General features: G+C 43.2%; 61 protein-coding genes and 1 pseudogene (2 of these 62 only partly in view). 34 read left to right on the top strand and 28 right to left on the bottom strand.

Translation table 11 applies throughout. The annotated features are described in order from the left end of the window. Together IQ31_RS02095 and IQ31_RS02090 are read right to left on the bottom strand one after the other, a co-directional pair. Positions 1-174 carry the beginning of a helix-turn-helix domain-containing protein gene (locus IQ31_RS02095; protein ID WP_145326967.1) on the bottom strand. 834 nt of this gene lie to the left of the window's left edge, so 174 of the gene's 1,008 nt are visible here — the first part of the coding sequence; the start codon lies at positions 172-174; its stop codon lies beyond the left edge, outside the window. An 85-nt stretch (positions 175-259) separates the two neighbouring features. Beyond that, positions 260-646, bottom strand: a complete 387-nt coding sequence (locus IQ31_RS02090) for a hypothetical protein (protein WP_145326966.1) — start codon at positions 644-646, stop codon at positions 260-262. 190 nt (positions 647-836) lie between these two features. On the opposite strand from IQ31_RS02090, the gene IQ31_RS02085 reads away from it, so the two are divergent. Continuing rightward, on the top strand, positions 837-1,859 hold the full coding sequence (locus IQ31_RS02085) for a hypothetical protein (RefSeq protein WP_145326965.1): 1,023 nt from the start codon (positions 837-839) through the stop codon (positions 1,857-1,859). A 100-nt stretch (positions 1,860-1,959) separates the two neighbouring features. Further along, entirely contained in the window at positions 1,960-2,343 is a 384-nt protein-coding gene (locus IQ31_RS02080; protein ID WP_145326964.1) for a helix-turn-helix domain-containing protein, read from the top strand. On the opposite strand, the gene IQ31_RS02075 is transcribed toward IQ31_RS02080, so the two are convergent. Further along, positions 2,340-2,645 (bottom strand): hypothetical protein, encoded by a 306-nt coding sequence (locus IQ31_RS02075; RefSeq protein ID WP_145326963.1) that lies wholly within the window; start codon positions 2,643-2,645, stop codon positions 2,340-2,342. The two genes, IQ31_RS02080 and IQ31_RS02075, sit on opposite strands and share 4 nt — an antisense overlap. Positions 2,646-2,763: 118 nt before the next feature. Between IQ31_RS02075 and IQ31_RS02070 the strand changes: the two genes are divergently transcribed. The 5 genes from IQ31_RS02070 to IQ31_RS27255 all read left to right on the top strand — a co-directional run bounded on the left by IQ31_RS02070 (position 2,764) and on the right by IQ31_RS27255 (position 5,051). Continuing rightward, positions 2,764-3,408 carry a DUF6266 family protein gene (locus tag IQ31_RS02070; RefSeq protein WP_070561184.1) on the top strand — a complete coding sequence of 215 codons (645 nt, stop codon included), beginning with the start codon at positions 2,764-2,766 and terminating at the stop codon, positions 3,406-3,408. A 70-nt stretch (positions 3,409-3,478) separates the two neighbouring features. After that, positions 3,479-4,033, top strand: a complete 555-nt coding sequence (locus tag IQ31_RS02065) for a DUF6266 family protein (RefSeq protein WP_070561183.1) — start codon at positions 3,479-3,481, stop codon at positions 4,031-4,033. Between the two features lie 14 nt (positions 4,034-4,047). Next, positions 4,048-4,491 (top strand): DUF5675 family protein, encoded by a 444-nt coding sequence (locus IQ31_RS02060; RefSeq protein ID WP_145326962.1) that lies wholly within the window; start codon positions 4,048-4,050, stop codon positions 4,489-4,491. 46 nt (positions 4,492-4,537) lie between these two features. Further along, a complete protein-coding gene (locus IQ31_RS02055; RefSeq protein ID WP_145326961.1) occupies positions 4,538-4,894 on the top strand; it encodes a hypothetical protein in 357 nt (118 codons plus the stop codon). 1 nt (position 4,895) lies between these two features. Next, the gene (locus IQ31_RS27255; protein ID WP_158638774.1) at positions 4,896-5,051 is read left to right on the top strand and encodes a hypothetical protein; all 156 of its coding nucleotides are present in this window, start codon (positions 4,896-4,898) and stop codon (positions 5,049-5,051) included. Between the two features lie 79 nt (positions 5,052-5,130). On the opposite strand, the gene IQ31_RS02050 is transcribed toward IQ31_RS27255, so the two are convergent. Both IQ31_RS02050 and IQ31_RS02045 read right to left on the bottom strand, forming a co-directional pair. Beyond that, positions 5,131-6,066, bottom strand: coding sequence for a 1-phosphofructokinase family hexose kinase (locus tag IQ31_RS02050; RefSeq protein ID WP_145326960.1), 936 nt, complete (start codon positions 6,064-6,066; stop codon positions 5,131-5,133). Between the two features lie 59 nt (positions 6,067-6,125). After that, positions 6,126-6,692: a hypothetical protein gene (locus IQ31_RS02045; RefSeq protein ID WP_145326959.1), complete on the bottom strand. Its 567-nt coding sequence runs from the start codon at positions 6,690-6,692 to the stop codon at positions 6,126-6,128. A 419-nt stretch (positions 6,693-7,111) separates the two neighbouring features. Between IQ31_RS02045 and IQ31_RS02040 the strand changes: the two genes are divergently transcribed. Then, entirely contained in the window at positions 7,112-7,951 is an 840-nt protein-coding gene (locus tag IQ31_RS02040) for an SDR family oxidoreductase (protein ID WP_145326958.1), read from the top strand. Between the two features lie 78 nt (positions 7,952-8,029). Then, the gene (locus IQ31_RS02035) at positions 8,030-8,932 is read left to right on the top strand and encodes a helix-turn-helix domain-containing protein (protein WP_145326957.1); all 903 of its coding nucleotides are present in this window, start codon (positions 8,030-8,032) and stop codon (positions 8,930-8,932) included. Here the strand turns inward: IQ31_RS02035 and IQ31_RS02030 are convergent. Beyond that, a complete protein-coding gene (locus IQ31_RS02030) occupies positions 8,925-9,323 on the bottom strand; it encodes a DUF1398 domain-containing protein (RefSeq protein WP_145326956.1) in 399 nt (132 codons plus the stop codon). The genes IQ31_RS02035 and IQ31_RS02030 overlap by 8 nt on opposite strands. A gap of 211 nt (positions 9,324-9,534) precedes the next feature. Here IQ31_RS02030 and IQ31_RS02025 point away from each other — a divergent pair, with 211 nt between their 5' ends. Next, positions 9,535-10,113 (top strand): Crp/Fnr family transcriptional regulator, encoded by a 579-nt coding sequence (locus IQ31_RS02025; RefSeq protein ID WP_317041791.1) that lies wholly within the window; start codon positions 9,535-9,537, stop codon positions 10,111-10,113. 189 nt (positions 10,114-10,302) lie between these two features. On the opposite strand, the gene IQ31_RS02020 is transcribed toward IQ31_RS02025, so the two are convergent. Then, positions 10,303-11,208, bottom strand: a complete 906-nt coding sequence (locus tag IQ31_RS02020) for a helix-turn-helix domain-containing protein (protein WP_145326955.1) — start codon at positions 11,206-11,208, stop codon at positions 10,303-10,305. A gap of 157 nt (positions 11,209-11,365) precedes the next feature. Here IQ31_RS02020 and IQ31_RS02015 point away from each other — a divergent pair. The 7 genes and pseudogenes from IQ31_RS02015 to IQ31_RS01985 all read left to right on the top strand — a co-directional run bounded on the left by IQ31_RS02015 (position 11,366) and on the right by IQ31_RS01985 (position 17,538). Further along, positions 11,366-12,187, top strand: a pseudogene (locus IQ31_RS02015) (SDR family NAD(P)-dependent oxidoreductase). Positions 12,188-12,221: 34 nt separating this feature from the next. Further along, positions 12,222-13,415 carry an MFS transporter gene (locus IQ31_RS02010; RefSeq protein WP_145326954.1) on the top strand — a complete coding sequence of 398 codons (1,194 nt, stop codon included), beginning with the start codon at positions 12,222-12,224 and terminating at the stop codon, positions 13,413-13,415. Between the two features lie 40 nt (positions 13,416-13,455). Continuing rightward, a complete protein-coding gene (locus IQ31_RS02005; RefSeq protein ID WP_145326953.1) occupies positions 13,456-13,998 on the top strand; it encodes a carboxymuconolactone decarboxylase family protein in 543 nt (180 codons plus the stop codon). Positions 13,999-14,172: 174 nt separating this feature from the next. Continuing rightward, positions 14,173-14,997 (top strand): SDR family NAD(P)-dependent oxidoreductase, encoded by an 825-nt coding sequence (locus IQ31_RS02000; RefSeq protein WP_145326952.1) that lies wholly within the window; start codon positions 14,173-14,175, stop codon positions 14,995-14,997. A 125-nt stretch (positions 14,998-15,122) separates the two neighbouring features. After that, positions 15,123-16,013 (top strand): helix-turn-helix domain-containing protein, encoded by an 891-nt coding sequence (locus tag IQ31_RS01995; protein ID WP_145326951.1) that lies wholly within the window; start codon positions 15,123-15,125, stop codon positions 16,011-16,013. A gap of 278 nt (positions 16,014-16,291) precedes the next feature. Further along, positions 16,292-16,540 carry a hypothetical protein gene (locus tag IQ31_RS01990; RefSeq protein ID WP_145326950.1) on the top strand — a complete coding sequence of 83 codons (249 nt, stop codon included), beginning with the start codon at positions 16,292-16,294 and terminating at the stop codon, positions 16,538-16,540. 62 nt (positions 16,541-16,602) lie between these two features. After that, entirely contained in the window at positions 16,603-17,538 is a 936-nt protein-coding gene (locus IQ31_RS01985) for an NADP-dependent oxidoreductase (protein WP_120334008.1), read from the top strand. Between the two features lie 31 nt (positions 17,539-17,569). Here the strand turns inward: IQ31_RS01985 and IQ31_RS01980 are convergent, their stop codons facing one another. Then, positions 17,570-18,016: an AraC family ligand binding domain-containing protein gene (locus tag IQ31_RS01980; protein WP_158638772.1), complete on the bottom strand. Its 447-nt coding sequence runs from the start codon at positions 18,014-18,016 to the stop codon at positions 17,570-17,572. Positions 18,017-18,184: 168 nt separating this feature from the next. Then, positions 18,185-18,925: an SDR family NAD(P)-dependent oxidoreductase gene (locus IQ31_RS01975; protein ID WP_121123310.1), complete on the bottom strand. Its 741-nt coding sequence runs from the start codon at positions 18,923-18,925 to the stop codon at positions 18,185-18,187. A gap of 340 nt (positions 18,926-19,265) precedes the next feature. Between IQ31_RS01975 and IQ31_RS01970 the strand changes: the two genes are divergently transcribed. Further along, on the top strand, positions 19,266-20,279 hold the full coding sequence (locus tag IQ31_RS01970) for a sensor histidine kinase (protein WP_145326948.1): 1,014 nt from the start codon (positions 19,266-19,268) through the stop codon (positions 20,277-20,279). Beyond that, a complete protein-coding gene (locus IQ31_RS01965) occupies positions 20,276-21,052 on the top strand; it encodes a LytR/AlgR family response regulator transcription factor (protein ID WP_145326947.1) in 777 nt (258 codons plus the stop codon). Before IQ31_RS01970 ends, IQ31_RS01965 begins: the two co-directional genes overlap by 4 nt. Before the next feature lie 50 nt (positions 21,053-21,102). Here IQ31_RS01965 and IQ31_RS01960 read toward each other — a convergent pair whose 3' ends face one another. From IQ31_RS01960 to IQ31_RS01950, 3 genes are all read right to left on the bottom strand, one after another. Then, a complete protein-coding gene (locus IQ31_RS01960; RefSeq protein WP_208734083.1) occupies positions 21,103-22,146 on the bottom strand; it encodes an alpha/beta hydrolase in 1,044 nt (347 codons plus the stop codon). A gap of 5 nt (positions 22,147-22,151) precedes the next feature. Beyond that, entirely contained in the window at positions 22,152-22,565 is a 414-nt protein-coding gene (locus tag IQ31_RS01955) for an OsmC family protein (RefSeq protein ID WP_145326946.1), read from the bottom strand. Positions 22,566-22,674: 109 nt separating this feature from the next. Further along, positions 22,675-23,532, bottom strand: a complete 858-nt coding sequence (locus IQ31_RS01950) for a helix-turn-helix domain-containing protein (RefSeq protein WP_075992952.1) — start codon at positions 23,530-23,532, stop codon at positions 22,675-22,677. 302 nt (positions 23,533-23,834) lie between these two features. Between IQ31_RS01950 and IQ31_RS01945 the strand changes: the two genes are divergently transcribed. The 5 genes from IQ31_RS01945 to IQ31_RS01925 all read left to right on the top strand — a co-directional run bounded on the left by IQ31_RS01945 (position 23,835) and on the right by IQ31_RS01925 (position 31,415). Continuing rightward, entirely contained in the window at positions 23,835-24,914 is a 1,080-nt protein-coding gene (locus IQ31_RS01945) for a PAS domain-containing sensor histidine kinase (RefSeq protein WP_075992951.1), read from the top strand. 230 nt (positions 24,915-25,144) lie between these two features. Next, complete coding sequence (locus tag IQ31_RS01940) at positions 25,145-25,513, top strand: hypothetical protein (protein ID WP_145326945.1); 369 nt, start codon at positions 25,145-25,147, stop codon at positions 25,511-25,513. Positions 25,514-25,592: 79 nt separating this feature from the next. Then, a complete protein-coding gene (locus tag IQ31_RS01935; RefSeq protein WP_145326944.1) occupies positions 25,593-26,981 on the top strand; it encodes a TolC family protein in 1,389 nt (462 codons plus the stop codon). 6 nt (positions 26,982-26,987) lie between these two features. Next, positions 26,988-30,161 (top strand): efflux RND transporter permease subunit, encoded by a 3,174-nt coding sequence (locus IQ31_RS01930; protein ID WP_145326943.1) that lies wholly within the window; start codon positions 26,988-26,990, stop codon positions 30,159-30,161. Between the two features lie 165 nt (positions 30,162-30,326). Next, a complete protein-coding gene (locus tag IQ31_RS01925; protein WP_075994845.1) occupies positions 30,327-31,415 on the top strand; it encodes an efflux RND transporter periplasmic adaptor subunit in 1,089 nt (362 codons plus the stop codon). A gap of 174 nt (positions 31,416-31,589) precedes the next feature. On the opposite strand, the gene IQ31_RS01920 is transcribed toward IQ31_RS01925, so the two are convergent. Further along, complete coding sequence (locus IQ31_RS01920) at positions 31,590-31,967, bottom strand: hypothetical protein (protein WP_075992947.1); 378 nt, start codon at positions 31,965-31,967, stop codon at positions 31,590-31,592. 195 nt (positions 31,968-32,162) lie between these two features. Here IQ31_RS01920 and IQ31_RS01915 point away from each other — a divergent pair, with 195 nt between their 5' ends. From IQ31_RS01915 to IQ31_RS01905, 3 genes are all read left to right on the top strand, one after another. Next, complete coding sequence (locus tag IQ31_RS01915) at positions 32,163-33,179, top strand: hypothetical protein (RefSeq protein WP_145326942.1); 1,017 nt, start codon at positions 32,163-32,165, stop codon at positions 33,177-33,179. Positions 33,180-33,444: 265 nt separating this feature from the next. Next, positions 33,445-34,860, top strand: a complete 1,416-nt coding sequence (locus IQ31_RS01910) for an aldehyde dehydrogenase family protein (protein WP_145326941.1) — start codon at positions 33,445-33,447, stop codon at positions 34,858-34,860. A gap of 62 nt (positions 34,861-34,922) precedes the next feature. Next, positions 34,923-35,729, top strand: coding sequence for a helix-turn-helix domain-containing protein (locus IQ31_RS01905; protein ID WP_145326940.1), 807 nt, complete (start codon positions 34,923-34,925; stop codon positions 35,727-35,729). A 12-nt stretch (positions 35,730-35,741) separates the two neighbouring features. Here IQ31_RS01905 and IQ31_RS01900 read toward each other — a convergent pair whose 3' ends face one another. The 12 genes from IQ31_RS01900 to IQ31_RS01845 form a co-directional block, all read right to left on the bottom strand. Further along, positions 35,742-37,226, bottom strand: coding sequence for a DHA2 family efflux MFS transporter permease subunit (locus tag IQ31_RS01900; protein ID WP_208734079.1), 1,485 nt, complete (start codon positions 37,224-37,226; stop codon positions 35,742-35,744). Positions 37,227-37,304: 78 nt separating this feature from the next. Further along, a complete protein-coding gene (locus IQ31_RS01895) occupies positions 37,305-39,281 on the bottom strand; it encodes a PAS domain-containing sensor histidine kinase (RefSeq protein WP_145326939.1) in 1,977 nt (658 codons plus the stop codon). A 120-nt stretch (positions 39,282-39,401) separates the two neighbouring features. Continuing rightward, complete coding sequence (locus tag IQ31_RS01890; protein WP_145326938.1) at positions 39,402-40,010, bottom strand: flavin reductase family protein; 609 nt, start codon at positions 40,008-40,010, stop codon at positions 39,402-39,404. 19 nt (positions 40,011-40,029) lie between these two features. Next, a complete protein-coding gene (locus IQ31_RS01885; protein WP_145326937.1) occupies positions 40,030-41,448 on the bottom strand; it encodes an SDR family oxidoreductase in 1,419 nt (472 codons plus the stop codon). Between the two features lie 378 nt (positions 41,449-41,826). After that, complete coding sequence (locus IQ31_RS01880) at positions 41,827-42,819, bottom strand: ABC transporter permease (RefSeq protein WP_075992940.1); 993 nt, start codon at positions 42,817-42,819, stop codon at positions 41,827-41,829. Beyond that, complete coding sequence (locus IQ31_RS01875) at positions 42,782-43,783, bottom strand: ABC transporter ATP-binding protein (protein WP_237241699.1); 1,002 nt, start codon at positions 43,781-43,783, stop codon at positions 42,782-42,784. Before IQ31_RS01875 ends, IQ31_RS01880 begins: the two co-directional genes overlap by 38 nt. 21 nt (positions 43,784-43,804) lie before the next feature. Further along, on the bottom strand, positions 43,805-44,467 hold the full coding sequence (locus IQ31_RS01870; protein ID WP_244294296.1) for a COG1470 family protein: 663 nt from the start codon (positions 44,465-44,467) through the stop codon (positions 43,805-43,807). A 400-nt stretch (positions 44,468-44,867) separates the two neighbouring features. Then, positions 44,868-45,158: a hypothetical protein gene (locus IQ31_RS01865; RefSeq protein ID WP_120334036.1), complete on the bottom strand. Its 291-nt coding sequence runs from the start codon at positions 45,156-45,158 to the stop codon at positions 44,868-44,870. Between the two features lie 77 nt (positions 45,159-45,235). Next, positions 45,236-45,682, bottom strand: coding sequence for an Hsp20/alpha crystallin family protein (locus IQ31_RS01860; protein WP_075992936.1), 447 nt, complete (start codon positions 45,680-45,682; stop codon positions 45,236-45,238). 373 nt (positions 45,683-46,055) lie between these two features. Further along, positions 46,056-47,117 carry a fatty acid desaturase family protein gene (locus IQ31_RS01855; RefSeq protein ID WP_075992935.1) on the bottom strand — a complete coding sequence of 354 codons (1,062 nt, stop codon included), beginning with the start codon at positions 47,115-47,117 and terminating at the stop codon, positions 46,056-46,058. Positions 47,118-47,427: 310 nt separating this feature from the next. Beyond that, positions 47,428-48,339, bottom strand: coding sequence for a helix-turn-helix domain-containing protein (locus IQ31_RS01850; protein ID WP_075992934.1), 912 nt, complete (start codon positions 48,337-48,339; stop codon positions 47,428-47,430). Between the two features lie 64 nt (positions 48,340-48,403). Continuing rightward, entirely contained in the window at positions 48,404-49,228 is an 825-nt protein-coding gene (locus tag IQ31_RS01845; protein WP_244294295.1) for an SDR family oxidoreductase, read from the bottom strand. 258 nt (positions 49,229-49,486) lie between these two features. Here IQ31_RS01845 and IQ31_RS01840 point away from each other — a divergent pair, with 258 nt between their 5' ends. After that, complete coding sequence (locus tag IQ31_RS01840; protein WP_112376336.1) at positions 49,487-49,747, top strand: hypothetical protein; 261 nt, start codon at positions 49,487-49,489, stop codon at positions 49,745-49,747. Between the two features lie 63 nt (positions 49,748-49,810). Here IQ31_RS01840 and IQ31_RS01835 read toward each other — a convergent pair whose 3' ends face one another. The 3 genes from IQ31_RS01835 to IQ31_RS01825 all read right to left on the bottom strand — a co-directional run bounded on the left by IQ31_RS01835 (position 49,811) and on the right by IQ31_RS01825 (position 53,150). Beyond that, the gene (locus IQ31_RS01835; RefSeq protein WP_145326934.1) at positions 49,811-50,734 is read right to left on the bottom strand and encodes a helix-turn-helix domain-containing protein; all 924 of its coding nucleotides are present in this window, start codon (positions 50,732-50,734) and stop codon (positions 49,811-49,813) included. A 78-nt stretch (positions 50,735-50,812) separates the two neighbouring features. Then, positions 50,813-51,808 (bottom strand): aldo/keto reductase, encoded by a 996-nt coding sequence (locus IQ31_RS01830; RefSeq protein WP_145326933.1) that lies wholly within the window; start codon positions 51,806-51,808, stop codon positions 50,813-50,815. Positions 51,809-51,908: 100 nt separating this feature from the next. After that, the gene (locus tag IQ31_RS01825; RefSeq protein WP_145326932.1) at positions 51,909-53,150 is read right to left on the bottom strand and encodes a site-specific integrase; all 1,242 of its coding nucleotides are present in this window, start codon (positions 53,148-53,150) and stop codon (positions 51,909-51,911) included. Positions 53,151-53,445: 295 nt separating this feature from the next. Between IQ31_RS01825 and IQ31_RS27250 the strand changes: the two genes are divergently transcribed. The 6 genes from IQ31_RS27250 to IQ31_RS01800 all read left to right on the top strand — a co-directional run. Further along, positions 53,446-53,613 (top strand): hypothetical protein, encoded by a 168-nt coding sequence (locus IQ31_RS27250; protein ID WP_158638771.1) that lies wholly within the window; start codon positions 53,446-53,448, stop codon positions 53,611-53,613. Further along, positions 53,603-54,019 (top strand): response regulator transcription factor, encoded by a 417-nt coding sequence (locus tag IQ31_RS01820; RefSeq protein ID WP_145326931.1) that lies wholly within the window; start codon positions 53,603-53,605, stop codon positions 54,017-54,019. Before IQ31_RS27250 ends, IQ31_RS01820 begins: the two co-directional genes overlap by 11 nt. A 20-nt stretch (positions 54,020-54,039) precedes the next feature. Beyond that, a complete protein-coding gene (locus IQ31_RS01815) occupies positions 54,040-54,894 on the top strand; it encodes a helix-turn-helix domain-containing protein (protein WP_145326930.1) in 855 nt (284 codons plus the stop codon). Positions 54,895-55,178: 284 nt separating this feature from the next. Then, the gene (locus IQ31_RS01810; protein WP_145326929.1) at positions 55,179-55,448 is read left to right on the top strand and encodes a hypothetical protein; all 270 of its coding nucleotides are present in this window, start codon (positions 55,179-55,181) and stop codon (positions 55,446-55,448) included. 187 nt (positions 55,449-55,635) lie between these two features. Continuing rightward, positions 55,636-56,079, top strand: coding sequence for a hypothetical protein (locus tag IQ31_RS01805; RefSeq protein WP_145326928.1), 444 nt, complete (start codon positions 55,636-55,638; stop codon positions 56,077-56,079). Between the two features lie 352 nt (positions 56,080-56,431). Further along, positions 56,432-57,051, top strand: partial view of a transcriptional regulator gene (locus IQ31_RS01800; RefSeq protein WP_145326927.1) — the 5' portion only. 31 nt of this gene lie beyond the right edge of the window; only the first 620 of its 651 coding nucleotides appear in the window; it begins with the start codon at positions 56,432-56,434; its stop codon lies off the right edge, out of view.

Here is a 57,051-nt window from a genome sequence, read left to right as displayed (position 1 = left end):
ATTGATGTAGCCGAGCATGCCATCAAACAGCTGCAGGCAGGCTTGCCCATGTTGGTTTTCGTAATGTTGATAGTCCGCATTGGACATGCTTATGCTTGGCTTGAGCGTATCAGTTCTCGGACTGATCGGCTGGTCAAATACTTGTGCGATATCGATCTGTAGTGCTGTTTTCATAATGGTGTATAAGTCAATAAAAATCCCCCCGGTCAGGATTTCGGTATGATCGGGGGAAATGGATTTTGGATAACGTAGGGTTGGATTACTGCTGCGGACCGGTGTAGGAAATCCGGATAAACAGCGGAGTGAACATCATCGTCGCCACACCATCCTGCCATTCATCGAGGCCGTGAACCATAAGCTCCTTAAAATCTGGATCATCATCATCTCCCTTGTCTTCTTTTTGAAATTGAAGTACGTTGCCCTGCATGAGATAATTGCTTATCGCTGTGCCAAGTTGTTTCCGAAATCCAGGTGAAAAATCATAGAGCTGCTCCACCTGATGGGGCTTCAAGTCAAAATTGTGTTCCATCCAGACTGCAAAATCGTCTTTAAGAAGTTGCATCTCGAGCGCGCGCTCCGCTAAGGGTAGCGCAAGAAGGGTGGCTACTTTTTGCGCCACACCTGGATTGTCAAAGTTCTCTTTCATACAAATTGTGTTTTTGCAAATATTTATTTAAATAGATCAAATTAGCAACCGCCCTGTCCTAACCTCCGGGGTTTTGGAGGATAATCTTCTTTTGGATGATTGAATTTTGCTTAATATTTGATTTTATTTAGTAAATTGGATCTGTAAACCAGTAGAAACCTAAGCCATTTAAGAGAGCTTGACATAGCATATGAAAGTATTAAAACTAACGGTGGAGAGTTTACTCATCTCCATGCTTTTTAATTTAATCGGAAATCACGGTATTTATCTGAATCGATTTTGGACACAGACCTATTGGATGTGGACGGTGGCATTTGCAATTGCGATTGGTGTTGCGGTCGTGTTCACGCAGATGTTTCTTGAAGCCTTTGGGACTTATTGGCAGAAGCGGTACCCTGATTTGATACTCATGAGCAAGGGGAGGGTCATGACCAAGAGTATACCCAAAGGTCAGCTCTGCTGTGCAATTCTTGCTACAACTATATCGATTCTATCGATTTATCTCTTCATTATCTATTGTTTCGCTTCTGTGCGCAGCGAAGATACGTACAGCTTGTTAAGAAGCTATCTGCTGCATTATATGCCTTTTATTGGTCTAGGCTTTATAGCCTACGTGATCTATGTTTTTCGTAACGGCGAATTATGGTGGCTAACAACTGAAAATGTGATGGCTTTGTTAGGGAAAGAGGTCATGTCGCAGGAAAACACAACAGATAGAGCGGGAACTATAGCACCTCCAAGTGCATTGGATAGGACTATCGTAATCGGATCACTCTATGATGTGCTGCATAAAGATTCGCCATTCAATTTAAATACCTTGCAGATGAATGATGTACGTATGTTTGATGTGCCCTTTTATTTTTCCCAAAAAAGAAAAAAAGAAGTCGTCCTGATCAATGGTATCCGTTTGGAAGCCCATCATTTCATGCAGGAGCTAGAAAGGTTGGGGCTTGATAAATGGTATTTCCGCATCAATAAAACCTGTAGGGTAAATATGATGCTCGTCCGTCAACCGATATTGCCAAATGCCACTTACCTGGAGTTTCGTAAGGAAGTGTTTGACAGCCTCAAGTTGAATATGACGGAATTGGAAATCAGCAACCTGCTGCAGATAACTGAATGGATGCGCAAAGAAAAAAAACTAAAGGATTTTTTGGATAACGTCAATAACCTGGAGCATGAGGGATGGGATAACCTTATTCGGCTCAATTGAATCATCCCACTTTATAAACTTAGATAGACCGAGCGCAGTAGACAACAGGTCTGCTGCTGCGCTGGATTTCGGCGGTTAGTCGAGCTAACCTTACCCGTTTATGTTTTTTGTAAAAGGATCTCCTGATCAACAGGAGATCACCCCCCGTTTTGTGTCCAATGCGACAGCTATTCACCTTAAAATCCACTATTCTTTTCAATTAAAATCAGGCATCGGATATACGCCCTTAGCGGCCAAGCTGGACCGTATCCTCGACCTGCTGCAAGAACAGCAGTATACGGAGCTCCACAAGCTGACCGGTACAATGACCATCCACGAAGTCGCCTATTTTTTGAGCAAAAGTGTGCGCACCATCGAGCGCCGTATCGCCAAAGGCCTGCTCAAAGCCACCTATAAAGAGGGTAATGCGGATCTCTTTCTCAAAAAAGATGTGGTGCAGCTGTATGTGGCCGAATATAAAAAATGGCCGCGGCAAATGCCTTAAATCCCTACACTATTCGTACCTGCTTCGTATTGTCTTCGGGGCTGCATGTAAAAGCAGCCACTGTTAATCCGTTGCTGAACAGTATTTCCCTGTTCGGAGACTGGTGAAGGTCTGGTCAGTATCTGTACAAGATCTATTGCTGATCCGAAGCAGGTACGAATCAGGTGCGAAGCAAAGGCCCGAGACTGCTGCTCAAACCCGTAGTTTTTGAAGTGCCAGACGGCGGTGTACCTGGAATATGCCCGATTGCCTCCGACAACACGCCGACAAAAGACGGGCTGCCGCCGACGAGTCTCCGCCAACCTGTTTTATGCTATTGACAAGGGGCTATGTGATGTGGTATGTTTGTCGAAGTAAAGCAATACATACCGGTATAAATGAAAGCTTTATGGGGTTTAACTTTTTAAAAAAAATAACAACATGGCAACAATCAACAATGGTGTAATCGGAAGAGCAAGTGGTAAAGTGGGCGCTGTGATAGCTTCGTCCTGGAAATCCATCAACTACCTCAAAGGCCTACCCAAAAAGCGGACGAAAGGGATGTCCGAAGAACAGCTGATCCAACAGGACCGTTTCCTGAAAATCTCCAAATTTCTGATGCCGATCACGCCGATCCTGCAGGTGGGGTTTGGGCTTTCCAAAACCGAAAAGATGACGCCCACAAACGTGGCACTGCAGCTCAATATCGCACAGGCGGTAAGCGGTACTTATCCAAACTTTAGCTTGGATTACAGCAAGATCGAAATCAGTACGGGCTCTTACCTCAATGGCGGCGGCATGGAGGCTGCTGTGGATAATGGAATTCTTTCTATCTACTGGGATACCATCCTCAACAGCCTGTACAAGACCAAGGCCGATGATCAGGTCATTATCTTGGTCTATTCGCCCGAAAAGGATGAATTTATGACAGCACCTACACCGCCCACCCGTGCTGCCGGTACGATAGACATCCAGATCCCGGCCCACCTGCTCGGTGGCAAGGGGCATGTCTGGATCTTCTTTACCGACCGCAAGGCCGAAAAGGTATCCAAAAGTACGTATTTGGGCGAATTTGACCTGGCTTAGCCGCTAAAGGATTAATTGAAAGGGAGGAGCATGTGGCTCCTCCTGATTTTTGAACACAAAACGATAAGATATGCTGGTGATTTCTGAGTTTAAAAAGCAGGTTACAGATCCGACACGTAGGGAGGCTGCGCAGGAACGCTTTCGGCTGGCACGCCGATTTTTAAATCCGCTGTACCCGCTCATCCGCAAAGGTTTTGCCCACAGCAAGTGCACGGTGCAGGCGGCTTTTGGCCGCGCCATGTCACATACGCTGACGAACGTGATACAGGGGGAATATCCGGATTTTGAGGTGGTGCCCGCCCTCGCAAAAATCAGCAATGGCATGCTGTCTCCGCTCGCGGTGAATACCTGTGTACGCACGTCCAATACGATTCAGCTGAGCTGGGATGTAACCGAATCCAACATCAAAGATTATAACCAATGGGATGACCAGGTCATACTCTGTGCTTATGATATTATTGGCGAGCAGGCAGCCATCAATGAACAACAGGTGCTGCGGAAGGATCTCCAGATGACGATCGAGCTGCCATCCATTCTGCATGATCGACCGGTGCACCTGTACCTTTTCTTGCATGATCGTGATGAAAACCTGTATTCCAGAAGTCAATACCTCGGTCTTTTCTAATTTAAATCTTGCGTATGAAATCAACGATAAAAGTAATTCGTACAAAACATGGCAAGCATAGCACGCTGTCCGAGATCTACCTGAACAATCAATTTGTCTGCTACGGTCTGGAGAATATTCCGCGCCCCGTGAAAATAAGGGGCGAAACCGCTATACCTACCGGGCATTACCCACTCGGTTTTAACCGCGACGGGGCAATGAATGGCCGTTACTACGACGCTTACCCCAAAATGCACCGCGGTATGCTGGAGATTGGAGCTATACCCAACTTTAGCTATGTCTACTTCCATAAAGGAAATAGCTACAAAGAGACCGCCGGCTGCATTCTGGTAGGTACGCAATATGTACTGGAGGATGGCGATTATCGCCTGTTAGCCTCGGGCGTCGCCTACAAAAAATTCTATCCGCTAGTGGTCGAACTAATGCTGCAGGGACTGGTCGAAGTACAAGTCGAGTGAGCGTCGCCCGATACAGGGCAAGTGAACTCCATTAAATAGAATAATCATGAAAAAAATCTTTAACAAAATAGGACGGGTGCTACAGCTGTTGCTGGCCGCACCTGTTAAGCTACCGGGAAAGGTAGGGAATGTATTAAAATACCTGGCCTTGGGGCTTGGCATTATCGAAACGGTATTGGATGAGGCTAAGCCGCAGTCGGAGCTGGATGATGCGAAGGAGCCGCAGGAAGGGAAATATAATCCGGACGATGGTGAAAGGAATCAGTCGGCACTGGATGATACGATGTCGGCAGCTGTATCGCCTACCGATAAGGAACCTTCGGCGGGCATCAGGGAGAATAAGTCCGTTAAAAATGGAACCGAAGATACCGTAGAAAGGAGCACGATGGATGAAAGTGAATGATATGCGCGTCTCGGCCATCGGCGGTACCATCTGTTCCATTTGGGCCAGTATCTCGCTGGGCGATGTATTGCAGACCGCCCTCACGGCAGCATTGGGTACCCTGGTCAGTTTCGCCACAAGTAGACTACTGGCCAAACTGGGGAAACGGAAAAGATGAGTAGAATAAAAAAGGCGCACGGGATTGTGCGCCTTTTTGTAAAGCAATCTCTTCATTTGTAAGGCAAAATCCTCAATATTTATCTTTTTTTTATTTCCGAAAACAGCCGATCCACATCTTTCTTAGCGAATAGCCCAGTTCCTTCGGCCATCGTCGTGGCCGAGCCGCAGGCGATTCCCATCTGTAGGACATGTTCGAGATCTCCCTGTTGGGCTAAGACAGACACCATTCCAGCAACCATACTGTCACCAGCGCCCACCGTACTACGTACCTTGACCAGCGGGGAAGGCAGCTGTATTCTTTCTGTTTCTGAATACAATATAGCGCCCTGGGCACCCAGAGAGACTACGATTAGCGTAGCCTTCCCCTGCGAAATGAGCTGTTGGGCGGCCATATCCAGATCGGAATGCCCCAATTCCTCTTTTCCCACAAGCGCAGCGAGCTCGCCGGCATTCGGTTTGATTAAAAAGACACCTTCTTCCAATGCAAGGCGAAGGGCATCGCCAGATGTGTCAATTAGTATTTTACTACCTTTCGTTTTGTACGTATTGATCAGTGATCGTATAAATTCGGGCGGTACCCCAGCCGGCATACTACCACTGATAACGACAAAATCCGGGATATCCTTGAGTTCGTCAATCGAAGTCCTAATCCCCTCCAGTTCGTTGGATTCAAACTCTTCGCCTGGAAACCCAAATCGATATTGCTGATTGGTTGCGCTGTCAACCACGATAAAATTTTCGCGGGTCTCACCGTTCACCCGAATGGGATCTATAGCAATATCTTCCAGCTGCAATAAGCTTTCGAGCAAACTGCCTGTCATTCCCCCGGAAGTAAAAAGAGCCGTTGAAGCCAAACCAAGTCTTTTCAGGGCACGAGATACGTTGATTCCGCCGCCACCAGGCTGGTATATAGGCTTTTCACAGCGCAATTTCTTTTCAGGAACGATATGTGGTACGCTGGTACTCTTGTCTACGGATGGATTCAGCGTGATTGTTAAAATAGATTTTGCCATTTGTTTATGTTATAGAATAATTCGGTTTCGTCAACATTGTCTGCCTCAGCTAATTTGAATCATTGCTGCATGTAGACGAGGTCTTTGCTCAGGCAGTGTTCTTCCCAGGGCATTGTTATAAGCCGGCTATGGGCATTTTGGGGAATGATACTTTTTGATGTCGGCAGGTAAAAATGGTTTTTATTTCCACTGCTCAGGGTATCACGTAGATCGGGGATCTTTTTGAGGTTGCGCTGCAGGGCCGCAAAAAATGCTTTTGAGGATTTGTCCGCTTGCTTCATAATCTGCCGCAAGTGGATGATTTCCCTTGTCCGCTCTGTTTCATAGCCCCCGCTTCCTGCAATGGTATATTCGGCGACAGGTGAATCATAGAAGACACCTGAATCTACGCTGGTTTCCTGATCTGAAAAAGGATAGGTGGACAGGAAAAAACCATGATAATCCGCTGATGAAAAGCTTTCTAGAAACGCAGACGGATTTTCCTCGCTGTATTTCAGATAATTCCGTTTGCCTGAACGACGGTTTATCTTCTCAATATAGGCGTGCGCCCGATGTTTTTCCATCGTTTCCGCGCAATACTGAAAAAACAGCTCGGCAGGTATCGCAATCCAAAAGTATTGACTCATTTTCTTTTATGTATTTAATTTAACATATATGGTTTGGCGCTTGGCGTTTTATCGTAAAGCTTCTATCTAGCCACATCCTTTTTCAGCTTGGCAAATGCGCGTACGGGAAATGTCCCCACACCTTTAAACTTTCGAAATCAAATTTTACACGTTTATCCATGTTGGTTTGTATGCAAGTTGATATAAAATAAGCCGTAATGTTATACTAACGAAGTTAATGAAAGTACGGCTAAATTTTTAACAAGAGTGGACGAAAATATCCGGGCCTCCAATGGACGGTATAATTATTTTGTTTACTTGTGCCAGCGCGAGTTGTTGTGGGATATACTCAATTGTTTGATTTTCGTAATCTATTGCTTCGATTTAGTTATTACTGACATCTATTGAAGTTCTAATTTTGTCCTATAAATAAATTAGATATGGAGACAAATAAAGTATGGTTTATAACGGGGGCTTCTAAGGGAATGGGGTTGTCGTTGGTAAAAAAACTTATCATAGCGGGGTATAGCGTAGCAGCAACAAGTCGAAAATCTCAGCGTTTAATAGACGCCGTCGGACATGTTGAAGGGCCACGATTCTTACCGCTGGAAGTCGATTTGACAAGTGAGAAATCCATCAACGAAGCTTTTGAACGTACGGTTGCCCGCTTTGGGAAAATCGATGTTTTGGTGAATAATGCAGGCTATGGGATCGGCGGAGCTGTAGAAGAAATAAATCAGGAAGAAATCAACGATAGTTTTAACATTAACGTATTGGCTGTAATTAAGACGATGCAGTCTGCGATGCCTTACTTCAGGCAGCAGAAATCGGGCAATATTATCAACATATCGTCTATTGCGGGGTTTGCCCCGGGAACGGGCTGGGCGATGTACGCTGCTACGAAATATGCGGTGACAGGGCTTTCAGAGGTGATGGCAGAGGATGTGAAAGAGTTTGGCGTGAAAGTGACAGTGGTGGCACCGGGGGCATTCCGGACGGAGTTTCTGGAAGAAAACTCCCTTGTTTTTGCTGAAAAGAAAATTGATGACTATACTGCGGTGAGAAGCTCCCACGAAAAATATGCAGCCATGAATGGATCGCAAATCGGTAATCCGGAATTGCTGGCTCAGGTTTTTATCGATTTGGTAAAGAATCCCAACCCGCCTGTACGGCTCTACCTCGGAAGCGATGCCTACAAAAGGGCAACGGAAAAAGTTAATCTGCTTTCAGAAGAATTAGAAAGCAATAAGTCTATTTCTTATTCCACTGATTTTAATTGAAAATCTTATACTTAAAATAAAAAGCGTTGTCATGACTGAGCGACAGCGTTTTTTATTTGATTTTCGTACATTTATCCTATGGAAAAAATGCAGTCACTGGAGGGGTTTTACCAATCTAAATTTGACCGGATACCCGAGAATTTCCGTCATGGGGTAGGGCATTTCAATGTTTTTAAAATAGATGAATATATAGGGAAGCATACTAAGCCCGTGGTCTACAGCAGGAAAGATTATTTTAAGATTACCCTGATTATCGGTAGAAACCGAATACATTATGCTGACAAGGTCATTGAAATTAAAAAGCAGGCCTTATTTTTTACAAATCCGCAGATCCCTTACAAATTTGAATTGATTGACGATTATAAAGCTGGATTTTTTTGTGTCTTTACGGCATCATTTTTTCATCACTTCGGCAACCTACACGACTACGAAGTCTTTAAACCCAACGCCTTACCTGTTTTTGAGCTCACGGATGAGCAATTGGAAGATATAAAGCAGATATACTTAAAGATGCAGGCTGGATTAGAGTCGGATTATGCACATAAATATGATCTGCTGAGAAATCTCGTGTTTGATCTACTTCATTATACGCATAGGATGAAAACGGCTTCTAAAGTTGAAAAGCAGCAGGCAAATGCTTCTCAACGGATCACGCATATGTTTCTGGAACTTTTAGAGCGTCAGTTTCCGATTGAAGATCTGAGGCAGCGGATCTGCTTTCGATCGCCCGGCGAATTCGCAGGTCAGCTTTCCGTCCATATCAATCACCTTAATCGCGCCGTCAAAGAGATTACTGAAAAAACAACCTCCGCAATTATTGCGGAGCGCCTGTTACAGGAGGCTAAAATATTACTGAGACATACCGAATGGAATGTCTCGGAAATCGCTTATTCTTTAGGTTTTAAAGAGGCTACTCATTTTAATAATTTCTTCAAAAAAGCGATGCAGATGACACCGATCCACTTTCGGGAAATTAGTTGATTTGCCTAGGTATCTCTTCTACCAGAATTTCATTCCCGCCATTATCATAATACGCACAGGTCATCTTGTCAAGAAAGACAGTCCATTTTTCGATACCACATATTGCACACATCGCCATAAAAGTGGGGTAATCTGTTTCGCCCTGCTGATGCTCTTTTAAGCCTTTTTTGAACTGCTCTGTCTCAACGGTGTTGCCAATGGTCAATGGCTCATGACTAGCTGGAGAGCTCGTTCTGTAGTGATTATGCCCATAATAATCAGTGTGCCCATCCGCAACAAAAACGTCGTAAGCGGTAACGCCTAATTTTTTGATGTCCTGGATATAGGCAGGAAAGTCCGCACCTGATTTTACTTTGCTATGAGCAGCTTTTATTTGTTCTACTGTAAACATTTTTCCTTGATTTATACGTATTATGCCTTTTATTGAATTACAAACGATAATGTACAGTGCTGGCCGTACTGAAAATGTCTGTCAAATATCTCCCATCCAATAGATAAGTAAATATACTAAATGGATCAGACCGCGCCACCAAAGATGATGAGGTTATTTTATTATTTTTGATTATCTTAAACGGGCTAAAGATGATCAAAAAAGACTTTAAATGATGCGTGAACAATTCAAAAAACACCTGGATAAATTTATAAAGATTTCCGATGATGAATTTGCCGATATAACCGGATATTTTGAGCAGCAGACGCTTAAAAAGAAAGAAAACGTATTGACCGAAGGGCAGATCTGCAAAGCCAGTTATTTTGTACTGGATGGAATTCTGCGAAAGTTTTTTATCAATGAAAAGGGTGTGCAGCAGACGACTGAATTCGCGATTGAAAACTGGTGGATGACAGAGACCTTCTCTTATATAAATCAGACGGCCACAGAGTTTTACATTCAGGCTGTACTGCCAACAGAAGTCCTGGTCATTCGCCAACATGCCCTCGATGATCTACTGGAAAAGCACCCGGTCATGGAAAAGTATTTTCGCATGGTGTATCAGAAAGCTTATGCCGCTGCACAGATGCGCGTCAAGCTGCTTTATGAGCACTCCAGGGAGGAGCTATACCGTCAATTTCTCAAGAATCAGCCTGCATTTCTGCAGCGCGTACCTCAATATCTCGTGGCTTCCTACCTGGGCTTTACACCCGAGTATCTCAGCGAAATCCGCAAAAAGAATTTTTCTTAAAGCCTTTTAAGTTTTTCCGGCTCTCCATTTTCCAAATTTGTAGTATCAAATTAAAAAATAAGATACACGGAAAAACGAATCAATATCAGCACAACAGAACCACAGGCATTCAAAGCGGCTACCAAATTTTTCAACGAGGAGGAGCAGGTCAATTTCAAACATTTTGTACTATTACCCATAATTATGAAATCAATTTTTGGTTTCCTTAAATTGGGCAGGTGTAATACCCACCAATTTTTTAAACAAACGGGTAAAATATGAAGGGCTTTCAAATCCCAGACCATAGGCTATGCCAGAAATGTTGCTGTCCGATCCCAGCAATAGATTTTTCGCCTCTTTAATCAGGTAAATATGGACATGTTCCAGAGCGGTTTTTCCGGTTTCCTGTTTAAGAAGATCGCTCAGATACCTGCTTGATAGAAAAAGTTCTCCCGCAAGGTAATTTACGGTGGGCAAACCTTCTTTAAGGTGCAGCTTCTTATCAAAATAGTTCTGTAATACTGTCTGAAACCTTTTTAGCGTGGTTCCCGAAACGTTATTACTTCGATCCACAAACTGTCTTCTATAAAAGCGGTCGGAATATTTTAGGATGGAGTCAATATGTGATAGTATAATTTCACGGCTGAATTCATCGGAGTTTTCGTCATATTCCTTGCGTATTTTTTCGTAGAGCTCCCACATGATAACCTCCTCAGCAGGAGATAGGTGCAGGGCTTCATTTATTTCATACTCAAAATAGCCATAGTTTTTGATCTGGTCATGCAGAATATGGCCGGCCAGATAATCCTCATGAAAAAATATAACAAAACCCTTTTCTGCAAACTGTACATTACTGACCTCAATAATTTGCCTTGGCTTCATAAAAACGGTGGATCCATTACTGTGGTCATATTTCGTTTTGCCATATAGCACATAGCCCGATTTGATCTTTTTCAGAGCAACCATATAAAAGTCTCCGGTGAACCTGTCTTCTCCGACCGAATAGGTCATAAGTTCTTTACAGGTCATCAGGCTCAATAGTGGATGCTTCGGAGGTTCAAAGCCACTTTTTTCATGAAGTTCGGTTATGCTTTTATAATGATTGATCTTTTCCAATGTCTCTAATTTTAGGAATTTGCTTGTTGAAATGTTTCAAAATTACATTTTCGTAAATCTGTGCTATTCTTCCGCTGATATGGAGTAGAGCAGAGGCCGGTTCTGGATATAACTTTGTCTTATCAAAATAACAAATAATAATTTAAACAATAACAACATGGCAAAGACAATTTTTATAACAGGAGCAACTTCAGGATTTGGAAAACTTTGGACAGAAGCACTATTGCAACGTGGGTACAACGTCGTGGCAACTTCCAGAAAAGCGAATGCTTTTACAGCATTATCAGAAAAGTATGGTGATCAGTTATTACCGTTACAGTTGGATATTACCGATAGAGAAGCTGTATTTGCTGCCGTAAACAAAGCCAGCGAACATTTCGGTCAGCTTGATGTGGTGATCAACAATGCGGGGTATGGCGTTTTTGGTGCAGTGGAAGAAATCGGTTAAAAAGTAGCCCGGGATGTTTTCGATGCAAATCTGTTCGGAACACTATGGGTGACACAGGCAGCACTGCCAATCCTCAGAGCACAGGGACATGGGCATATCATCCAGCTTTCAAGTGTACTGGGCGTATGGAGCCTTCCGACTTTAGGCATTTACAACGCTACTAAATTTGCGGTTGAAGGATTGAGTGAAGCGCTGGCCAGTGAGGTAAAAGATTTTGGTATCCATGTAACGCTTATCGAACCAAATGGCTATAAAACAGAATTTGGTGGAAGTTCGGCAGTATTTGGCGATCAGTTGGATGTGTATAATCCGCTGAAAGAAAGCCTAACTAAAATTGAAGGACTTGGCCCTGATGATTACGGTACACCTGAAGCTACTGTTCCAGCAATCTTAACACTGATTGACAGTGAAAATCCGCCGTTAAGATTATTCCTGGGCAAATTGGGTTATGTCAAAACAGAAAGGGTGTATGGTGAAAAACTTCAACAGTGGAAGGAATGGAAGGATGTTTCAGAAGCAGCGCACGGGTAATCCCGTGCTTTTTTACATATAGTTCAACATCGTTATGAAAGCCCAAAAAATAGAATATTTACACATCAGCACCCTGCTCGCCTTTATCCTCATTCCGCTTGGAGGACTTACCACCGATATTTATATTCCCTCGTTGCCGGCGATGGCAGGTGATCTGGGCGTTTCCATGCAGCAGGTGCAGCTTTCTTTATTGCTTTTCATGGTAAGCTCCGGACTCAGCCAGCTTTTTATCGGGAGTATACTGGATAGCTTTGGGAGATACAGGATCAATTTGTTTGCCCTTATTGTATTTTCAATCGCCAGTTTTATCATTGCACTGGTTCCCCATATCGGTGTGATCTATGGAATGCGGATAATACAGGGAATAACAGTATCGCTGATCATCGTTGGAAAGAGGGCATTCTTTGTGGATATGTACAGTGGTGAAAAGCTGAAGCACTATACGAGCCTATTTTCAATTGTATGGGCAACGGCTCCTATTGTCGCACCATTTATTGGCGGATATCTACAGGTAACATTTGGCTGGCAGTCGAATTTTTATCTATTGGGCTTTTTGACAGCAGCTGTTCTGTTTTTCGAGTGGAGATATACCGGTGAATCGCTCCGTAAATTCCAGTCCTTTAACCGGAAGCAGATCCTAAACGTCTATTCAGGTATGCTAAAGACAGCGGATTTTAGTGTAGGGCTGCTTATTATCGGACTGAGCTATTCACTACTCGTTGTTTACGGGATCAGCAGTCCGTTTATTATCGAAAAAGTTTATGGTTATTCACCTGTTGTGACAGGCTACAGTTCGCTGGGTTCAGGAATTGCACTGATGCTGGGTGGAATCACCTCAAAGGTTTTGATAAACAAAAATCTCTTCTTAAAAATCAATACAGCTGTGATCCTACAATTGATTTTCGCAGGCCTGATGACCCTTATATCATTTGGGGCGAATGGATTTTATGTACTGCTTATTTTTACGCTGCTTATTCATTTCCTTTCCGGCTTTATTTTTAATAATGTCTATGCATACTGTTTACAGCGTTTTAGCAAGAATGCAGGTGTAGCAAGCGGGCTGACCGGCGGCGGTATTTACGTCATTAGTTCCATTGCCGGTTACGGCCTGATCAATTTATTTGAGATAAAAAATGTTCAGAGCATTGCAATGGTCAATCTACTGATCGTGGTTTTGACTTTCCTTGGGATTTTTATTTTTAAAAGATCAGTCGTTAGACGGGGGTGAAATTGAAAGATTCAAGTAAACAATAATAAATAATAAGAATATGAAAACTATTACAGTTCCAAACAAAGAACAATTGAGCGAAGAAGCTCAGGTCATTTTATCATCAGTAGAGAAAAAAATGGGCAAGATCCCGAACCTTTATGCTACTATCGGATATTCTTCATCAGCTTTAAAAGCGATGCTGGAAACAGAAGCAACCTTAGCGCATCATTCTTCTTACACCGCAAAGGAAAGGGAAGCGATCAACTTGGTGGTGTCCCAGGTAAATGATTGTGATTATTGTCTTGCTGCACATACCATGCTGGCTAAATTAAATGGTTTTAGTGAGGAGGACACTTTAGCAATCAGAAAGGGAGGTGTCGAGGATGTTAAATTGGATGCCATTATAAAACTTGCCCAATCGATCGCAAACAATAAAGGCAATGCCGGAAATGCTGCACTGGAAGACTTCTATAAAGCTGGTTTGGATGAGAAGGCGCTTGTAGAACTTACAGCCTTGGTTGCCCTTAGAAGTTTTACGAATTATGTTTTTGCAAATACCCAGATCCCGATTGATTTTCCGGCAGCAAAAAGTTTATCATAAGTGTTTTAATTGAAGTGTTGGTGAGAGCTTCTTTTAGAAATGGAAGGAGCTCTCTTTTTAACTAAGGTGTACAGCTAAAGCTATATCGTAATTATGTGCTATTCTTCAGCTGAAATGAGTTAGTGTATAAGTATGGATAAGGATAATTTTGGATTAACAAAAAAAGAATAAACAATGAGCAAAATAATTTTTATAACAGGAGCTTCCAAAGGATTTGGAAAATTATGGGCTGAGGCCTTACTTAAAAGAGGCGATAAAGTTGCAGCTTCAGCTAGAAATATTGATGCGTTGCAGGATTTAAAAGAGAAGTACGGTGACAGCATTCTTCCGGTGAAACTGGATGTCAACAACCGTACAGAAGTTTTTGAAGTAGTGGAGAAAGTAGAAAAACACTTTGGAAGAATCGATGTTTTGATTAATAATGCTGGTTTTGGTTTATTCGGAACAACGGAAGAAACAACAGAACAGCAGGCGAGAGACCAAATGGAAACCAACTTTTTTGGTTCACTTTGGGTAGCACAAGCAATTTTACCGGTGATGAGAAAACAAAGAAGTGGACATATCATTCAGATTTCCAGCTTTTTGGGGTTAACGACGCTACCGCTTTTAGGATTGTACAATGCTTCAAAGTTTGCAGTCGAAGGACTAATTGAAACGATTGGTTCAGAAACAGCACATTTGGGAATCAAAACCACATTAATTGAACCTAATGGATTTGCAACGGATTGGGCAGGAGCTTCAGCGGTTCAGACTTCTTCGGATATTACCGATTACAATCCAGTACGAGAGGCATTTGCGGAAACAGGGGATAATCCTGATACATGGGGAAAACCTGAATCGACAGTAGTGCCATTTTTGAATCTTATTGACAATCAAAATCCTCCACAAAGATTATTGTTCGGTAAAATTGCTTATCACGTAGTCAATGAGGTTTACACCAAAAGATTGAACGATATCCAAAATTGGAAAGAGGTGAGCATTGCCGCACATGGGCATTAGATTTATTAGGAATGATCCGCGCAAAGAAATTGTTTTCTACAGTTGTACTGGTTTGCTTTTTTAGCTTAACTTCAGAGAATCAGTTGTAATAGAAAGAGATTGTCGAACATTCGAAAAAAAATAAAATGAAACATTATAAAACCCTCACAGAATTGCACACCGGAAATGGCTGGGACGCTCCGGAGCATCCGCTCTTTAGTATGATCGGCTGTCAGGCGGCCTGTCCGTTGGGAAATAGGGAATTTACCACAGATTGCTACATTATCGCTTTCAAAAAAATAAAATCAGGGATGTTTATGTACGGACGTACAAAATACGACCACGATAATGGCTGTCTATTTTTTGCCAAACCACGGCAGATCATTGAAATGAAAGACCTTGAATTTGAAGAAAAAGGCTATATGTTGATGATTCACGAAGATTATCTGAACGGTCACGAGCTCTTTAAAAGCATTAACAATTATGGCTTCTTTGACTACGATGTAACGGAAGCGCTGCAACTTTCTCCAAAAGAAGAGCAGATTATTCTGGAGCTTCATGCGAAAATTCAGGGCGAATATTTTAATAATCCCGATGAATACAGCCGTGAGATTATCTTGAGTCATATATCATCGATTTTGAAATATGCACAGCGCTTTTACAAAAGACAGTTTATCGACAGAGAACAGGTTATTGGAAAAACAGCATCAAGATTCAATGATATCCTTAAAAAATATATTGATGAAAGAGGTCTGGAAAAAAACGGGTTGCCAAGCGTTACCGATATTGCCGACCAGCTGTTTATTTCGCCACGTTATTTAAGTGACGTACTGAAACAGGAAACAGGTAAAACTGCTTTGGAACTCATTCATGTATTTTTGATTTCAGAGGCTAAAAATCTATTGAGATTGGGAGAGAAGGGAGTTGCGGAAATAGCCTATCACTTAGGATTCGAGAATGCTTCTTATTTTACAAAATTATTTAAGAAACAGACAGGTCTGAGACCTTTGGAATTCAGAAAATCACAGCTGAACTAATTACTGCAATTCTGCTTGTTAAAGTCACAATGAAACTTCATTAGTTTCCTGTGACTTTTTTTAATGATCCGATCCCCGGATTATTACCAATATGATGACTTTTTCGTTGGCGGCGAACAAGCAACTTTTGCTTAGAGAAGCGCCAAGCTTTCCTAAATTATCCTCCGTTATTGGAGGATTTTTGATTTTTCGTACGTCTGTGCTATTCTTTCCGTAAAATGAACTATTTATCCGCTGCAGTGCAATATAACTTTGCTATATCAAAAACAAAGCAAGTTATGAAGACAATAATTGGATTGATAGCATTTATGACAGCCGTTTCATCGGTAAAAGCACAGCTTATTCCCGTAGCAAGGAGTGCCAACACAATCTGGGCAGACGCTTTATGGATTGATGACAATGGATATCTATGGATTCCGACAGGCCAGCTGAACCGTTTGGCGGCGTTTGAGAACGGAAAAGGTAAAGTGACATTTCCGGTTGTGATATATAAGCTGAAAATCAATGCGAAACCGCTAAGAAATTGAAATCATTTCAAGATTTAAATTAAAGTAATTCAAATAAATAATATTTAAAAAATATCAATATTATGAAAGCAATTGTATTAAAAGAAGCAGGAAATGTAGACAATTTAGCATACGTAGAATTGGCAAAACCAACCATTAACGAAGGCGAAGTATTAATTCAAGTAAAAGCCATCAGCATCAATCCGGTAGATGTAAAAAGCCGTGCCGGAAAAGGAGTTTACGGAAGAATTAAAACAGAAAATCCATTGATTTTGGGTTGGGATATTTCCGGAATAGTAGAAGAAACTAAAAGTTCAGCTTTTAAAGTTGGCGATGAAGTTTTCGGAATGGTCAATTTTCCAGGCCACGGAAAAGCGTATGCAGAATATGTCGCAGCTCCAGCCAATCAATTAGCCCTAAAGCCCAAAAATATCTCTTTTGAAGACGCCGCGGCTTCCACTTTGGTTGCGCTAACTGCGTATCAGGCTTTGGTTCACCATGCGAATATTCAGCAAGGGCAAAATGTTTTGGTCCACGCAGCTTCTGGTGGAGTAGGACATATCGCTATACAGATTGCCAAATATTTAGGGGCGAAAGTGACGGGAACTTCTTCTCCAAAAAATAAAGATTTTGTCTTGAGTTTAGGTGCAGATTCACATATCGATTATCACGTCTTCGACTGGAAATCAGCAGGCAGAACTTTTGATTTTGTATTGGATACAATTGGCGGGGACAATATCGACCATTCGCTCGAAGTGACCAAAGAAGGCGGTTCCATCATCAGTATTCCGACAGGTCTGAATGAAGATGTAACTTCAAAAGCAGAATCCAAAGGTGTGAAAGGTTATTTTATTCTTGTACAGTCCAGCGGAGAGGATATGAAACAGATCGCTTCTTTATTGGAAAGTGGAGCCGTAAAACCTCATGTTTCCAAATCTTTTCCCTTTGAGCAAATGAGAGCAGCGCATCTGGAACAGGAAACGGGGAGAACGGTTGGTAAAATCGTGATTACTCTATAAATTGTTTCAGCATTAGAATTAGGCCTTTACTTTATTGTTGCACTTCCTTATTCGCGGTATTGTTTATACTATCCAGATTTTTCAGGGAGTCCAGGATTGACCTAAACCATTGTTGCTCGGCCGCTGACAGGGACAATATAATGGTTTCATTTAGAGATGCATCAAGAATATCCCTGGCTGACCTCGTCATATGATGGCCTTCGAAAGAAATGTAATAACCGGATGCCCCTAAAGCCGTAGTGATCTGATGGACCTGGTGCGGAGGGCAGACAAAAAGTGTTCCGGCAGGCATGATCAGCTGTTCAAAATCAAATAGGACTTCCAGCTGTCCCGCATCAACAAGCATGCAGGTATAATGGTCATGCCGATGCGGATTGAGCGCTTGTAGGATGCCCGGAGTTGAACCATCCCATATTCCAACAGCCATACTGCTGCTGGAATCCATGCTGTTCACTAAAATAGAATCTCTTTTTGGCATGCGGCGCAATTTTAAATTCAAATTTAGTTCATATACTTTAAGAATTCCTATCGATCGCATTTTATTACCCTGATTTTCTAATTATTTATATATAGACCATTAGATCTATAAACGAATTTCGGAAGGCCTTTGGTCACGGATGGTATTTTCGACCGTATTCCCGAGGATTCACACTGCCGCACAGGTGCTATCATCGCCACCGATATCAAGGGATACAGCAATGCTTCCAAGATCTTTCTTACCGGTTAAAGCATATTTAATGATATCAATACTTTCATTTTTAACTTTTTGAATGACTTGATGATCATGGGGATCAATTCCCGTGACGCTCGTGACGATGGTGTCAATCTTAAAATTCGTTTTTCGAGGTTTATTCACAACATGGGCTGTCTGCAACCTCATCAGTTCTATAGCAGGCTGAAGATCCGGTAAGCGGTGGTGAAAGAATGTTTGAGCGGATTGGTTTGTGCCGGTTCGTGTACTGGAGGTCCATATGACGTTCACTATTCTGGGGCTGAGGGATTTTCTTAGCAGTTCAGTTAATTTGTTGACAATGCCTTTGGTCCCGGCATCGTTAACCTCAAAAATTCCTTTTCCGGAATCAGGATGAGCTGATAGACCATACGTTGACATAAAGAACGTATCAATGGTGTTGTTGATCAGAACATCCAAAGAATTGATCAGTATGCCGATTTCTTGCCCCGCTGCGTCTATCGAGGATTCGCTGCTGATGTCTACATAAAAAATATCTACGGTGCCAATACCTTCAGCAGCGAGTTCTTTGACGACCTGTTCACCGATTGCAAGGTCAGAACATCCAATATAAACAAAATAATTCTCATCAGCTAGCTTTCTTGCCATTTCAAGGGAGATTATCTTATTTGCTCCAGTTATTAATGCTGTTCTCATATGAATAATGATTGTTTATGATATCTTTTTAAAATGTGATTAACGCTATTACTTAAAATTTACACAGTATCATCATTATGTATCATGCAAATAAAGATAAATCAGGTTCGATCAATACGGGGAATTAAGACGAAGCGGGCAAATTGCCGATTGAAGCGGGCGGGCAAAGCTATTATTTATTCCTACGAAAAGAGGAGAATTAGTACCTTTGACCAGATACCAAATGAATCTTTATTGAACAGATTTTATGTCAGCGATCGGGTAATATCTGGGATTTTAATTCATGCATTTCTAAGTTTTCTTTGATGTTTTTTTGCTTTCTTCTATTTAAAAATAATGTATGTCAAAACAGTATCGAATATTGGGTGTGATAATTTCATTGGCAATAGGACTTGCCATATTACCGATAAAATTGACCTCAGAAGATCTGCACTCAGGTAATTTGTTTTTAGCCGCTCGTACAATCAGATATACGTTTACTGCAGGGATACTGGCTTTTCTCCTTCACCTTTATCTTAACCGCACCATATTTGCGGCGAGATGGATTATGGTAGAATATATTTTAAGAATTATAGTTATCGCTTTGATTATCTGTTTGACTTCTATCGTAGTCGATGCAATTTTCAACAAATTTGTTAAAGAATCTTCTTTTACTATCGCAAAAGAGGATCTAAATTGGTACCTGGTCATTCTACGGTGCTTATTGGTCAGCACTGTGCAGTTCTTTGTAGTTTTTTATCTACAATTGGTAGAAGAAAGCCAAAGGCGTCGTCTAGAAATAGAGAAGCTCAATCGATCGCAGCTGGAAGCTAACTTATCCAATTTGAAAGAGCAAATGAATCCACATTTCTTGTTTAACACGTTAAACACCTTAAGTGCAATAACAAACGATGTAAAAGTGAAGGATTATGTCTCTGAAATTGCAAACGTTTACCGGTATATGCTCATTCATAATAAATTGAACCTTGTTCTTCTGGAAAGTGAATTGAGTTTTATAAATTCCTACTTATATATTATAAAAACTAGATTTGGCAATTCTTTAAATATAAACATTCGGATAGACGAATCTATCTTGCCGACGAAGATCCCGCCACTGAGCTTGCAGTTGCTGCTTGAAAATGCAATTAAACATAATGTAGCTTCCCTTGATAGTCCATTAGCTATAGATGTATATAATGATTCCGAAAATATTATTGTCAGCAATAGCCTGCTACCAAAGAAAACTAACTACCATTCGACTGGTGTTGGTTTAAATAATTTATTAAACCGTTATCAGCTTTTATTTAAACAAGATATCATTATAGAGCAGAATACGGCTGTGTTCAGCGTAAAGTTACCCATTATAAAATCATGAAAATTCTGATCATAGAAGATGAAATAAATTCTGCCAAAGAGCTCGAAAGGATTTTGGTAAAGCTTGATATACAAAACGAAGTTACAGCTATTCTTGACTCTGTGAAAGCGAGTATTGAGTATTTGCAACAACATGATTCTCCTGATCTGATATTTTCAGATATTCAATTGGCGGATGGGATGTGTTTTGAGATCTATAGCGAAGTCACTGTAAATAGCCCGATCGTTTTTTGTACGGCCTATGACGAATATATGCTTGATGCCTTTGAAACGAATGCCGTTAGTTATTTATTGAAACCAATCACTGAGCTGATGGTTGAGAAGGCCCTTGGAAAGCTCAAGCGTTTAAAATCTGCCTTTGAGCCGGCCATTTTAAAAAGATCTATTGACCGCTTGAGTGAAAAATTTAAGGCTTCTTACAAAAAGTCAATACTCGTGGAGCAGCGTGAAAAGATAATACCAATTTCAGTACATGATATTGCTTGCTTATTTTTGGAGAATACAGTGATCAGGATTATAACGCTAACGAGTCAGCAATACTTCATGGCTTCGACATTGGATGAGCTCGAGAGAATGCTTGATCCTGAATCTTTTTACCGGGCGAATAGACAGTATATTATTAATCGCCTTTCTATTGCAAATATAGAACGATTTTTTTCCCGAAAGCTTATTTGTCGACTTACAGTAGAAACACCAGAGACTATTGTTGTCAGCAAAGCGAATTCTTCAGATTTCTTGAGATGGTTGGAAGGGGGGACGACAAAAAACAGATAACACCAAACAGTCGAACCATTTGGTGTTATTCTTTGGAAATGCAGGGTATTTTACTTCGCAAACAGTGCTTTTCGCAAAACAGTTGCTGCATCTAGCACCGATTCCTGTACAGCGTGGATATGCGCCAGCGGATTCAGCATCCCGTAATCGTGAATAAAGCCTTTATACTCTGTAACAGTCGTTGCAACACCGGCTTCATCTAATTTTCTTCCATAGGCGACACCCTCGTCATGCAGAATATCATTCTCGGCCACCTGAACAAGTGCAGGAGGCAAACCTTTCAGCTCTTCCAGAGAAGCTTTCAGTGGGGACGCGTATTTGTTGTCGCGTTCTTTTAAGTCAGGCAGGTAATTATCCCACATCCATTTCATCAACGGCGTTGTTAAAAACCGTTCCTGTGCAAATTTTGTGTACGATGCTCTGCTGAAGTCGGAGTCTGTTACGGGCCACAAAAGTACCTGCTGTTTTAGCTTGGGACCATTTTTGTCTTTGGCCATCAATGCGACCACTGCGGCCATATTTCCACCGACACTGTTTCCGGCAACAGCAAGCCTGCTGGCGTCGACCCCGATTTCTTTTCCATGCTCGGCAACCCATTTTGTTGCGGCATAAGCCTGATTGATGGCTACGGGAAATCTGGCTTCCGGAGATGGCGTGTAATCCGGGAACACGGCTACTGCACCACTGTTGACAACAAGGTCACGAACCAGTCTTTTGTGGGTAGGGTAGTCTCCCAATACCCATCCGCCGCCGTGAAAGAACATAAATACGGGTAGGCCAGCTTGGGCACCTTTGGGTTTTACGATATGTATTTTTACGGTCTGCCCGTCCTGGGTAATGGTTCTGTCTGATTCCTGGATATCGGAATAATCGAAGCTTACTGATTTTTGAGCGCCTACCAACACCAATCTGGCGTCTTTTGGTGAGAGGGTTTCCAGCGGTTTTCCGTCGCCGCTGTTCAACTCTTTTAAGAATGCTCTTGTTTCCCGGCCAATCTTGGGGTCTTGAGATGCGGGGTTTGATTGTGCCATGATATTGGAATTTGTGATGGCGAGTGCCGCCAATGTTAAAACTGTTGAATAGATTGTCTTCATCGTGATTATTTTTTTAGGTTGATGTTTAAGATGATTTTGAAGCTGAATGCTGCGCTTACGGGACAGGTTTTTTCGGCCTCTCGGGCAATTTTTTCAAATTCTTCCGCTGAGATGCCATCTACTTCTGCATCAAGTAGAAGTTCCGACTGTGTGATTTTACCATTATCCAAGGTAATAATGGACTTTGTTTCGAGTCTTTTAGGGGGATAACCCGCCTGTGTGAGATCAAGGCTCAGCTTCATTGTAAAACATCCTGCATGGGCAGCAGCAAGCAGTTCTTCGGGATTTGTACCGACACCTTCAGCGAAGCGGCTGTTGAATGAATACTGGGTCTGGTTCAGAACGGAACTTTGTGTGGTCAGATGTCCGTTTCCTTCTTTGATGGTGCCGTTCCAAACGGCGGTAGCATTACGTTTCATACGCTTTATTTTTGATTGTTAATTTCTTATAGGACAAAGGTATGTCATATAGGCAATCTAAATAAAGAGCAAAAAGTCTATATAAATTGTACTTTTTTCCTTTTATAGTTTAATTTTTAATTTCTTTCCGAAAAGCCGCCGGAGTTTTTCCCGATTTCTGCGTAAAGATCCGGTTGAAGTAAGCTGGGTCCTCATAACCCAATTGATAAGCGATTTCCTTTATGGTAAGCTCACTGTAAAGGAGCAGGCGTTTGGCTTCAAGGACGATCCTGTTTTTGATCATCTCGTTCGGATTTTCAAGGTTGAGTTTATGGAATTTGTTGGAAAGCGTTTTCGGGGCAAGGTTCAGTAGGTCTGCATAATCGGCTACGCTGTGTTTTTCCCTGTAGTGAATATTGACCAGTCGGCTGAAGTTTCTGAAAAAGTCCTGATCCATGCTGACGAGGTCGAGCGTTTCATTTTGGAGGTTCTGCTTTTTCCACTGCCGCGTTGCACGGATGATAATCTGCTTGAGGTACGTTCGGATCATTTCTTCCGAAGAGCGGTCCTGAAAATCAAGCTCATTGCTGATTTGAGCGAATAATTGGGGGATGGCGTGCAGCTCATCGCCGGACAAGTCCACTATCGGATTCTCAAAAATATTATTGAACAAGAGTCCGTCACAGGCAACCTCCTCATCATGAATCTGAATACAGTAGAAATCCCTGTTGTAATGGATTAAAAAGGCTTTATTTTCATTGGCCGACTGAATGTCAAGATATTGATTGGTATTGATGAAAAGTAAGGTGGGATTTTGGGTTTCATAAGCAGTGAAGTCCACCGTTAGTGCGTAACCAGCTGGAATGAGCAATATTTTAATGTAATGGCGGAACGTTTCGCCGTTTACCAGGTCCAGCGAGGAGGAATCGAAAGAAATCAGGCCTAATTTTTTATGGTTCGATTCGAAAATGGAAGTAGCACTGTTCATAAGGACTTTTGTTTATGTTCAAATGTATCTCTTTTGCTTATAAAACTAAAATAAACGATACAATTTACAGCATCAGGAAAATCATCCTGCTCCAGTTATGCGTAATCGTCTCTAGATGAATTCATGTGTAAATAAATCTTGGTTAGCGTGGAATAGTTTTTTTTGCCCGTTTTGCTGACTAAATTAGCCGACAGACTTCCCGAATTTTATAGGTTAATATAAGGTGTAAAATAATAATGCTAATATTCTTACAATAAGTATCTTTACGTAATTGAAAAGCACTTTTAAATCCTAACAATTGTATGATTAACTTGCACGGTGCGGATTCTACCTTTACGGTATCCCAAAAACATCTTGCGCAGGCGCTCGCACAGGCCCGTATCGGCTTCTGGGAAGTTAGCCTTCGGGAAAAAAATTACATGTCCTGTACCGATCAATGCAAAAGAAATTTTGGGTGGGATACGGCAAAGGATTTTAGCTATAGTGATATGCTGGGCTGTATTGTGGATGAAGATCGGGAAGCGATGCAAGCGAGTGTCGCAAGGGCTATTGAGCAGCACATACCCTATATTGCACAGTATCGTGTAAGATATGGTGATGATAGCATCCATTGGATTGAGGCACGTGGATCGGTTACTTATGACGAGAACGGCTGCCCACAGATAATTTCGGGCACAACGCTTGATATTACAGAGAAAAAGGAACTTGAAATTTTGCGCGATGAAATGTTGAGCATCGCCATGCATGAAATTAAGACACCGCTATCATCCGTCAAAGGAACCCTGCAGCTTCTGAACAGGCAGTTGACAGCGCAAGAAAATGCTCTGTCAAATAAACTCGTAGAAAATGCGCTCAAAGCCACTGACCGTATTAATCGTCTCCTCAATGAGATGATAGCCCCCGTGATGGTAATGGCTAAAGGAATCGAACTCGATAGATCTACGATAGATTTGACCCAGCTTATCCTTGAAATAAGTCATAATGCTGCGCTCATATTTCCCGAGAGTGATCTGTACTTACATCTGCCCGATGATACCGTATTTTTGGAAGCGGATGGTTATCGTATCGGACAGGTGATTACCAACCTGATCAATAATGCCATTAAATACAGTGATAAAAAATCACCCATACACATCACGATGACAACAGATCAGCATGAAATATCCGTATTGATTAGCGACCTTGGTATAGGAATAAAACCTGAGGATAGAAAAAAAGTATTTGAGAAATTTTATCGCTCCAAAGGTCACAGCCATATTGAAGGTTTCGGTATCGGGCTGTTTCTCTGCGCCGATATCATATTGCGCCATGGTGGTCAGATCCATGTGCTCGATAAAGAGGGGCCGGGCACCGATATCGCTTTTACCCTTCCGCATAAATGAAGGGAAATCTTCCATTAAATAAAACCTACCGAGCAGACTACAAGAAAAACCGGAGCAAGATTCTGGTTCACATTGCTAGTATTATTGGATTTTTGTGAGAAGCAATGTAATTGCAACATGATGTTTACAAAAGCTTTCGTTACGTCAATGTTACAATGGTCTACTGCGTCATTGTTTATATTTGTAGTGTACGCAAATCAAAATGCTGTGCTTTAGATATCATACAACCTATGTTAAGACGAGTCATATTTCAATTTCTCTTACTGGTAAGCGCTATGCTGCTGATCGTGAAGCCTTTGATCGGATTTTCATTATATCATCAGGCAAAAACGCAAGGCGAGAATGAGTTTATCACCGTTATCAAGGCCTTTAGTAAACGGAAACAGGAATACCTGGATTGGGTTGATGTAAACGATAGCGCCTGTCTGACGCTCTCGCCGCTTCGTCACTTTACCGCTAAAGTAAAGGAGTTTTTTATTACCCACTTTTTCAATACCTTCTTTCCGAATTCGGATACGTTTTCGATTGGTAACTTGCTATCCAAAATAATATTGCCGCTCGAACGGCTATACCTGCGTAATCTTCAGCTGACTTTATGATAAAAAAGCCATTTTAATCGTATTGAGTGGGTTCCAATGGGACCGCAAACATTCATTTATTTTAAAATAAGCTTTTTATATGTTTCAAAAACTTGTCCTTATGGGGCATGTGCTGCTCTGCTGTAGCTTCTTTAGCTATGGACAGGAGAGTCATGTGCCTATCAAACTCAACCAGCTGCTGTCTTCGGTAACGCAGCATGCGCCATCCTTACGCACCGACTATGTACGTACACAGGTGCAGCAGGCGCGCGCCGCAGAAGTCAAAAACAACCGTCTGCCGAGCCTACAGCTGTCGTATCAGGCAGACGTCGGCTCCAATAATAATGTGCCGGGGCCTTACTTCGGATTTGGTCTCGTGCCGACCAATAATGGCGGTATCCGTGCCGATAATAAGTATCAGGCTGTGAGCAGCAATCTTGGCATTGCCGCCTTCCAGTGGGAGGTCTATAATTTTGGTCAATTCAATGCCCAGGACCAACTTGCGCAGGCGGAGGTGACCTTGGAGAACCGTCGTTTTGAACAGTCGAAGTATGACTTACAGTCCTTCACGATTTATAGTTACCTGCAGCTACTGAAATTGCATGACCTCATCGGTATCCAGTCGCGCAGTATAGCCCGCAATCAGGAAATACGGCAATCGATCTTTGCCCTGGTTAAAAGTGGTATACGGGCAGGCGTGGATACCAGTATGGCCGATGCTGAAATATCGCGTAGCCAACTTGGTCTCATTGAACTGGATAATCAGCAACAACAATTACAAATTCAACTGGCTACTTTGGCGGGTATGCCGCCAGCGCAGATTGTAGCGGATACCACTGCCGAAAAGATTCTTTTCGAACAGGTAAAGAACGCGCCGATTGAACTCGATGGCGGCCGTCAGCACCCTATGATCGCCTATTATAATGCGTTGTTCGACAAGACGAAGATGGAAGAAAAGCTGGTTGCCAACAGTTACCGTCCCAAGCTGTTTCTCTCGGGGGCTGTATGGGGCAGGGCATCCAGTGTACATAGCGATAATAGTTATGGTTCGCTCGCCGATGGCTTTGGGCTGCAACGCGCTAACTACCTTGTTGGTCTAGGAATAAACTACAACCTGTTTGATCTGCGCCGCAAAAAGGTAAAACTCCATACGCAACGCCTCATGGTGGACGAGGCTGGTCAAAAGCTACAGGAACAACAGGCCAACATCGCCATGAATATTGCACAGTCTACCACTGAAGTGGCGACTGCAGAAAGACGTCTGAAGGAAATTCCGCGTCAGACCAAAGCTGCAAATGCCGCCTACCGCCAGAAGTTTTCCCTATATAAAAATGGACTTATCGATATTGTGGAGGTCAATGTTGCCCAGAACATGCTCAATCAGGCAGAGCGCGATTACATCACCGCCAAGTATAATTATTATCTGGCATTGTTCCACCAGGTGGTGGCGCAGAACAATGTCGATGGCTTTCTTCAACTTTTTAACTAATCACTTATGTCACTAGTCACAGCTGCTTTACGAAGGCCGATTACCACAGTGATCATCACCCTGAGCCTACTGCTCTTTTCGGTACTCGCTGTACTGAAAATACCGATTGATATCTTTCCGCAGCTCAATTCACCGACCATTTACGTTATTGAATCTTACGGCGGGATGTCTCCCCAGCAGATGGAAGGTTTTTTCTCCTCCCGGATGCAGGATCAGTTTCTCTATGTCAATGGAATCAAGAATATATCCGCCAAAAATATTCAGGGACTTACGCTCCTGAAACTTAGTTTTTACGAAAATACCGATATGGCCGAAGCCTCAGCGCAGGTAGCACTGCAGGTAAACCGCGCCATGAAGTTTTTTCCGCCAGGGGCGCTGCCGCCACAGGTGGTCCGTTTTGACGCTTCCTCCTTACCGGTGGGGCAACTGGTGCTATCTTCGAAGACAAGAAGCCTCAAGGAGATTTACGATATGGCGAGTACCCTGGTGCGGCCCATGTTTTCTGCGGTACCGGGTCTCTCTGCACCGCCACCTTTTGGCGCCAACTCCAGGACGATTACGGTCAATGTTGACCCCAATAAACTGCGGAGCTACAACCTGACCGCCGACGAGGTGGTGATGGCATTGTCGAAATTTAACGTGATGTCACCATCCGGTAACCTGCACCTCAACAACACGATGTATGTGACAACCATCAATTCACTGATCAAGAATGTCGCAGATTTTGCTGATATCCCTATTCTGACAAAAAATGGAATTCCGATTTATATCAAAGATGTCGCACGCGTATCGGACGCCTCGGACGTGACGGTAAGTTATGCACTGATCAATGGCCGGCGCTCTGTTTATATCCCTGCCGTTAAGACATCGGATGCGTCCACCTGGGCAGTGGTCAGCAACCTCAAGGCCAAGCTTCCGGAAATCCAGAATCTGCTGCCCGAGGATGTGAAGGTGTCTTATGAATTTGACCAATCAGTAGCGGTTATGAATTCGGTGCAGAGCCTTTTGCACGAAGGGGGGCTCGGTGCTTTGCTTACCGGTCTCATGGTTCTCTTGTTTCTGCGCGACTGGCGGAGCAGCCTGATCGTAATCGTAACCATACCGGTATCCATCCTGATCGGCGTCCTGCTACTGACATTGTTTGGCCAGACCATCAATATCATGACCTTGAGTGGTTTGGCCCTGGCCATCGGTATCCTCGTGGATCAGGCCACGGTGACCATCGAAAGCATACACCAGCATCAGGAACAGGGTACGCACAAACGTAAGGCGATCTACAATGCCTGTCAGGAGATTGCCGTGCCGCTGCTTTTGATCCTGTTCTGTATTTTGGCCGTATTTGCACCTTCTTTTATGATGACGGGAATTCCCCGGGCGATGTTTCTTCCCCTTTCTTTATCCATTGGATTGACGATGATCGCTTCGTATTTTATGGCGCAGACTTTGGTGCCTATTTTATCCAACTGGCTGCTCAAAGAACATCATATCGGTCATTTCAAGTCAGACTCGCCGGGCTTTTTCGATAAGTTCAAAAAGCGTTATCGCTTCGGCCTATACCGCTCCATGCGCCATAAGGGCAAAGTCATCATCGGTTATCTGGTGCTTACGCTGGGGCTTGCGGCAGCGGCATTTGTGTACATCGGCAAGGACATGATGCCAAAAGTCAACAATGGACAGTTTCAGCTACGGATCAAAGAGCCCGATGGAACCCGGTTGGAACGTACCGAAGAGTCCGTTAAACAGGTGCTGCAGGTAATCGATAGTACGGTGAACCATCAGGTCGCCATCAGTTCGGCCTATGTTGGTCTGGTGCCCAGCAGCTATGGAGTCAGCAACCTCTATGTATTCAATACCGGAACGCATGAAGCCGTGATCCAAGTGAACCTCAATGCAGACTACCATGTGAATATGGACGAACTCAAAGATGTTTTACGACGAAATATCCATTATAAACTGCCCAAATTGCGCCTTAATTTTGAGCCTATTGATATGACCGAAAAGATTATGAGCCAGGGCGCTGCAACGCCGATCGAGGTGCGCATAGCCGGAAAGAAAATGGACGAACTGAAGGTCTATGCCGATCAGGTTGTCAGCGCATTGTGGCACATCGATTATCTGCGGGATGTGCAGATCGCGCAACCGCTGCGGCTGCCAACCATTTCCATTGCCATCGACCGGCTCAAAGCATCCCAGCTTGGTCTGCAGATGGATGATATTGCTCGATCGGTAACGGCCAGCACTTCCTCGAGCCGGTTTACGCAGAAGATCCAGTGGCTCGATGAAAACAATACCTATACCTATCAGGTACAGGTGCAGGTGCCTGAATATGTGATGAATACCATGGACGAGCTGCGCGAAATTCCACTGGTGAAAGGACAGCTCACACCGACCTTGGGCGATATAGCCACTTTTAATACACAGTATCTACCAGGTGAGTATGACCGGCATGGGCCAAGGCGGTATTTGACCGTGATGGCAAATATCCATAAGAAAGACCTGGGCACAGCAACAGCGGATGTGCAACAGGCTATTCGTGAACTCCAGGCTCCACCGCGCGGTGTCGTGGTAGAAATGAAAGGGATGTCGACACTATTGCTCGATACCATGGGTAGTTTGCAGTTGGGGCTTGCCTGTGCAGTTGTTGTTATATTTCTGCTACTGGCAGCGAATTATCAGAGTGTGAAGCTTTCGCTGACCGCATTGGTGACTATTCCTGCAGTGATCCTTGGATCCTTGGCGATGCTATTGCTCACAGGGTCGACGCTCAATCTGCAATCCTACATGGGTATGATTATGTCTACCGGTGTCTCCGTAGCCAACGCTATTTTGATCGTGTCCAATGCGGAAGCACTGCGATTGGATTTCCGTAATGCCAGGACGGCGGCGCTGGCCAGCGCGACAACGCGGCTACGTCCGATCCTGATGACCAGTATGGCAATGATTGCCGGAATGATTCCTATGGCCATGGGAATGGGGGAGACGGGTGAGCAGGCGGCACCATTGGGCCGGGCCGTGATCGGCGGTCTGTTTGCCTCCACATTTGCTGCTCTTTTTATCCTGCCGCTCCTGTTTGTGTGGATGAAGGAAAAATCCACGTTCGATTCCGAATCACTATTGCCGCAGGACGAGCCCGATCATCAAAAGTTACTGGTGGAAAAAGACAAGTATAGTGTTAACTAAAAAAAATGTAGTGTTCTTTCAGAATTTAAACCCAGCAGTATAAACTAGGGCGATAAAGATGGAAGTGGCTATGCAACAGGAAGAGAATCGTATTTAAAGATAAAATCGCCCATGGCAGTGATGCCTTAAAGACACAATTGAGTAATGAATATGAAAATAAAACGGATGAAAAAAATAGGCTATTTACTACTACTGACAGGCTTACTTTTCGCTTGCGGTCAAACCGAAAAGCCGATTGACCTGACGCCAAAAAATCCGGCTAAGGCCAGTACCTATCAGACAACAGTCATACAAGAGAAAGTCATGTCCAGCAGTGTGCGTTTACCCGGTAAGCTCAAACCCTTTAATGAAGTAAATATCTATGCCAAGATGAATAGCTTTGTTAAGCATATCTTTGTGGATAGAGGTACAGTTGTTAAAAAGGGGCAGCTGCTGATGCAGCTGGAGGCGCCAGAAATGCTCGCAGCGGTTCAGGCCGCACATTCACGTTTTGTACAGGCACAGGAGACCGCTTCTGCGAGTAAGGATAAATATAAAAGACTCAAAAATGCCGCACAGGAGGAAGGCGCAGTATCCCCGCTTGATCTGGACAATGCCCTCTCGAAGATGAAAGCTGACGAAGCAGTCGCCATGTCGGAAAAAGCAAATGTGGAAGAAGTTGAAATGTTGCAATCGTACCTGAACATCAAAGCGCCATTCAATGGTGTGATTGTACAGCGTAATATCTCCGAAGGAGCACTGGTCGGACCGGGAAAAGGCAATGATCAACCTCTGTTGATTCTGCAGGATCTCAATAAATTACGGTTGGAAGTGCAGATCCCCGAGACCTATGTCGATAAAGTAGACCTCTCGAAAAAGGTTGCATATCGTTTTAATAATACCCCGAATAAGGTGTTTGAAGGGATGATAGCCCGTTCGGCGAATTCGTTGGGCGCCATGCAGTCTGAAGCAATAGAGGTCGATGTCGCAAACTCGGATAATAAGCTCAAACCCGGTTTATACTGTGAGGTCGATATTCCATTGTCTGCCGGAGCCAATTCGTTATTGGTACCTTCCAATAGTATCGTGCGTTCTACAGAAAGGCAGTATGTGATCCAGCTCATAGATGGCAAGACACATTTTGTGGATATCAAAGAAGGGGTATCCACGCATGATTCTACCGAAGTTTTTGGAAAGCTAAACAGCAGTGATCAGATCTTGCTGCATGCCAATGACGAAATCAAAGAGGGGGTCAAGCTGCCTTTGGAAAAATAAGTATACATCTTTATCTCCAAAAAGTGTGAAAGGTCCTTTTGGGCCTTTCATTGCTTTCATTGTATTCTATAAAGAAACGCTTGTTTACTAATCAAGAATAGAAAAATAGCTTCAGCTAAAAGCGGCAACTATCATGAAATCAGCCTCGAAAAATGGCTGGCATACATAATAAGGCTAGGCGTTTTTGTATGAAATCCGTATATACAGGGGAGTCGCCTCTGCTTCAGTTCCTCCATCGAGCCATTCGTCGACCCCGTATATACAAAGCTCTGTGAAATCTGGTTGCTCAACTTTCTTTTCGTCTTTTCGAACTTGAAGTACATGGCCCTCCATGAGGTAATTGCTGATCGCAATGCCAAGTTTTTGACTAAGCTCAGCGGGAAGTTGGTTAAGTTTATCCGCCTGATTGGAGCTTAGGTTAAAGTTGTGCTCCATCCAGTCCACAAAATTATCTCTCATAAGCTGCAGCGCTAGTGCGCGATCTACCCGAGGTAGCGCGAGAAGTGTGGCAACTTTAGCTGTCAAACCGACATCGTCTAAGTTTTCTTTCATAAAAGTTCTCTTTTGGCAAATATTTATTTTAAAGATTACCTAAGCGAATGCCAAAGAATAACCTCCGGGATTTTGGAGGATAATCTACTTTTTGAAGATTAAATTTTGCTTAATACTTGATTAATTTTAATAAATTAGATGTTCAAACAATATAAACCTTAGTCTAATAACAGTATTTGATGGAATGATATGAAAATGTTAAAATTATTCGTAGAGAGTTTTTTCGTCTCTTTGATTTTTAATCTAATTGGAAACAATGGATTTAAATTAAATAGAATTTGGATGCCAGCGTATTGGACCTGGACGTTGGCATTTGCTTTGGCAATAGTCGTTGCTGCGCTGCTCATTCGTGTTCAATTGAAAGTTTTGTGGATTTATTGGCAGAAAAAATATCCGCAATTGCAACTATTTGGAAGAGGACGCGTGCAGACCAATAGTTTACCAAAATCAGAACTGGTATGGGCTATTCTGTCCACATCCTTAGCAGTTTTAATGCTATACCTCTGCTTTATCTTTTTAATCGCTTTTGTACGTAGCGGTAGTACGTATATGCTTTTTATAAACTATTTATTCCATTATATACCTTTTATTGCTACAGGATGCTTGGCCTATGTAAGCTATGTTTTTATTGGAGGCCAATTATGGTGGCTTACGCCAACAAATGCAGTGGCGCTTTTCAGCGATCTATTACCAGAAAAAATAGTTCCTGTAGAAAAAGTGGTCACCATACTGCCTCCAAGCGCATTGGATAAAAGTATTCCAATCGGATCACTCTATGATGTGCTTTACCTCCAAGCTCGATTCGATCTAAGTTCATTGCAGAAAGATGCTGTTCGTATGTTTGATGTCCCTTTTTATTTTTCTAAAAAAGGAAAAAAAGAAGTTGTACAGATTGATGGTACGCGGCTAGAAGCCGATCGTTTCTTGCATGAGCTAGAAACTAGAGGACTTGACAAATGGTTTTTCCGTATAAGTAGCACCTGTAGGGTGAATATGATGCATATCCGTTTTCCAATTTCGCCTAACGCGACTCAACTGGAGTTTCGTAAGGAGGTGATTCAAAGTCTGAGGTTGAAGATGACGGCGATGGAGATCGGAAACCTGCTGCTGGTAACAGAATGGATGCGAAAAGAAAAAAAGTTAAAAGATTTTTTGGATAACGTACATAATCTGCGGCATAAGGGCTGGGACCAACTTATACCACTGAACTGATAAATTCTGCTATTATAAAGATCAAACGGATATAGCCTAAAATGCTGTATCTCTGACTTTTTTGAAAAACAATCAGATGACGTTCCTTGAATTATTCTTGCGGGTAGACAAGGCCTTTGCCGAGGCAGTGTTTATCCAAAGGCATTGTTATAAACCGAGTATGCGCATTTGTCGGATCTGAGCTTTTTTGCAAAGTATAATTGAGCTTTTTTGCCAAGTTGAGTCGAGATGGTTCCACTAAATTTGCTTTATAAATAGGAACAAAATGAAAACAGTTAATAGGATTTATGTCAACGGGGAATTTGTAAGCTCGCACGGAACGGAAATTTATGAGCTCATCAATCCGTCTACGAATCAAAAAATCGGTGAAGTCACTTTAGCCGATGTAACCGACACAAGGAATGCCATTGCAGCGGCAAAAGCTGCCTTCCGCACATTTTCAAAATCCACCGTTTCGGAACGTATCGGTTATTTAACAAAATTGAAAACGGCGATTGAGAAGAGAAAGCAGGATTTTATCGATGTGATGATCGAAGAATACGGCGGAACGCATCAATTTGTCAGCATGAGCAACGCGCATACCGGAGCCTGGTTTGACAGCATGATCGAAGTGCTTAAAAGCTTTGAATTTGAACGGACAATTAACGCCGCATCGGTACGCTTTCAGCCTGTGGGTGTTGTCGCTATCATTACGCCCTGGAATGCCAGCAACAGTTCGGTGGCCAGTAAAGTCGCTACCGCAATCGCGGCAGGATGTACCGTAGTCGTCAAACCCAGTGAAATGAGTGCTTTGCAGACGAATGTGTTGATGGAAGCTTTTCACGAAGCCGGTTTACCGAAAGGTGTGATCAATGTGGTAACGGGTCTCGGAAATGTGGTGGGCACGGAACTGAGCGAGAATCCCGGAATTGCCAAAATATCGTTTACGGGTTCTACAGCCGTCGGAAAATCCATCGCTAAACAAGCGGTCGATACCATGAAACGCATCACGCTCGAACTGGGTGGAAAATCGCCGAATATTATACTGGATGATGCAGACCTCGATAAAGCAATTCCGATGGCCGTATACGGCGCTTATATGAACAGTGGCCAGGCCTGTATAGCGCCGACAAGGCTCCTCGTGCCACAGGACAAGCTGGATCAGGTAAATGCTATAGCAAAGGCCACTGCGGAAAGTATGGTTGTCGGTCTGCCACAAAATGCCAATACCAACATCGGGCCGATGGTGAGTGTGAAGCAGTTTGATAAAGTACAGCAGTATATTAAAACGGGTATCGAGGAAGGGGCAACCTTGTTGACCGGCGGATTGGGAAAACCTGAAGGTCTGGAAGAGGGCAATTTTGTGAAAGCCACCATTTTTACAAATGTCAGCAATGCGATGACCATTGCCCGGGAAGAGATTTTTGGTCCCGTTTTGTGTATTATTCCCTATCAAACCGAAGCGGAAGCCATAGAAATTGCCAATGATACGCCTTATGGACTAGCAGCCTACATCTCATCGGCGGATAGCGAAAGGGCAAAACGTGTGGCCGAAGAGATCGATGCTGGGCGGATCTGTATCAATGGATTCAGTCACGACCCGATGGTTCCGTTTGGCGGATTCAAGCAGTCGGGCATTGGACGGGAATATGGCGTATATGGTTTGCAACCTTACCTTGAAATCAAAGCCGTACTAAGCTAAATTTTTATACATTTGACAAAGCGTTGTCGTACGAACGGCGCTTTGTCTTGATCGATCGTCTTATGATAGAAAATTCGGATATTGTCTATTCCTGTTACCACCAGGTGAGCAGAAAAGGGGAAAATTTTGTGGCTCAGCATACGATTTCTTATCAGCTGTCGGGAAGTTTTATGTTGTCCGACAATAAAGACAAGCATACTGCGAACCCGGGCGATTTTCATCTCATCAGAAAAAACCAGCTGGTGAAATTTGCAAAAATTCCACCACCAAACGGCGCCTGTGAAAGTCTGAATATCTACCTGAGCGACGAAACGCTAAAGAATTTTGCGAATGAGTATCAGCTGAAATCCGAACATTCAACGCCAACAGAAGCGCTGGTTAAAATTGATGTCAATGCGGTTCTTGAAAATTTTATCGTGTCGCTGAAGGCCCTTCTCCAAAGCAATTTGAATAATAAATCACTCACCGACCTGAAAATCAAGGAACTTTTGTTGATCCTCCTGCAAACGAAACCAGCGCTCAAAAATATCCTGTTTGATTTTTCTGAACCGCATAAAATAGACCTTGAAGCCTTTATGAATCAGAACTACAGGTATAACGTTAATTTAGACCGTTTTGCCTGGCTCACAGGCAGGAGCCTCGCCACATTTAAGCGCGATTTTGAAAAAGTCTTTCAAACATCGCCGCATCAATGGATTTTGAAAAAAAGACTGGACGAAGCACATTATCTGCTAAAAGAAGAAAAGCGGGCTGCTTCGGACATCTTTGTTGATCTGGGCTTTGAAGATCTGTCGCATTTTTCCCATGCGTTTAAAAAAAAGTTTGGCTACAGCCCGAAAAGCCTACCTAATACCGAAAAGCCTACCTAATATTTAAAAACACTAAGCGGCGTTCTGAACTTCTTTCTTAATTGAGATACCCCTTAAATTGGCTCCGTCACTTGGTTTAATTTTGAAATACTCGATTAGGGATAGCAGCGATAAGCCAGCAATTAACTGCAAGGCCAAGCTAAAATCCCGCATCTGATAAACCGTATCCTGATAATAACTGCTTGCCAGGTGTAGCGTTACTGCACCTAGGGCGATACCCATACCAAGTGCCATTTGTTGTGCCGTATTGTACAGCGTATTTGCATTGCTCATCTGTTCGTTTGGTACGTCTGCATAAGCCAGGGTATTTAGGCTGGTAAATTGGAGCGAGCGTGTAAGGCCCGAGAAAAAGAATACAATTGCCACCAGCCAGATCGGCGTTTGTATGGAAAGCAGGGAGAGTCCGGCGGTTACCAGTGTTAAAATAATACCGTTGCCGATCAGGACCTTGCGGAAGTCAAATCTGCGTGTTATCCACATGGCCACCGGTTTCATGCTCATACTACCGAACATGTTGGCCATATAGAGGAGTCCGGCGTGAAAAGGGCTCAGTCCAAAACCCAGCTGTAACATAAGGGGCAATATAAAAGGAGCAACATTGATGACCATACGGGTAATGGAGCCTGAATATACTGTAATCCGGAAGGTTTTTACGTTCAGAATACTGTAATCAATCAACGGATACTTAATGCGTTTGGAGTGCCAGATCGAAACGGCCATCAGCGCAAAGCTTGCCACAATGGTCGCCGCTGGTTTTGTATAATCGCCTTGGGCTGCGCCGATCATTTCAGTTCCCAGCATAATTCCGGCAAGACCGATACCGCTGATAAAAAAACCGATAATATCAAGGGGACGATTATTTTCGGAATCCATCGCTGGAATAAATTGATGCACGGCCCACAGCGCAAATACACCGACGGGTATATTGATAAAGAAAATCCAGTGCCAGCTAAAATAGGTTGTAAAAAATCCGCCCAGCACTGGGCCGATAATAGGGCCTAATAACCCAGCCCAGGCAATATAACCGATCGCTTCAACCAGATCTTTCTTTTCGGTGTGCTTGAGTACAATAAGACGTCCCACCGGTACCATGAGGGCTCCGGCTGTACCCTGGCAAATACGTGCAATAACGAAAGATGTTAGGTTGGTACTCAGTCCACATGCGATTGAAGAAAGTATAAATCCGATAATCGCCAAATTGAAAACTTTTTTTGCGCCGTAGCGGTCGGCAATCCAGCCGCTGATTGGAATAAATACAGCTAACATGACGGTGTAAGAGGTAATACCTGCACTGAGGTGTACAACATCACTCTCAAAATCATGTGCCATTTTGGGTAAGGCTGTCGATATCGCTGTGGTGTCGAGCATCTCCATAAGTAAAGTGCCACCTACAATGAGCGATATGATGCGCGATTCTTTCTTCATCTTGCTCTTCTTAAATCCCGAACGGGAAACATTTGCGACAAAAGTAAGCCTATCGTAAAAAAGAAAAGTCATTTAAAGGCAATTAAATAACAGATATGTCCGCGTATGTGTTTGGCGAAGAACCGAAGAAAAAAACTTTTAATGTTTACCTTACTGGGCGGGAAGCTGCACCTTAAATGTGGTTCCTCCGGCCGAGTTGCTCTCCACAGCGATGTGTCCGTTATGCAGTTCTACAATTTCACGGCAGAGATAAAGTCCTATGCCAAATCCAGAGATTGTTCCGACTCTATCTTTTCCTGCCCTGTAAAATCGCTCGAATATCTGATCCCGGTCTTCTTCGGCAATACCCATACCCTCGTCACTGACAAAAATCTCTACTTCCTGATTTGCCGTGGGCAAATAGCCAAATGTAATCTGGGTTCCTATCGGCGAATATTTGGCCGCATTTTCCACAAGATTTTGGATTACCTGCGAAATTTTATTCGGGTCAGCAGCAATGGATAGACTTTGCGTCAGGTCAGCGACAATCTGATGGGTGTTTATCCTCAATTTAAATTCATCTTCAAGTTCAGCAAATAATTCCTTCAGATCAAACACTTCTCTTTCTATCATCATTCTGCCGGAGTCGAATCGCGAGATGTTCAAGAATCCATTGATTAAGTTCTTCATATTTCGAACTTGTCGAAGGGATTTCATTGTAATGTCTTGGTAATTCGTGTTTGCTGTAAGGAATGCCTGACGCTGCATCAATTGAAGATAGGCGTTTATAGAGGTCAAGGGTGTCTTCAGTTCGTGGCTAACGATGCTTATGAAATCATTTTTCCGCTGTTCCTCAGCTTTTTGTTCGGTAATATCCCGTAAAGTACCGTTCAGACTTACTGCTTTTCCCTTGGCATCGTAAAATACTTTACCACGTGCCTGCACGAGTCTAACGTTCGGGGACTGCGCATGGAAAATACGGTATTCAATAAAGTAATTGCCATCCGACTCTTCACTTAGTGCATCAGTTATGGCAACTATTACACGTTCCCGATCCTCTTCTACGATGGAAGAAATAGCGGCGGATAAATCCAATTGATCCTTATCGGCTAAACCAAACCATGATTTTAACAGCGCATTTCCGGAGAACAGATTATTTTTGGGCTCATAATAGAACGTCGCAAGCTCTCCGGCATCAATAGCCATGGACAGCATGTGTTGATCTTTTTCACTTTTCCGCCGTTCAAGGATTTGGTCGGTAATATCTTCAAGAATAATCAGAATTCCAGTGACTTTGTTGTCAGTTGAAAAAATAGGTTGATAGATCGAGTTTACGATAGCCTCCCGCAGCCCGTCATTGTGACGCAGCAATATGGAGAGTTCGTTGTTTGTTTTCCGTTCGCCTTTTTCGAACGCTTCCCGGAGCCACTGGTTCACGGGCTGGCCTTGCAGTTCAGGCCTTGCGATTTCGTGGGGCCGGCCCTGCACATCGGCTAACTGATGGCCCCATATTTTTAATATGGTCGGATTCGCTATGTCAATAATAAGTTCCGGACCCTTAAGCATCGCTATGCCAACAGGTGCCTGCTCAATAATTGTCCGCACTTGTTCACGGCTTTCTGCCAGAAGTTGTAAGGAACTGTTGAGCTCATCATTTGTAGCGGTCAATTCTTCGAGCGTTGCCGCCATTTCCTCCATCAGCCCTTGTTCCTTTTTTTCTTTTTCCCGAATCTGTTGCTGATGCTGCCTTCTTAAAGTAACGTTGCGGGCAGTGTTTAAAATACACCAGGTTTTATTGTTTTCGTCTAATAGGGCTCTATATTCATAATCGAAATAATCAGTCACCGGAACATCGTTTTTAATGAGTCTGGCTGGTGCCTCGTTAACGGAATAGGATTTACCCGTACGCCAAACCTCTTGCAGAATAGCTAAGAACGGCTGGTCTTCCAGTTCGGGAATAGCACTGATAAGTGCTTTACCGATAACGGATGCGTCTTTGCCCCACACGGAAAGCATGCCCTCATTGGCGAACTGTATAGTCATTTCTGGGCCGGTATAGATCGACGTCGGCTCGGGAGAACAGCTCAGTGCCTGTAAGATGAGGTCTTCGCCAAATGAGGCACTGCCAAATTTTTTCTTGATGTCCATTAGACCAAAGATAAAGAATACATTCTATAGCGTAACACATTATCTTCCGCTCTGGGAAGTAAAGTCTTGAAGAAAGCCGAACTGTGTGCTTTCTTTATGAAAATCCTTGCGAAAAGTTGCTTAAGGCTTCGCATAAGGTAATCGTTCAATCCGGCTTGTGGTATGATAGCTGTCAAGACCGCTAGAAGTCACGGTTCCGGCTACTTCGATATCGATATAACCATCCTCTTTTAAACAGTTATCGGGCACGAAAGCTGTTTTTATTTGGCCGATGATCAATGTTGTACCGTTCAGCTCAATAGCTGTTTTCTGAACAAAGCTGCAGGCGAATTTTATTTTACTTTCTTGAACAAAAGGGGCCGGAATATTTTCCAGGTATTCAGGGCTAAGTCCAACCTGTTCAAATTCGCTAACATCTTTAGGATATTTTGCACTACATTGGTGTGCCTCATGTACAAATTCGGATGAGACATGATTAATCGTATACCATTTCTGCTCCAGGATATTATCCAGGGTGCTGCTAAAATCTGTCGCCGGCCGAAGTATAATGCCACAGAGTGCCGGATCTGCGCCCAGGTGGAACAAACTGCTGAACGTGGCAAGGTTTTCACTTCCGTCCCTGTTTTTTGTACCGATCAATACCAGGCTTTTAAAGCCGCCCAGCGAGTTTATAAAATTTGCTCTGTATCTTCTTTCAAATGCAGCAATTGCGTTCTCATTATAAATCATCGTTTATGAATTTTTATTTTTAAGGTTTAGCTATTCTATTAATCATGCCCCTAAATATGAAGCCGTGAAAAGGCCATACGGCATACCAATAGAGCCTTCCGGCAAGGCCCAGGGGTCTAAAGGTCGCGGTCTGCAGCAGGATATTATTCTCGATTTTAAATTCTAGCCATGCCTCTCCCGGGAGTTTCATTTCGGCATAGAGCAGCAATCGTTTTGTCTTTTTATCGGCGATCAGTACGCGCCAAAAATCAAGTGCATCACCTGCAGCCAGATCGCTTTTATTTTTTCGTCCCCTTCGCATCCCCACTCCGCCGACCAATTGATCCATGAATCCACGGATTTTCCAGAGCCAGTTGCCATAATACCAGCCGGAATTTCCTCCAATGGACCAGATTTTGGTCAATGATGCTTCACTATTGTGGAGGGGAGCCGAGCGGACATCCCTAAAGCAACCATAACTGGGCACTTCCAGCAACCGGGTGAGTCCGCCCGATAAAATATGAGTGGTCTGTGCGTCTTTCCAGCTGGACACCACATTGTCGCTTTCAATTTTTTGAAATGCTAATTGGATGGATTTCCTGTAATTGATCAGCATAATACCGAGTTCTTCCGCCAGATTATTGGGTTTACAGATCACTTCTACTTTCATGCTATCGACCAGATTTTTGGCTAGGTTATAGGACGTCGAGGTAACAAAATAGAGCCAGTAGGAGGAAAGCCGCGGCGTCATGAGCGGGATAACAAAGATCTTTCGCCTCAGTTTTCGTTCGGCAGCATATTGCAGCAGCATCTCTTTATAGCTAAGGATGTCTGGACCGCCGATATCATAGCTTTTGTTAAAGGTATGCGGGTTGGCGATAACACCGATCATAAATTCGATCACGTTGCGTATGGCGATAGGCTGACATTTCGTCTGCAACCATTTGGGCGTAATCATAACCGGAAGTTTTTCCACAAGATCCCGAATGATCTCGAAAGATGCGCTTCCCGAGCCAACGATGATACCGGCCCGCAAGGTGGTTATCGGAATCCGCCCGCTGGCCAGGATGTTTTCAACGTTTCTTCTCGAGTCGAGATGCTTCGATAAGTGATCTGAATTAATTATTCCGCTCAGATAAATGATCTGTTGTGCGCAGGTTTTTTCCATAAAGTTGCGGAAGTTGGTCGCACATTGCGCTTCCATTTGCTGGAAATCACCGGACTGCGTCGCCATGGAATGGATCAGGAAATAAGCAATATCAATTTCAAGTGGTATTTCTTTCAGACTTTCGTTATCCAGGAAATCGACTTCAACAACTTGAACATGCCCCGGGATTGCCGAGGTATCAAAACGATTCTTATCTCTTACACAACAAATAATTTCATGTCCCTGTTCTAACAACACAGGCAAAAGACGTTTTCCAATATACCCCGTCACTCCGGTCAATAGAATTTTCATAGCCTGATTTGTTAAGTTCAATTGTTATTTAGTGTATACAAATATACCAAAATGCAGTCTAATTTGTTTTTATTTGGTGTGTTTTTATTCTAATGCAGCAAGACGCACGCTATTGATCTTTTATTTCTTCAGTAAGCAAAACTTTAATTGCAACATCATGTGTGTAGCGTTTTTGGCTGTGCCCTGGCTTCGGTCAGCTCCAGTGCATTGGAGCCTTTGAAGAGAGTGCTTGTACCATCCCCACCTATAGGCTACGTGAATAGGGTGCTTGCTAAATGATCGAAAAGAGCGAGCGAAAAGGAAATACTAAAGGCGCACGGAAGCGTGCGCCTTACAGTTTGTGAAAGCAGTTCTGACAAGCTGCTTTGGTGGAAACGCTTAACTTCTGATTTCCCTTCGCATAAAAATGTAATAGGACCAGGCAAAACAGATCATCATGGCTGCACAGAGGCCACTGACCTGTGGCCACACCATCAGAAAACTTTCCCGAAAGGAAAGTGGTGCGGGGATGGCACCGACCATCTGTTCCATGGAAATGGGACCTAAGCTGCGTACCGAGGGCATCAATAGGGTAGTGGTGGCATCGGTATAGAGCTGACTCGGTGATAAGCGGAGCAGATTTAAGATGAGCTCATTATAGCCGATGTACTCCTGCTCCGAAATGTAATTGGGGTTAGGTAAAAAAGGGCGTATTGCCAGATTGACCAGAATAGGAAAGAATACCGTAAAAAACAACCAGATGCCGATCGCGGTAAGTGCTGAGGTGGCCGGCTGGCGAAAGCGGATCGACAACAGGATGGAAAGGCTCAGCCAGAAGGCGACATAGAGCACACTGATCAAGGTAAAACCGAAGATACGCAGCAACTCCTGGGGTTCTATCCGGACACCTGTACCGAGGAGACCGCCACCGATCATCAGCATGACCAGCGCAACAAATAATGTACCCACCACGGCCAGTGGCGCCAGAAATTTGGCGAACAGCAGGTTGTCTCGGTAAATTGGCTGCGCCAGCAAACGGGTGAGTGTACCGTTGTTGTATTCTGCATTGACGGCGTCAAAACCCAAGGCTATGCCCAAAAGTGGCGCTAGAAAGTTTAAAAAAACATGAAATGGCGGAATGGAATTATCCGTTGTGGTCAGTAGCTTGAGATAGAGAAATGACTGATCAGGATCGCGCATATTGCTGACAGCGTCTTTCAGCCCTATGGATGAAACGTATAGGGATGCGCCGAAAGTCAGTACGATGAGCAGGATCAGTATAATAAAACGCCAGCTGCGGATATGTGCCGCAATTTCTTTGCGGACCAGCACCTGCATCGGAAAGGATGGCCGTTTATTGGTATCTTTTGAAGAAACCCTTGGATTTTTCATAGGCATTATCTGTAGTTATGCTGTTCTCAAAATATGTATTATAAATATCGTCGAGCTGGTAGTCGTTGCGGCTCACGGAAACGATATCGGCGCCATTGTTTACCAGCAGGCGTACAGCCATTGCTGTTGTATCGCTGTCTGTTTTTAATTCGATCGTAAATCCGTCCACCTTAAGATCACGGAGTCCGGGCAGGGCCTTTAATGCTTCTGCAAACCGTTTGGTATCGCCCTGGGCATGGTCAAGGGTAATGACGGTACTGATGCCTTTCTGCTGCTGCAGGTTATGGGCAAGGATTTCAAGTGATCCTTCAACCAGTAATTTTCCGCCAACAAAAATACCCACCCGATCGCATACACGCTGCACCTGGTGGAGGTGGTGTGAAGAAAGCAGTACCGTTAGGTTATGCTCCCTGCTGAGCTGCTTGATGAGCTCAAGGAATTCGTCAACACCCTTGGGATCAATGCCAAGCGTAGGCTCATCAAGGATGGCAACCTCGGGAGCCTTGATCAGCACTTCGGCCAAGCCTAGACGTTGTTTCATACCGCGAGAAAAAGCGCTCGTTTTTTTATGCATTTCCCGTTCGAGCCCCACCACATGTAACATGTCTTTTGCAGAAGCTTGTGCATAGGATTCCGAAAGACCATTTAATCTGGCAATAAAGCTTAGGTTTTCCAGGGCCGTCATATCCGGGTAGAAACCTACATTGTCGGGCAGGTAGCCGACTTTTCGTTTCACGGCGATCGGATTGCGCGTAGCATTATGACCACAGACATAGGCTGTGCCGGAAGTGGGTTCGGTCAGGCCCAGCATCATGAGGATGCTGGTTGTCTTGCCGGCACCATTGGGGCCGAGCAGGCCAAAGATCTCTCCGGGATAAATGTGCAGGTCCAACTGATCTACAGCGGTTACTTTGCCGTAGCTTTTTGTCAGGCCTGTCAATTGAATGATAGGATCCTTCATCATGATAATCTTTTTGTAGCGCCCTTATCTGCGGCCGTATTTGCGGATGAGAAAATACACCAAACCAATGGCCAATACAATGACAAGCATACCGATCCAGCCAGAAAGCAAAGAAGTTTTCACAATCATACGGAATGAAATGTCGGCGCTACTATTGGATGATTTGATCTCAAATTTGGAAGCATAGTCACCGGCAATAGTTTTGTCGGGAACTTTTAGGTTGACTTTGACGTCAATAGATTTCCCTGCTTCGAGCTGTTTGATGTTCGACGGATCGAAGCTTGCCTCCCATCGGCTGGGTAATTGGGACGTCAGTTCCAAGGCATTGAGTGGCAGGGTGCCCGTGTTTTTGACTTTAAGTAGAATCTCCTTGCTGCTACCGGATACCACTTCGTCGCTCAGCCGCCCACTGGGGGTGGTCAACTCAAGGGCATAGGAGCCTTTGACGACTGCTTCGAGTTCAAGCTTTAAGGTATCGGTTGAGGATATGGCCCGTAGCGGAATTTTATATTTATCGGGCTTGGCCGTGATCGGGCAGCTGATTTCAATGCTGATTTCCTGGGCCTTATTAGGCTGCATCTGAAGGGAAGTCACTTGCGAGCCTTCTACGCGGTAGCTAATCTGCCATCCATCGGGTAGCTGGGCATTCAGGCTGTAGTTAACCAATTGAGCGGATCCGTTGGTCAAGGTGGCCGAATAACGAAAGGGTTCGTTGCTGGGGGCCTCAATATTGATGAGCCTCGCTTCGAAACCAGATTTGAGGGGCTTCAAGGCTTGCCCCGATAGATAAAAACTGTTAGCCAGCACAATAAGTGCGATAAGAAATGGCCTGAAAGAAAAACGTCGGTCTGTGTTTGTAATTAGTAATTCTGTTAACATGATCCAATAACTAAAATTTATATTTAAATAGAATATTAGCTTTTAAAAAATGTCGGTTTGGGTATCAGCTACCTTTTTGAAAAACCGCACCCAAATTAAAAATCAATTTGATAAAAATCAAGATTGAAATAAAAAAATAGTGTAAAAAGAATGTGTTTAAATGGTCTATAGGCTGATAGCTTGTGTTGTATGCTGCAATGCACTTCCGTCAGTCAAAGTTTACTGAGCGGAAGGTTTTCTTGATGATAATCTTGGTGTTCTCGGCCAACTCATCCAGTGTACAGTGGATGGATCGTAATTGTGTCCTCTGAATTGTAGCGTCGTTCAGAAGAAGATTGATGCGAAGACGTCTGCTGTCTGAGGCTTCAGGCTCACCGCGCAGTTCATCAAACAATTCATGAATAATCTTTTCGCAGCTTTTTTGGTCAAAACTGGCGATAGTGATATAATGTCCGTGGCTGTACATCTGTAATTCAATATAGTAATTCGACGTTTTCATAATCTTCGTTTTAAAGACTGAAAAAAATAGGTTAGCCTCCGTGGGAGGCTAACCATTAAAATTTGCTATCTGGATCTTTAGGATATTTCGATCATCCGCGGTTCTTTCTGTTTGGCTTCTTCTTTCTTCGGTATTGTCAATCGGAGCATACCATTCTCATAGTGTGCCTGAATATTGTCCTGATCGACAACCTCCTTCTGAAGTTCGAAGCTGCGTTGGAAAGATTGGTAACTGAACTCCCGGCGGGTGTAGTTGTCCTTATGCTCCTCGTTTTGTTCTTCCTTAGCCGAGGATATGGTTAAGAGATTGCCGTCGAGGGTCACCTTGAAATCGCCTTTGGCCATGCCGGGAGCGGCGACCTCCACTTCGAAGCTATCTGCGTTTTCCTTGATGTTGACCGCAGGAACGGTGGTACTTGTTGATGAATAATTTTTGTTGTCCCAGTTTAAAAGCTCGCGGTTAAAATTATCAAACATGGGCGAAAAAAGTGAAAAATTGTTCCAGTTTCTTTTTGCAAGTTTCATAGTAACCTCCTTTTAATGAAGTATAACAATAATTTAAATCTATCAGTCGGCCGACTGTATTAAAAATCTCACAAAAAAGGTGCCGAGCTTAAAAAACTGAAATTTTTGCAGCAAAACTGTCAAATTTTACCTGATAAATTGACAGAAATGATAAGATCTACCTACAACAAACCGAAAATTGAATTTGTTTCAAACGATGTTCAGCTCAATCTTATCCTTATAATAACCCATTTGATGGATAAATAGTTAGAAAAGACCGGGCTTCTTAGCGATTTCTGGTCTTTTCTTTTTTGCTGAAAGCTACCAACTTCTATGGCACATAAAGGCCATAGGGAAGGGACAAAGGAAATGAAGCGACTTGCTAATAACTAGGTTATTTTGACAAGGCCTCCAGCACTTTTAAATGCGATCTAAATGCTGTCCAGAAGCTCCGAAACTCGTTGTATTGTATTTTATATTCCTTGCAGGTCTGCTTCACAATCCTATTGAGCGCAGGATAATGAACATGGCTGATCTTTGGAAAAAGGTGATGTTCAACCTGAAAATTGAGACCGCCAAGCAACCAGGTAAGTACCTTGCTGCCCGTAGCAAAATTTGCGGTGGACTGAATCTGATGAATCATCCATTCTTCTTCGACCTTTGACTGGTCAATGGTTTTGAATTCGGTTTCTTCCACCACATGGGCCAGCTGGAATACTGTGGCCAGACTCATACCACATACAGTACCAGAAATCAGCAAACCGATAAGTGTGGGCAGCCACCCGACGAAAATGATCGGAACAATGACAAATAAGCTGAAGTGAATTAGCTTACTGACCCAAAAAATAATACGCTCTTTGACCGGAAAATGAAATTGCTCCGTTTTATGTCCCATGCGCCCACGGAAATATTTCTCATAATCCTGATAAAAGATCCACGCTAAATAGGAGATTCCATAGAGCAACGGAAAATAAAAACGCTGATAGCGATGGTGTTTCCGAAGTTTCTGGTCGTGGTGTATACGCATAAACTTTACTTCGATATCGTGATCTTCGCCATCGATATTTGTATAGGTGTGGTGTGCAATATTATGTTTGAGCTTCCAAAAGTAGATATTGCCGCCCAGTAGATTGAGCGAGTAGGAGAGCACAGTGTTCAGGTTTTTATTGTCCGAAAAAGAATTGTGCCCAGCATCGTGCATAATGTTAAAACCAATCGCAGCGAGGTTAGCTCCGAAAATGACACATAATGCTATTGCAATACTCCAATGCAAAGGTGCAAATACCAGAAGGAGATACAATACCGCAAAGCTGATCAGGAGAATAGCGGCTTTCAGATAGATCTTACGATTCCCGGTTTTTGGCTGAAGTGAATTTTGAAAATAGTTATTAATTTTTTGTTTTAACGTTTTAGAGAACAATGTATTTACATTGCTGAATTTTACAGACTGGGACATTTGGATTTTTACTCGAGAGATATGCTTAATATTTATTACGTTCGATCTTGAGCGATAGAACAATGTAAATATACGCTATAAAATTTGAAAGATCGCGGTAGTAAAGTTAAAGATTGTTAAAGGTCATTCTGCCATCCTTGATTTCCCATGGACCGGAAGATACACCTTTTGAATTTTTGAAGCCTCCGGTATTTATTCCGCGCCGAGGTATCCTGCGCGTTAATCAACTATTCCATATCAATTTGCCGGAGCGCAGGTTTCTTTAAATGTAACACACAACTCGCACTAAAATTTATTTTACACTGTTTTGTCAGTTAAACGATTGCCTGAACGCTAAAGGTGAAACATTGGTTTTTTTCTTAAACAGTTTGTTGAACGATTGCGGATGTTCAAAACCGAGCTTATAGGCAATTTCGGCCACGGAAAGGCTTGTCGCCGTAAGTTGTTCCTTGGCTTCTTCAATTAACTTGTCGTGAATATGCTGCTGTGTGTTTTTACCGGTAACGGAACGTAGTAAATCGCTTAAATAACGTGCTGATACATGGAGGCTTTCGGCTAAATACTCTACGGTTGGAAGCCCTTGTTTTAAGGTTTCTTCGCTGTCGAAATAATCGTCCAGCAATTTTTCCAATTGGGTCAGCAGCGCATGGTTAACCGCTTTCCGAGTAATGAATTGACGCTCATAGAAACGGTTGCTGTATTGCAAGAGCATATCAATTTGGGACAAAATAATGTCTTGGGTATGCTTGTCGATATGCTGATATTCTTGTTCGATTTTAAGAAAAATTTCTATAATGTCTTTTTCTTCCCGTTCGGAGAGATGTAATGCTTCGTTAAGCGCATACGAAAAGAAATTGTAGTTTTTTATTTTGGTGGCTAGGGGATGGGTATACAAAAAATCAGGGTGGAATAGGAGCATGTAACCTTTTCCGCATTCGACCTTCATCTTTCTGATTTCGGCCATCGTCAACGATTGAATCTGCTTGGGCGCAATAAAATTCATTGTTCCTTTGTCGAAATCGTAATATTGTTGGCCGTACTTTATTTTTGCAGTAACATCTTTTTTCAGCGAAATACTGTAGAAATTCACGTAGAACTGCTCCCAGATGTCGCTTTCATCGGGTTTTATTCCAGCTACATCAATTACACTGACGAGCGGGTGTAATGGGGCCGGCAAGGACAATTGCCGATGAAATTCGGATATGGAATTGATACTATGCATCCTGTTTTTGTTATACAAATTTACAAAAAACAACTGCCTCGCAAGGCAGTTGCTGATTTAAAAATTAGGCCTCAAATTGTTTTGCAATTTCCTGTCTGAACGCTTCTTTTCCGATTTGTAATCGTCTTTCATAGAGTGCGTGTGCATCTTCGCCTGCCAGATAACGTACCTGATCTTTATTGTCCGTGGCGGCTTCATACACCACTTGGGCAATTTGCTCGGCAGTGGATGCATTTTGCATCATCAGACCCATTTGTTCGAACAGTTTGTCTTCGATGTCCTGATAGTCGGAAGTTCGGTTTAGATCCAAAGAACGACCTGCAAAATCTGTCGCTATTCCTCCCGGAGCAACTGTTTTGATGGCTATTCCAAATTTTTTCAATTCAAAGGACATGCTTTCGCTCCAACCCTCCAGGGCGAATTTTGTGGCATGATACATCGAATGTAACGGGAACCCCATAAATCCACCAATTGATGTGGTCGAAATAAATAAACCGCTTTTCTGTGCTCTAAAATGGGGAATAAAGGCTTGTGTAACGCGCAGTACGCCCAATAGATTCGTGTCGATTTGGCGAAGTATTTTTTCGTCGCTCAATGTTTCAAAGGCACCCATTAACCCATAACCTGCATTATTGAAAACGACATCAATGTTACTTATAGCGATCGCTTTTGCTACAGTTTCTTTGATCTGGGCCGGATCGGTAACATCCAATTTTAATAGCCTGATGTTTTCGATCCCGGCAAGTTCGGTTTCATTTTCAGGATTTCGCATGGTTGCGATCACATTCCAACCCGCCTGTTGAAATAATTTGGCAGTTGCTTTTCCCAAACCGGAAGAAGCTCCTGTAATGAAAATTGTCTTTTGCATGCTGTTATTGTTTGATTCCATACCACAAATGTCTAAAGAAGGCATCGGGTACCTGTTGCCAAATTGAGCTTGATTGTAGCCAAAATGACGAAATCAAAATATGTGAAAAAAATCATTCCCAATAGAGGGGAAAAATCATCGACTTTGGCACGATTATTTGTTGATATTCGTTATAAAAATAAGGCAACGTTAAGCTGATTTTTGCTCGATTTTATACTTTTTGGCGTATTCGTATTGGCGTAATTGCTGTATTTTAAAAATTTTAGAAGATCTATATTTATGCAAGGCACAATTGACGGGATAAGCGGGGAACCACATCGTTCACAGGTGTTCCGTTTAACTTACAAAGGACAGGATTATCAACTGGTGTTGTTGAAAAAGTCTTTATCAAAGCTCGATACGGAATTGCCAATTTCGCTTGATGGAATTGATCAAAAAATCGTAAAAAAAGGCGACCACTGGTTTTTTGAAAATAGGCATTCAGATCAGCATTTTGCGACAGAAATCTGGCGCAATTTATCGCTTCGATATCGCCTTTAAGGTAAAAATTCTGCTGTATGGTGGCCCGCAGCTCAATATACAGCAAATTTTAAGGATGTTATCTTAGCTTGAGGCCATCTTCCGTCTAAACTCCAGCGGTGAGAGCTCCGTTTTCTTTTTGAATAAACGATTGAGTGACTGTGGCTGTTCAAAGCCCAGCTGATAGGCAATTTCGGCAACAGAAAGTTGCGATCTGGACAGCAGATCTTTCGCTTTTTCAATGAGTTTATGCTGGATATGGTTCTGCGCACTTTCACCGGTCTGCAACCGTAATAAATCGCTTAAATAGTTTTTCGACATATTCAGCCGCTCAGCAAAGTAGCCCACCTGCGGTAAACCCTTGCGTTCGGTTTCGGTTTCAAAATACTGATCTAGCAATTGTTCAAACCGGCTCACCAAGGGTACATTGTGTACCTTACGCGTAATAAACTGCCGGTTATAAAACCGCTGCGAATACACCAGCAGCAGTTCGATGAAACTGACAATGGCATCCTGGCTATAGCTGTCGATCGGACTGTCATATTCGCTTAAGATCCCTTTTCCGATGTTTCGGATCTGCTCTTTTTCCCGGTCGGACAGAAAAAGTGCTTCGTTGACTTCGTAATCGAAAAAACTGTAGCTGCCGATTTTGTTTGCCAGGTCATAGGTGCGGATAAAATCGGGATGGAAAACAAGGGAATAACCTACTTCGGCATGGGCAGTATCGGGATCAACACTGATCGTCTGCCCGGGTTTAAAAAAGGTCATCAGGCCTTCCCGGAAGTCGTACTGATGTGGGCCATAACCCAATACGCATTGCGCATCTTCTTTGATGGAAATGCAGTACAGGTTGAGCTGAAAGGTGGTCTCGACCGTTGGATGTATATGCTTGTTTTTGGAGAAATCGGTGATGCTAAAAAGCGGATGCTGCGGTTTGGGCAACTGCAGCGCTTCATGATAGTCAGCGATACTATTGATCCTGATCAGTACGGGTTCTTTCTTTGACATGCTCTTTTTGCCTGTTAAATAATAGCCTAATTTAAGTAAAATGCCATGCGGTTTTTGCTCGCATGGCATTTATATTTTTTAAGATTGCAGCGGAATACTTACATCGCGGGATCCGGTATCCAGTCCGATCGGCAGAATAGCCTCAATGCGTTGCAGCTCTTCGGCGGTCAATAGGATGTCTGTTGCGGCGATATTCTGCTCCACATAGCGCACTCTTTTTGTCCCCGGTATCGGCACGATTCCTTTTTGGATCAGCCAGGCAAGGGCCAGCTGCGACGAGGTAACGTCTTTTTCTTTTCCAATCTGTTCGAGTTCACGCACCAGATCGAGGTTTTTATAAAACTGCTCGCCCTGAAACCTCGGGATAAGCCTGCGGAAATCATCTTCGGGGATATCGTCCGGCGACTTGATCTCACCCGTGATAAATCCACGGCCCAAAGGGGAGTAGGCGACCAGGCCTATACCCAGCTCCCGTGTCAGATCGTATACGCCATTGGTCTCTACTTCGCGTCCGAACAGGGAAATTTCATTCTGCACAGCCGTGATCGGGAAGGTCGCATGTGCCTTGCGGATCTGCTCGGCACTGACTTCCGAAATGCCTAGGTACCTGACCTTGCCCGCTGTGACCAGCTCGCCCATGGCACCTACGGTTTCCTCAATGGGTACATTGGGGTCGGGGCGGTGCATATAATAGAGGTCAATCACATCGGTATCGAGGTTTTTCAGCGAGCGCTCGATAGACTTTCGGATATAATCTGGCCGACCGTTTATGCGCCAGGTCACCTGGTCCTTATCATCAATCTCAAAGCCGAACTTGCTGGCGAGGATATAGTCGTTGCGCTTGCCCCGTATGGCCCTGGAGATCAACCTTTCGTTTTCAAAGGGTCCATACAGATCGGCCGTATCCAAAAAGTTGCCCCCCAGTTCTAAGGACCGGTGGATGGTAGCTATGGATTCTTTTTCGTCGGCCTTGCCGTAGATATCGCCAGTGGACGCAAAACTGCTCATCCCCATACAGCCTAAGCCGATCATTGGAATTTCAAGTCCCTGCGTGCCTAATTTTCTTGTTTTCATCTGCTTCTTATTTTTGTTACCCAAAATTACAAAGCAGAGCCTGCAGCATGTTTACCCCAATTACGGAAACTTGTAACTGAATTACGGATCTAATCGCTAATTAAGCTACCCTGAATTTATCGTTATAAGCATCTTCCAGGTACTGTCCCAACGTTCTTGTCCGCTCGGTATCAATGGTACTGATGTAGCGATGGAACATCTGCTCGGTACTGTGACCTGTAGCTTCCATCAGTAGCGGAGTAGGGATTTTACCGTAAAAATTTGAGGCAAAGCTTCTTCTTCCGATGTGGCTCGTGATCGCTTCCCATTTTTGGACAAACATTTCTACCGCCCGGAAGCCCTTTCTTTTGCGGACTTTGACCAGGCTATTGATACCGGCAAGTTCCGCGACTTCCTTGATCTGCAGATTATACTTTTGCGCAGTAAGTTTCTCTGGAAATACGTTTAAATTGCCCGACAATATGGTCAATGGTACCGGATGTAAAGGCAGCAGAATTTCTTTTTGCGTTTTCTGCTGGACAAATGAGATACAGGGTTTTCCCTTGATTATCTCGAGGTTCTGGATATCAAAATTCATGAAATCTGAAATGCGCTGGCCGGTGTAGCAGCTGATGATCAGCCAGTCCCGGGCTGCCTGTAGGTTTGGCGGGACATCCGTTTCCTTGAGTTTTACCAGTTCATCCTCACTGAGGGTGACAAAAAGATTGACTTTTTTTTCCTTGGGAAGTTCAAGTTCATATACGTAGGTTCTGACCCCTCTTTTTTCCAAAAAATTAAGCACCGTCCGGACAAAATGTATGGTGCGGCCGATCGTACTTTTATTGTATTCTTCCAGCTCGCCAAATTCAAGGAACTCTTTGACAAAGGATGCATTGACTTCGTGCAGCAAAAGGTGTCTTTTGCGATGGCCTTCAAATCGCTCAAGCAAATGGAGGAATACCCGGTAACGCTTGGAAGTCGGTTCAGAAATAAGGTGGGCACGGCTCCGGATATAGGCTTCCACATAATCTAGAAGGCTGTTGGCGGGGCGACAAGTCTTTGTGCCATCACAATTTTCTTTTATTATCTTGCGGAGTTTGATAGGCGAAATTTTGCTGTTTTTTGCCGTGACATTGGCCAGGTATTCGGCGATTCCGATTTTTAGCCTATCGAGCTTGGCATTTAAATTTTTATTTTTTTTGAGGTAAATATTGTGGGGTCGCTGTTTTTTTAAATCCCATAAATCCGGGCAAATTTTAAGGGGAGTATTGATCACATGTTCCGTCTGAGAATCATCAAGGATCGTGAGGGATATTGTTGAAAAAGGGGAGGAATATAGCAGCGTAAATTTGAAATTTATCATTGGACTTGAATCTAATTTTCTGAAAATAAATATATAAGTTTTCCAGAGAAGTCCAATTCAGACTACAGTTCCAATAATCAAATGTAACTATTTTACCTTACAAAAAATAATCTAATAAATATTATTAAAAACTACACCTTAATCGCTATTCATTTCATGACAAATTCTATTTAGCTAGATAATTTCATTTTTTTTATCCTTTATAAATCAGTTAATTAAAAAAAAGTTGTAGTCTGAATTGGACTACAGTACTATGTAACTAACGCATATATTTCAAACTTAAACAGAATCGCAAATGAAGGATCAATTAAAGTCCAAACGAGAATATATACCACCTGCAATTCATGCAACCAGCGTGGAGATGGAGGATGCTTTCGGGGCTATACAGGTTACTTTTGTAGCAGGAACTGAACAGGACTATTTGCCATTGGATATTTTGCAGAAGGGAGAAGATGGCAACTGAGATCGGAAGAAAAATAAAAATAGCATTTGTCGACGATAGTCTCTTTCAGCGGACGCTCATGAAAATAGTGCTTGTCAACAATGAAACATTTGACCTGCGTTTTAATTGCAGCAATGGACTGGAGCTCCTGAAAAAACTCGAAAGTACCACTGAATTGCCCGACGTATGCCTTGCGGATCTTAATATGCCTGTAATGGATGGACATGAGGCCGCTCTTCATATCCGCGATCGGTTTCCATCGATTAAAGTATTCGGGTATACGACCACAGATAATGTCACCGAACTTGAACGGTTTAAGGCCAACGGTGCACTTTTCATTTTCAGTAAAACCAACCTGAGAATGACATTGGACGAAATTAAATATTGGCTTGATGATGACATCCGATCTCCATTAAGCAAAGGATAGATACATAGCATAGCTCATTTATGGACAGTAAAGCGGCTGAATTTGAAATTATACCGTTAAAGGAATGGCAGCAGAAGCGGTTTCCCCACTGGTATCATGGTCAGGATCTTTTCACTATCCTGGTACCATTTGATGACATTGAGATCCGCCTGGCGAATGATTCTTTTTGCATGGAAGGCAATACGCTGATTTTTATTGGTCCGGCGAAAGATTTTACCCTCAGTGGATCGGGCACTCCGAACGGGTATCTGATCCGCTTTACTTCACGGTTTTACGAAAGGTCGGCCCTGGATAGGACATTGATCAATTCAGGACTATTTTTTGACAGTGAAAGATTGCTCAAAGCTGTTAAAAGCCGGATAAAACAGGAAGAGATGAAGATGCAGATCATGGGAAATATCCAACGTCATCCATCAAGAAACGCCGCGGTGACTTCGCTGATCGTGCACAACTTCATCGAGTCGGTCCTTTTACAAGGGGTATGGGAAACAGATTTCGATAAGGAACTCAGCAGGGGTACGGACAGTACAGTGCAGGGAATGGCCAACCGTTTTTCCATACTCGTACACAAGCATTATAAAGAAAATTGCAACGTCAAATTCTATGCAGACAAACTACATATTACGCCAAGAAAGCTAACGAATCTATGTACAGAAGTCTGGAATAAAACGGCAAAGAATGCCATTATCGACATCGTTCTGAAAGAAGCGCTGCGTTATATTGAAAATACGGATCTTTCTATTTCCCAGATCTCCTATGAAATGGGGTTTTCAGAAGAGTCAAATTTTCGGCATTTTATCAAAAAACATTCGGGTTCCAATCCACTGCAGTACCGTGAAAGAATGCGAACGGCGAGCGATGCGTATGCGCATTAGCAGCTGTTTTTTTGTGCGGATTGGTGTAAAAAAATACTGGAACGAATCCCTTCGCCCCAGTGTCCATTAATATTATATTAAATAACAACCCGCAAAAAAGTTGTTATCCAAAAGTAGGGCGATAAAAGGTGTGAAAGTATGTGAATAGCGGCAATAAACGTGTAAAAAGTGGAAACCGAAAGGAGCGTGGGGGCATATATAGCGGATCGAAGAAATTGAGATTGGAGAGAGAAGGTAGGGGGCTGATTCGGTATATAATAGAATACTTTAAAATAAATTAAATTATGGAAAAATTTGAAGATCAATGGCGGGATGTTGATGCGGATGTGGGACGTAAGATTAGAGAAGCCACATTCAATGATGAAGAGATCGGCCGATTAAGGGAGAAACTCAAATCACTTTTGGTAAAATTTGCCGAGCATAAGTTGGTTGAAGGTGAGCTGCATCCATTCTTTAGGGATCAGAAGGTTCAGGAGGAATACGATCATACGGTTCTTCTGATCGAAAAGAGACATGCGGAGATAAAAGGGCTGTTTTCTGTTAAAGATAATTGAAGCTTTTTTAAACGATTTCAATCTGACTCTTGTCTTTCTATTAATCCATTTGATGGATAAATAGTTAGAAAAGACCGGTGCTTCTTTGAGGTTTCTGGTCTTTTCGTTCTAAAATAACCTGTCGATCTATGGGCTCGGCAAGATTGAGAACTTAACAAGCAAGATTGAAAAAGTAAAAAGACAAGCTATGAACGGATTGAATAAAAATATGCTGGGCGGATTGATCGGTGCACTCGTCCTCAATATAGTGCACAGCGCTGCCAAAAGATTTGATTCCCAGGCGCCCGAAGTGGATAAGGTGGGTGAGGAGGCGATGAAGAAAACAGTACGCTTCGCCGGATTTAAACCACCCCAAGGTAATACGCTGGTAGCAGCTACATTTGGCGCCGATGTGGCATCAAATGCCATGTTATATACGCTTATCGGCTATGGGGGGCAGAAAAATAGACTGCTTAAAGGAGCCTTGCTCGGTACTGTGGTAGGGCTCGCAACATTGACTATTCCGGAACAGGCAGGACTCGATGCCGAACCCATAAAAAAGACCAGTCGTACGAAGTTAATGACTGTTGCTTGGTATGTCATCGGTGGTATTGCAGCCGGACTGGCCATGAAAGCGATGGAAAAACGCTAAGTTTTTTATAGCTCGGGCTTTGATCACACCTTTTTAGGTACTATACGCTACGTGGCTACAATTCAACTGTACGCTATGCGACAACGGTTCAACTGTACGCTAAACGGCTACGATTCAACTGGGCGCTATGTGGCTACGATTCAACGATAGTTAGCCGCGGTGCTGTATCGCTATTTTATTGAACTGATTAGCCAACTGTTGCGAATATGAATTAATATCCAGCGGATTGTAAATGTGATTAGCCAGATTTCGAACAGTAGCAGAAAACAACGGACAAAAAATGTAATTTACATTAATATTAGGTCTCAAGACCAGAGTTTAATCGTTTTGAAATCGCTAAATTAAAACAATCATGATGAGAAAATATGTTGGTATAATACTCTTTTTTATTGCTGCAGCGGGTAGCCTACATGCGCAAACGCTGACTACGAAATTGGTCCCGATGCGTTTAGCTGCAAGTTTTGACCGCGTAAAAGAGGCCATCCCGGATATGTCCGGCCAGTTTGTCGACAGCAAGATGAAAATCACATCCCTGGGAAGTACAGATTCGACTGCCCGATTTGAAATCGAGGAGCAGGGGATAAGCATTGAAACGGTTGTGGATAACGAAAAAGAGTATCATAAATTGGTCACGGCTGCGGCAAAAGATGTTTCCAAACCAAGTATTCATATGCTGTATACGTACACGTTAAAGAATAAAAAATTGAAAGTACCGCCGCCAAGAAAAGTCTTTTTCTCTCCGGAATATGGGGTAATCTGGACTTTGACGTTAAAAAAAATAGCAGAAAAGGAAACCGAAGTTGTACTTAACTACAAATCATTATCGCCTGCATTCGCCGAGAAAATCGAAAGTGAGTTTGAAAGCGACAGCTATTACAGCCACAAAATCGTAAAAATCGACGTCAATGATAAGCGAATGAATCACCTGATCAAGGAGATTTTGATCAATCAGATGCATGTCGACAGGGATTA

The organism is Sphingobacterium siyangense (genome assembly GCF_007830445.1).
Classification (GTDB): domain Bacteria; phylum Bacteroidota; class Bacteroidia; order Sphingobacteriales; family Sphingobacteriaceae; genus Sphingobacterium; species Sphingobacterium siyangense.
Note: the sequence above shows the minus strand (reverse complement) of the source record. Positions and strands in the feature narration are given on the sequence as shown.

Coding starts and splice junctions, on each gene's coding strand:
- IQ31_RS02090 (WP_145326966.1), bottom strand. CDS start 646: ATGAAAGAGAACTTTGACAATCCAGGTGTGGCGCAAAAAGTAGCCACC.
- IQ31_RS02085 (WP_145326965.1), top strand. CDS start 837: ATGAAAGTATTAAAACTAACGGTGGAGAGTTTACTCATCTCCATGCTT.
- IQ31_RS02080 (WP_145326964.1), top strand. CDS start 1,960: ATGTTTTTTGTAAAAGGATCTCCTGATCAACAGGAGATCACCCCCCGT.
- IQ31_RS02070 (WP_070561184.1), top strand. CDS start 2,764: ATGGCAACAATCAACAATGGTGTAATCGGAAGAGCAAGTGGTAAAGTG.
- IQ31_RS02065 (WP_070561183.1), top strand. CDS start 3,479: ATGCTGGTGATTTCTGAGTTTAAAAAGCAGGTTACAGATCCGACACGT.
- IQ31_RS02060 (WP_145326962.1), top strand. CDS start 4,048: ATGAAATCAACGATAAAAGTAATTCGTACAAAACATGGCAAGCATAGC.
- IQ31_RS02055 (WP_145326961.1), top strand. CDS start 4,538: ATGAAAAAAATCTTTAACAAAATAGGACGGGTGCTACAGCTGTTGCTG.
- IQ31_RS27255 (WP_158638774.1), top strand. CDS start 4,896: ATGCGCGTCTCGGCCATCGGCGGTACCATCTGTTCCATTTGGGCCAGT.
- IQ31_RS02050 (WP_145326960.1), bottom strand. CDS start 6,066: ATGGCAAAATCTATTTTAACAATCACGCTGAATCCATCCGTAGACAAG.
- IQ31_RS02045 (WP_145326959.1), bottom strand. CDS start 6,692: ATGAGTCAATACTTTTGGATTGCGATACCTGCCGAGCTGTTTTTTCAG.
- IQ31_RS02040 (WP_145326958.1), top strand. CDS start 7,112: ATGGAGACAAATAAAGTATGGTTTATAACGGGGGCTTCTAAGGGAATG.
- IQ31_RS02035 (WP_145326957.1), top strand. CDS start 8,030: ATGGAAAAAATGCAGTCACTGGAGGGGTTTTACCAATCTAAATTTGAC.
- IQ31_RS02030 (WP_145326956.1), bottom strand. CDS start 9,323: ATGTTTACAGTAGAACAAATAAAAGCTGCTCATAGCAAAGTAAAATCA.
- IQ31_RS02025 (WP_317041791.1), top strand. CDS start 9,535: ATGATGCGTGAACAATTCAAAAAACACCTGGATAAATTTATAAAGATT.
- IQ31_RS02010 (WP_145326954.1), top strand. CDS start 12,222: ATGAAAGCCCAAAAAATAGAATATTTACACATCAGCACCCTGCTCGCC.
- IQ31_RS02005 (WP_145326953.1), top strand. CDS start 13,456: ATGAAAACTATTACAGTTCCAAACAAAGAACAATTGAGCGAAGAAGCT.
- IQ31_RS02000 (WP_145326952.1), top strand. CDS start 14,173: ATGAGCAAAATAATTTTTATAACAGGAGCTTCCAAAGGATTTGGAAAA.
- IQ31_RS01995 (WP_145326951.1), top strand. CDS start 15,123: ATGAAACATTATAAAACCCTCACAGAATTGCACACCGGAAATGGCTGG.
- IQ31_RS01990 (WP_145326950.1), top strand. CDS start 16,292: ATGAAGACAATAATTGGATTGATAGCATTTATGACAGCCGTTTCATCG.
- IQ31_RS01985 (WP_120334008.1), top strand. CDS start 16,603: ATGAAAGCAATTGTATTAAAAGAAGCAGGAAATGTAGACAATTTAGCA.
- IQ31_RS01980 (WP_158638772.1), bottom strand. CDS start 18,016: ATGCCAAAAAGAGATTCTATTTTAGTGAACAGCATGGATTCCAGCAGC.
- IQ31_RS01975 (WP_121123310.1), bottom strand. CDS start 18,925: ATGAGAACAGCATTAATAACTGGAGCAAATAAGATAATCTCCCTTGAA.
- IQ31_RS01970 (WP_145326948.1), top strand. CDS start 19,266: ATGTCAAAACAGTATCGAATATTGGGTGTGATAATTTCATTGGCAATA.
- IQ31_RS01965 (WP_145326947.1), top strand. CDS start 20,276: ATGAAAATTCTGATCATAGAAGATGAAATAAATTCTGCCAAAGAGCTC.
- IQ31_RS01960 (WP_208734083.1), bottom strand. CDS start 22,146: ATGAAGACAATCTATTCAACAGTTTTAACATTGGCGGCACTCGCCATC.
- IQ31_RS01955 (WP_145326946.1), bottom strand. CDS start 22,565: ATGAAACGTAATGCTACCGCCGTTTGGAACGGCACCATCAAAGAAGGA.
- IQ31_RS01950 (WP_075992952.1), bottom strand. CDS start 23,532: ATGAACAGTGCTACTTCCATTTTCGAATCGAACCATAAAAAATTAGGC.
- IQ31_RS01945 (WP_075992951.1), top strand. CDS start 23,835: ATGATTAACTTGCACGGTGCGGATTCTACCTTTACGGTATCCCAAAAA.
- IQ31_RS01940 (WP_145326945.1), top strand. CDS start 25,145: ATGTTAAGACGAGTCATATTTCAATTTCTCTTACTGGTAAGCGCTATG.
- IQ31_RS01935 (WP_145326944.1), top strand. CDS start 25,593: ATGTTTCAAAAACTTGTCCTTATGGGGCATGTGCTGCTCTGCTGTAGC.
- IQ31_RS01930 (WP_145326943.1), top strand. CDS start 26,988: ATGTCACTAGTCACAGCTGCTTTACGAAGGCCGATTACCACAGTGATC.
- IQ31_RS01925 (WP_075994845.1), top strand. CDS start 30,327: ATGAAAAAAATAGGCTATTTACTACTACTGACAGGCTTACTTTTCGCT.
- IQ31_RS01920 (WP_075992947.1), bottom strand. CDS start 31,967: ATGAAAGAAAACTTAGACGATGTCGGTTTGACAGCTAAAGTTGCCACA.
- IQ31_RS01915 (WP_145326942.1), top strand. CDS start 32,163: ATGTTAAAATTATTCGTAGAGAGTTTTTTCGTCTCTTTGATTTTTAAT.
- IQ31_RS01910 (WP_145326941.1), top strand. CDS start 33,445: ATGAAAACAGTTAATAGGATTTATGTCAACGGGGAATTTGTAAGCTCG.
- IQ31_RS01905 (WP_145326940.1), top strand. CDS start 34,923: ATGATAGAAAATTCGGATATTGTCTATTCCTGTTACCACCAGGTGAGC.
- IQ31_RS01900 (WP_208734079.1), bottom strand. CDS start 37,226: ATGACTTTTCTTTTTTACGATAGGCTTACTTTTGTCGCAAATGTTTCC.
- IQ31_RS01895 (WP_145326939.1), bottom strand. CDS start 39,281: ATGGACATCAAGAAAAAATTTGGCAGTGCCTCATTTGGCGAAGACCTC.
- IQ31_RS01890 (WP_145326938.1), bottom strand. CDS start 40,010: ATGATTTATAATGAGAACGCAATTGCTGCATTTGAAAGAAGATACAGA.
- IQ31_RS01885 (WP_145326937.1), bottom strand. CDS start 41,448: ATGAAAATTCTATTGACCGGAGTGACGGGGTATATTGGAAAACGTCTT.
- IQ31_RS01880 (WP_075992940.1), bottom strand. CDS start 42,819: ATGAAAAATCCAAGGGTTTCTTCAAAAGATACCAATAAACGGCCATCC.
- IQ31_RS01875 (WP_237241699.1), bottom strand. CDS start 43,783: ATGATGAAGGATCCTATCATTCAATTGACAGGCCTGACAAAAAGCTAC.
- IQ31_RS01865 (WP_120334036.1), bottom strand. CDS start 45,158: ATGAAAACGTCGAATTACTATATTGAATTACAGATGTACAGCCACGGA.
- IQ31_RS01860 (WP_075992936.1), bottom strand. CDS start 45,682: ATGAAACTTGCAAAAAGAAACTGGAACAATTTTTCACTTTTTTCGCCC.
- IQ31_RS01855 (WP_075992935.1), bottom strand. CDS start 47,117: ATGTCCCAGTCTGTAAAATTCAGCAATGTAAATACATTGTTCTCTAAA.
- IQ31_RS01850 (WP_075992934.1), bottom strand. CDS start 48,339: ATGCATAGTATCAATTCCATATCCGAATTTCATCGGCAATTGTCCTTG.
- IQ31_RS01845 (WP_244294295.1), bottom strand. CDS start 49,228: ATGGAATCAAACAATAACAGCATGCAAAAGACAATTTTCATTACAGGA.
- IQ31_RS01840 (WP_112376336.1), top strand. CDS start 49,487: ATGCAAGGCACAATTGACGGGATAAGCGGGGAACCACATCGTTCACAG.
- IQ31_RS01835 (WP_145326934.1), bottom strand. CDS start 50,734: ATGTCAAAGAAAGAACCCGTACTGATCAGGATCAATAGTATCGCTGAC.
- IQ31_RS01830 (WP_145326933.1), bottom strand. CDS start 51,808: ATGAAAACAAGAAAATTAGGCACGCAGGGACTTGAAATTCCAATGATC.
- IQ31_RS01825 (WP_145326932.1), bottom strand. CDS start 53,150: ATGATAAATTTCAAATTTACGCTGCTATATTCCTCCCCTTTTTCAACA.
- IQ31_RS27250 (WP_158638771.1), top strand. CDS start 53,446: ATGAAGGATCAATTAAAGTCCAAACGAGAATATATACCACCTGCAATT.
- IQ31_RS01820 (WP_145326931.1), top strand. CDS start 53,603: ATGGCAACTGAGATCGGAAGAAAAATAAAAATAGCATTTGTCGACGAT.
- IQ31_RS01815 (WP_145326930.1), top strand. CDS start 54,040: ATGGACAGTAAAGCGGCTGAATTTGAAATTATACCGTTAAAGGAATGG.
- IQ31_RS01810 (WP_145326929.1), top strand. CDS start 55,179: ATGGAAAAATTTGAAGATCAATGGCGGGATGTTGATGCGGATGTGGGA.
- IQ31_RS01805 (WP_145326928.1), top strand. CDS start 55,636: ATGAACGGATTGAATAAAAATATGCTGGGCGGATTGATCGGTGCACTC.